Source organism: Aquimarina macrocephali (assembly GCF_051627225.1).
In the GTDB taxonomy this organism is placed as follows: Bacteria; Bacteroidota; Bacteroidia; order Flavobacteriales; family Flavobacteriaceae; genus Aquimarina; species Aquimarina macrocephali.
This window is the reverse complement of sequence record NZ_CP151795.1, coordinates 1,384,556-1,442,226: the sequence shown is the minus strand read 5'-3', so window position 1 is coordinate 1,442,226 and position 57,671 is coordinate 1,384,556. Positions and strand designations below refer to the sequence as shown.

General features: G+C 33.1%; 64 protein-coding genes (2 of these 64 running past the window's edge). 26 read left to right on the top strand and 38 right to left on the bottom strand.

Going from position 1 to position 57,671, the window contains the following annotated elements:
* Positions 1–1,176: the 5' portion of an MATE family efflux transporter gene (locus AAFU52_RS06485; protein ID WP_438425894.1), read on the bottom strand. 231 nt of this gene lie to the left of the window's left edge; the window shows 1,176 of its 1,407 coding nt (coding positions 1–1,176); its start codon is at positions 1,174–1,176; its stop codon lies beyond the left edge, outside the window.
* Between the two features lie 369 nt (positions 1,177–1,545).
* On the opposite strand from AAFU52_RS06485, the gene AAFU52_RS06480 reads away from it, so the two are divergent.
* The 5 genes from AAFU52_RS06480 (at position 1,546) to AAFU52_RS06460 (ending at position 5,075) form a co-directional block, all read left to right on the top strand.
* Positions 1,546–1,893 (top strand): T9SS type A sorting domain-containing protein, encoded by a 348-nt coding sequence (locus AAFU52_RS06480; RefSeq protein WP_024768178.1) that lies wholly within the window; start codon positions 1,546–1,548, stop codon positions 1,891–1,893.
* Between the two features lie 118 nt (positions 1,894–2,011).
* Positions 2,012–2,992, top strand: coding sequence for an acyl transferase (locus tag AAFU52_RS06475; RefSeq protein WP_438425893.1), 981 nt, complete (start codon positions 2,012–2,014; stop codon positions 2,990–2,992).
* Positions 2,993–2,994: 2 nt separating this feature from the next.
* On the top strand, positions 2,995–4,014 hold the full coding sequence (locus AAFU52_RS06470; RefSeq protein ID WP_024768176.1) for a hypothetical protein: 1,020 nt from the start codon (positions 2,995–2,997) through the stop codon (positions 4,012–4,014).
* Between the two features lie 5 nt (positions 4,015–4,019).
* Positions 4,020–4,538 carry a DUF350 domain-containing protein gene (locus AAFU52_RS06465; protein ID WP_024768175.1) on the top strand — a complete coding sequence of 173 codons (519 nt, stop codon included), beginning with the start codon at positions 4,020–4,022 and terminating at the stop codon, positions 4,536–4,538.
* Between the two features lie 87 nt (positions 4,539–4,625).
* The gene (locus AAFU52_RS06460; protein WP_024768174.1) at positions 4,626–5,075 is read left to right on the top strand and encodes a YHS domain-containing (seleno)protein; all 450 of its coding nucleotides are present in this window, start codon (positions 4,626–4,628) and stop codon (positions 5,073–5,075) included.
* Between the two features lie 191 nt (positions 5,076–5,266).
* Here the strand turns inward: AAFU52_RS06460 and AAFU52_RS06455 are convergent, their stop codons facing one another.
* On the bottom strand, positions 5,267–5,932 hold the full coding sequence (locus tag AAFU52_RS06455; protein ID WP_106793375.1) for a peroxiredoxin: 666 nt from the start codon (positions 5,930–5,932) through the stop codon (positions 5,267–5,269).
* A 212-nt stretch (positions 5,933–6,144) separates the two neighbouring features.
* On the bottom strand, positions 6,145–6,417 hold the full coding sequence (locus AAFU52_RS06450) for an acylphosphatase (RefSeq protein WP_438425892.1): 273 nt from the start codon (positions 6,415–6,417) through the stop codon (positions 6,145–6,147).
* A gap of 125 nt (positions 6,418–6,542) precedes the next feature.
* Here AAFU52_RS06450 and AAFU52_RS06445 point away from each other — a divergent pair, with 125 nt between their 5' ends.
* Complete coding sequence (locus AAFU52_RS06445) at positions 6,543–7,382, top strand: universal stress protein (RefSeq protein ID WP_438425891.1); 840 nt, start codon at positions 6,543–6,545, stop codon at positions 7,380–7,382.
* Between the two features lie 62 nt (positions 7,383–7,444).
* Here the strand turns inward: AAFU52_RS06445 and deoD are convergent, their stop codons facing one another.
* From deoD to AAFU52_RS06410, 7 genes are all read right to left on the bottom strand, one after another.
* Positions 7,445–8,143, bottom strand: coding sequence for a purine-nucleoside phosphorylase (deoD, locus tag AAFU52_RS06440; RefSeq protein ID WP_024768171.1), 699 nt, complete (start codon positions 8,141–8,143; stop codon positions 7,445–7,447).
* Positions 8,144–8,149: 6 nt separating this feature from the next.
* A complete protein-coding gene (gene deoC / locus AAFU52_RS06435) occupies positions 8,150–8,794 on the bottom strand; it encodes a deoxyribose-phosphate aldolase (protein ID WP_024768170.1) in 645 nt (214 codons plus the stop codon).
* A 2-nt stretch (positions 8,795–8,796) separates the two neighbouring features.
* On the bottom strand, positions 8,797–9,096 hold the full coding sequence (trxA, locus tag AAFU52_RS06430) for a thioredoxin (RefSeq protein ID WP_438425890.1): 300 nt from the start codon (positions 9,094–9,096) through the stop codon (positions 8,797–8,799).
* 93 nt (positions 9,097–9,189) lie between these two features.
* The gene (locus tag AAFU52_RS06425; RefSeq protein WP_024768168.1) at positions 9,190–10,074 is read right to left on the bottom strand and encodes an RsiV family protein; all 885 of its coding nucleotides are present in this window, start codon (positions 10,072–10,074) and stop codon (positions 9,190–9,192) included.
* Between the two features lie 226 nt (positions 10,075–10,300).
* On the bottom strand, positions 10,301–10,594 hold the full coding sequence (locus AAFU52_RS06420) for a chaperone modulator CbpM (RefSeq protein WP_024768167.1): 294 nt from the start codon (positions 10,592–10,594) through the stop codon (positions 10,301–10,303).
* A 10-nt stretch (positions 10,595–10,604) separates the two neighbouring features.
* The gene (locus AAFU52_RS06415; protein WP_438425889.1) at positions 10,605–11,492 is read right to left on the bottom strand and encodes a DnaJ C-terminal domain-containing protein; all 888 of its coding nucleotides are present in this window, start codon (positions 11,490–11,492) and stop codon (positions 10,605–10,607) included.
* 19 nt (positions 11,493–11,511) lie between these two features.
* Positions 11,512–11,919, bottom strand: coding sequence for a hypothetical protein (locus AAFU52_RS06410; protein WP_024768165.1), 408 nt, complete (start codon positions 11,917–11,919; stop codon positions 11,512–11,514).
* Positions 11,920–12,026: 107 nt separating this feature from the next.
* On the opposite strand from AAFU52_RS06410, the gene AAFU52_RS06405 reads away from it, so the two are divergent.
* The 4 genes from AAFU52_RS06405 to hemN all read left to right on the top strand — a co-directional run bounded on the left by AAFU52_RS06405 (position 12,027) and on the right by hemN (position 16,707).
* Entirely contained in the window at positions 12,027–13,262 is a 1,236-nt protein-coding gene (locus tag AAFU52_RS06405) for a PAS domain-containing sensor histidine kinase (RefSeq protein ID WP_438425888.1), read from the top strand.
* Positions 13,259–14,317 (top strand): response regulator, encoded by a 1,059-nt coding sequence (locus AAFU52_RS06400; RefSeq protein WP_024768163.1) that lies wholly within the window; start codon positions 13,259–13,261, stop codon positions 14,315–14,317. The genes AAFU52_RS06405 and AAFU52_RS06400 overlap by 4 nt, the downstream gene beginning before the upstream one ends.
* Positions 14,318–14,401: 84 nt before the next feature.
* Complete coding sequence (locus AAFU52_RS06395; RefSeq protein ID WP_024768162.1) at positions 14,402–15,238, top strand: universal stress protein; 837 nt, start codon at positions 14,402–14,404, stop codon at positions 15,236–15,238.
* Between the two features lie 104 nt (positions 15,239–15,342).
* Positions 15,343–16,707, top strand: coding sequence for an oxygen-independent coproporphyrinogen III oxidase (hemN, locus tag AAFU52_RS06390; protein WP_024768161.1), 1,365 nt, complete (start codon positions 15,343–15,345; stop codon positions 16,705–16,707).
* A gap of 21 nt (positions 16,708–16,728) precedes the next feature.
* On the opposite strand, the gene AAFU52_RS06385 is transcribed toward hemN, so the two are convergent.
* The 11 genes from AAFU52_RS06385 to ccoS all read right to left on the bottom strand — a co-directional run bounded on the left by AAFU52_RS06385 (position 16,729) and on the right by ccoS (position 26,659).
* A complete protein-coding gene (locus AAFU52_RS06385) occupies positions 16,729–17,613 on the bottom strand; it encodes a sterol desaturase family protein (protein ID WP_024768160.1) in 885 nt (294 codons plus the stop codon).
* A gap of 5 nt (positions 17,614–17,618) precedes the next feature.
* Positions 17,619–18,584 carry a sulfurtransferase gene (locus tag AAFU52_RS06380; RefSeq protein WP_438425887.1) on the bottom strand — a complete coding sequence of 322 codons (966 nt, stop codon included), beginning with the start codon at positions 18,582–18,584 and terminating at the stop codon, positions 17,619–17,621.
* Complete coding sequence (locus tag AAFU52_RS06375) at positions 18,568–19,044, bottom strand: hypothetical protein (RefSeq protein ID WP_024768158.1); 477 nt, start codon at positions 19,042–19,044, stop codon at positions 18,568–18,570. The genes AAFU52_RS06380 and AAFU52_RS06375 overlap by 17 nt, the downstream gene beginning before the upstream one ends.
* Complete coding sequence (locus tag AAFU52_RS06370; RefSeq protein WP_438425886.1) at positions 19,045–20,265, bottom strand: sulfite oxidase; 1,221 nt, start codon at positions 20,263–20,265, stop codon at positions 19,045–19,047.
* A gap of 147 nt (positions 20,266–20,412) precedes the next feature.
* A complete protein-coding gene (locus AAFU52_RS06365; RefSeq protein WP_024768156.1) occupies positions 20,413–21,114 on the bottom strand; it encodes a sulfite exporter TauE/SafE family protein in 702 nt (233 codons plus the stop codon).
* Positions 21,115–21,561, bottom strand: coding sequence for a FixH family protein (locus AAFU52_RS06360; RefSeq protein WP_024768155.1), 447 nt, complete (start codon positions 21,559–21,561; stop codon positions 21,115–21,117).
* A 120-nt stretch (positions 21,562–21,681) separates the two neighbouring features.
* Positions 21,682–23,103 (bottom strand): cytochrome c oxidase accessory protein CcoG, encoded by a 1,422-nt coding sequence (gene ccoG, locus AAFU52_RS06355; protein ID WP_438425885.1) that lies wholly within the window; start codon positions 23,101–23,103, stop codon positions 21,682–21,684.
* Between the two features lie 80 nt (positions 23,104–23,183).
* Positions 23,184–24,074, bottom strand: a complete 891-nt coding sequence (locus tag AAFU52_RS06350; RefSeq protein WP_024768153.1) for a cbb3-type cytochrome c oxidase N-terminal domain-containing protein — start codon at positions 24,072–24,074, stop codon at positions 23,184–23,186.
* Positions 24,071–24,256 carry a CcoQ/FixQ family Cbb3-type cytochrome c oxidase assembly chaperone gene (locus tag AAFU52_RS06345; protein WP_024768152.1) on the bottom strand — a complete coding sequence of 62 codons (186 nt, stop codon included), beginning with the start codon at positions 24,254–24,256 and terminating at the stop codon, positions 24,071–24,073. Before AAFU52_RS06345 ends, AAFU52_RS06350 begins: the two co-directional genes overlap by 4 nt.
* Before the next feature lie 5 nt (positions 24,257–24,261).
* Positions 24,262–26,463: a cytochrome-c oxidase, cbb3-type subunit I gene (ccoN, locus tag AAFU52_RS06340; RefSeq protein ID WP_438425884.1), complete on the bottom strand. Its 2,202-nt coding sequence runs from the start codon at positions 26,461–26,463 to the stop codon at positions 24,262–24,264.
* 1 nt (position 26,464) lies between these two features.
* The gene (ccoS, locus tag AAFU52_RS06335; protein WP_024768150.1) at positions 26,465–26,659 is read right to left on the bottom strand and encodes a cbb3-type cytochrome oxidase assembly protein CcoS; all 195 of its coding nucleotides are present in this window, start codon (positions 26,657–26,659) and stop codon (positions 26,465–26,467) included.
* Positions 26,660–27,463: 804 nt separating this feature from the next.
* Here ccoS and AAFU52_RS06330 point away from each other — a divergent pair.
* On the top strand, positions 27,464–27,598 hold the full coding sequence (locus AAFU52_RS06330; protein WP_262482407.1) for a hypothetical protein: 135 nt from the start codon (positions 27,464–27,466) through the stop codon (positions 27,596–27,598).
* 55 nt (positions 27,599–27,653) lie between these two features.
* Here AAFU52_RS06330 and dsrP read toward each other — a convergent pair whose 3' ends face one another.
* The 9 genes from dsrP to AAFU52_RS06285 form a co-directional block, all read right to left on the bottom strand.
* Positions 27,654–28,874 (bottom strand): sulfate reduction electron transfer complex DsrMKJOP subunit DsrP, encoded by a 1,221-nt coding sequence (dsrP, locus tag AAFU52_RS06325; RefSeq protein ID WP_024768149.1) that lies wholly within the window; start codon positions 28,872–28,874, stop codon positions 27,654–27,656.
* 139 nt (positions 28,875–29,013) lie between these two features.
* Positions 29,014–30,135, bottom strand: coding sequence for a 4Fe-4S dicluster domain-containing protein (locus AAFU52_RS06320; RefSeq protein WP_024768148.1), 1,122 nt, complete (start codon positions 30,133–30,135; stop codon positions 29,014–29,016).
* A 44-nt stretch (positions 30,136–30,179) separates the two neighbouring features.
* Entirely contained in the window at positions 30,180–30,806 is a 627-nt protein-coding gene (locus AAFU52_RS06315; RefSeq protein WP_024768147.1) for a cytochrome c3 family protein, read from the bottom strand.
* Positions 30,799–31,497, bottom strand: a complete 699-nt coding sequence (locus AAFU52_RS06310; protein ID WP_438425883.1) for a nitrate reductase cytochrome c-type subunit — start codon at positions 31,495–31,497, stop codon at positions 30,799–30,801. The genes AAFU52_RS06315 and AAFU52_RS06310 overlap by 8 nt, the downstream gene beginning before the upstream one ends.
* A 3-nt stretch (positions 31,498–31,500) precedes the next feature.
* Positions 31,501–33,825, bottom strand: coding sequence for a molybdopterin-dependent oxidoreductase (locus tag AAFU52_RS06305; protein WP_024768145.1), 2,325 nt, complete (start codon positions 33,823–33,825; stop codon positions 31,501–31,503).
* 4 nt (positions 33,826–33,829) lie between these two features.
* A complete protein-coding gene (locus AAFU52_RS06300; RefSeq protein WP_024768144.1) occupies positions 33,830–34,069 on the bottom strand; it encodes a hypothetical protein in 240 nt (79 codons plus the stop codon).
* A 7-nt stretch (positions 34,070–34,076) separates the two neighbouring features.
* Complete coding sequence (locus AAFU52_RS06295; protein ID WP_438425882.1) at positions 34,077–35,339, bottom strand: alginate export family protein; 1,263 nt, start codon at positions 35,337–35,339, stop codon at positions 34,077–34,079.
* A 552-nt stretch (positions 35,340–35,891) separates the two neighbouring features.
* Positions 35,892–36,500, bottom strand: coding sequence for a pyridoxamine 5'-phosphate oxidase (gene pdxH, locus AAFU52_RS06290; protein ID WP_438425881.1), 609 nt, complete (start codon positions 36,498–36,500; stop codon positions 35,892–35,894).
* Positions 36,500–38,896, bottom strand: a complete 2,397-nt coding sequence (locus tag AAFU52_RS06285; RefSeq protein ID WP_438425880.1) for a heavy metal translocating P-type ATPase — start codon at positions 38,894–38,896, stop codon at positions 36,500–36,502. The genes pdxH and AAFU52_RS06285 overlap by 1 nt, the downstream gene beginning before the upstream one ends.
* 141 nt (positions 38,897–39,037) lie before the next feature.
* Here AAFU52_RS06285 and AAFU52_RS06280 point away from each other — a divergent pair, with 141 nt between their 5' ends.
* From AAFU52_RS06280 to AAFU52_RS06210, 15 genes are all read left to right on the top strand, one after another.
* Complete coding sequence (locus tag AAFU52_RS06280; protein ID WP_438425879.1) at positions 39,038–39,886, top strand: universal stress protein; 849 nt, start codon at positions 39,038–39,040, stop codon at positions 39,884–39,886.
* 12 nt (positions 39,887–39,898) lie between these two features.
* Complete coding sequence (locus AAFU52_RS06275; RefSeq protein ID WP_024768139.1) at positions 39,899–40,750, top strand: universal stress protein; 852 nt, start codon at positions 39,899–39,901, stop codon at positions 40,748–40,750.
* 41 nt (positions 40,751–40,791) lie between these two features.
* Entirely contained in the window at positions 40,792–41,646 is an 855-nt protein-coding gene (locus tag AAFU52_RS06270; RefSeq protein WP_024768138.1) for a universal stress protein, read from the top strand.
* An 85-nt stretch (positions 41,647–41,731) separates the two neighbouring features.
* Entirely contained in the window at positions 41,732–42,574 is an 843-nt protein-coding gene (locus tag AAFU52_RS06265) for a universal stress protein (RefSeq protein WP_024768137.1), read from the top strand.
* A gap of 73 nt (positions 42,575–42,647) precedes the next feature.
* Positions 42,648–43,499, top strand: a complete 852-nt coding sequence (locus tag AAFU52_RS06260; protein ID WP_438425878.1) for a universal stress protein — start codon at positions 42,648–42,650, stop codon at positions 43,497–43,499.
* Between the two features lie 96 nt (positions 43,500–43,595).
* Positions 43,596–44,018: a hypothetical protein gene (locus AAFU52_RS06255; RefSeq protein ID WP_024768135.1), complete on the top strand. Its 423-nt coding sequence runs from the start codon at positions 43,596–43,598 to the stop codon at positions 44,016–44,018.
* A 35-nt stretch (positions 44,019–44,053) separates the two neighbouring features.
* Positions 44,054–44,890 carry a restriction endonuclease gene (locus AAFU52_RS06250; protein WP_024768134.1) on the top strand — a complete coding sequence of 279 codons (837 nt, stop codon included), beginning with the start codon at positions 44,054–44,056 and terminating at the stop codon, positions 44,888–44,890.
* Between the two features lie 11 nt (positions 44,891–44,901).
* Positions 44,902–46,272, top strand: a complete 1,371-nt coding sequence (locus AAFU52_RS06245) for an MBL fold metallo-hydrolase RNA specificity domain-containing protein (RefSeq protein ID WP_024768133.1) — start codon at positions 44,902–44,904, stop codon at positions 46,270–46,272.
* A 63-nt stretch (positions 46,273–46,335) separates the two neighbouring features.
* Positions 46,336–47,310, top strand: a complete 975-nt coding sequence (locus AAFU52_RS06240; RefSeq protein ID WP_438425877.1) for an Acg family FMN-binding oxidoreductase — start codon at positions 46,336–46,338, stop codon at positions 47,308–47,310.
* A gap of 82 nt (positions 47,311–47,392) precedes the next feature.
* Entirely contained in the window at positions 47,393–47,809 is a 417-nt protein-coding gene (locus tag AAFU52_RS06235) for a hypothetical protein (RefSeq protein WP_024768131.1), read from the top strand.
* Positions 47,810–47,914: 105 nt separating this feature from the next.
* Positions 47,915–48,358 (top strand): Hsp20/alpha crystallin family protein, encoded by a 444-nt coding sequence (locus AAFU52_RS06230; protein ID WP_024768130.1) that lies wholly within the window; start codon positions 47,915–47,917, stop codon positions 48,356–48,358.
* Positions 48,359–48,483: 125 nt separating this feature from the next.
* On the top strand, positions 48,484–48,927 hold the full coding sequence (locus tag AAFU52_RS06225) for a hypothetical protein (RefSeq protein WP_024768129.1): 444 nt from the start codon (positions 48,484–48,486) through the stop codon (positions 48,925–48,927).
* A gap of 41 nt (positions 48,928–48,968) precedes the next feature.
* The gene (locus AAFU52_RS06220) at positions 48,969–49,490 is read left to right on the top strand and encodes a hypothetical protein (protein WP_438425876.1); all 522 of its coding nucleotides are present in this window, start codon (positions 48,969–48,971) and stop codon (positions 49,488–49,490) included.
* Positions 49,491–49,509: 19 nt separating this feature from the next.
* Positions 49,510–50,175: a hypothetical protein gene (locus AAFU52_RS06215; protein WP_024768127.1), complete on the top strand. Its 666-nt coding sequence runs from the start codon at positions 49,510–49,512 to the stop codon at positions 50,173–50,175.
* Positions 50,156–51,160, top strand: coding sequence for an NAD(P)-dependent oxidoreductase (locus AAFU52_RS06210; RefSeq protein ID WP_438425875.1), 1,005 nt, complete (start codon positions 50,156–50,158; stop codon positions 51,158–51,160). The genes AAFU52_RS06215 and AAFU52_RS06210 overlap by 20 nt, the downstream gene beginning before the upstream one ends.
* Here the strand turns inward: AAFU52_RS06210 and AAFU52_RS06205 are convergent.
* The 8 genes from AAFU52_RS06205 to moaA form a co-directional block, all read right to left on the bottom strand.
* Positions 51,149–51,562, bottom strand: a complete 414-nt coding sequence (locus AAFU52_RS06205) for a DUF6691 family protein (RefSeq protein ID WP_438425874.1) — start codon at positions 51,560–51,562, stop codon at positions 51,149–51,151. The two genes, AAFU52_RS06210 and AAFU52_RS06205, sit on opposite strands and share 12 nt — an antisense overlap.
* A gap of 4 nt (positions 51,563–51,566) precedes the next feature.
* Positions 51,567–52,124, bottom strand: coding sequence for a YeeE/YedE family protein (locus AAFU52_RS06200; protein ID WP_438425873.1), 558 nt, complete (start codon positions 52,122–52,124; stop codon positions 51,567–51,569).
* Positions 52,125–52,200: 76 nt separating this feature from the next.
* Entirely contained in the window at positions 52,201–53,613 is a 1,413-nt protein-coding gene (locus tag AAFU52_RS06195; RefSeq protein ID WP_438425872.1) for an MBL fold metallo-hydrolase, read from the bottom strand.
* Positions 53,614–53,765: 152 nt separating this feature from the next.
* Complete coding sequence (locus AAFU52_RS06190; protein WP_438425871.1) at positions 53,766–54,398, bottom strand: Crp/Fnr family transcriptional regulator; 633 nt, start codon at positions 54,396–54,398, stop codon at positions 53,766–53,768.
* Positions 54,395–55,174 carry a patatin-like phospholipase family protein gene (locus tag AAFU52_RS06185; protein WP_438425870.1) on the bottom strand — a complete coding sequence of 260 codons (780 nt, stop codon included), beginning with the start codon at positions 55,172–55,174 and terminating at the stop codon, positions 54,395–54,397. The genes AAFU52_RS06190 and AAFU52_RS06185 overlap by 4 nt, the downstream gene beginning before the upstream one ends.
* Before the next feature lie 14 nt (positions 55,175–55,188).
* Positions 55,189–56,610 carry a cardiolipin synthase gene (cls, locus tag AAFU52_RS06180; protein ID WP_438425869.1) on the bottom strand — a complete coding sequence of 474 codons (1,422 nt, stop codon included), beginning with the start codon at positions 56,608–56,610 and terminating at the stop codon, positions 55,189–55,191.
* A gap of 23 nt (positions 56,611–56,633) precedes the next feature.
* The gene (locus AAFU52_RS06175; protein ID WP_438425868.1) at positions 56,634–57,473 is read right to left on the bottom strand and encodes a universal stress protein; all 840 of its coding nucleotides are present in this window, start codon (positions 57,471–57,473) and stop codon (positions 56,634–56,636) included.
* Positions 57,474–57,569: 96 nt separating this feature from the next.
* Positions 57,570–57,671, bottom strand: the end of a protein-coding gene (moaA, locus tag AAFU52_RS06170; protein ID WP_438425867.1) for a GTP 3',8-cyclase MoaA. 903 nt of this gene lie beyond the right edge of the window; only the last 102 of its 1,005 coding nucleotides appear in the window; the start codon falls outside the window, past its right edge — the gene reads right to left on this strand; its stop codon occupies positions 57,570–57,572.

Sequence of the window (57,671 nt, the reverse complement as noted above, 5' to 3'; positions counted from 1 at the left end):
ATACGCATAGAATACATATCCTGCAGCAATCACACGTAAACTTAAGGCTCCATATTCTATGATTAATGCTTCATCGCTAAAGATTCTTATAATTGCTTCTGCAAATAAGAGGTAAAATATAGATACAATAGCCATGAAATATGCATTGTATTTTCCTGTTTTCCAAACAGATTGCTCGGCACGTTCTGGCTTTGCAGCACCTAGGTTTTGACCTACCAATGTAGCCGCAGCATTACTCATTCCCCAGGAAGGCATTAGAGTAAACATTAATACTCTAATAGCTATAGTATACCCTGCCAGTACTTCACTACCAAATTCTGCCATAATCCGCATCAAAAATACCCAGCTAGATGTTCCGATAATAAATTGTCCAATCCCTCCTATAGATACTTTGATAAGATTACCCATAATTTCGGCTCTAAAAACAATATCTTTAAAAGCAACCTTGATCTTACTCCAGCCATAAAAAAGAATTAATAGTTGAAATATCACAGCACTACCTCTACCTATAGTTGTAGCAATTGCTGCTCCCTGTACACCAAAAGCAGGCACAGGACCAAATCCGAAAATAAAAATTGGATCCAGAATGATGTTTAATATATTAGAAAAGATCAATACTCGCATTGCTACAGAGGCATCACCTGCACCTCTAAATACAGCATTGATTAAAAACAGTAGCATTATGGTCACGTTTCCGCCTAATAATACTTGGGTGTAACCATATCCATCTACAATAAGATCGGGTTCGGCTCCCATGAGTCCAAGTATTTCTTTCGGAAAAATAATACCAATAGCGCTAATTATTATAGCAATTACGATTCCTAAAAGTATAGATTGTATTGCTGTTTGTGAGGCACCACTAATATCTTTTTCACCCACTCTACGGGCAACAATTGCAGTGACTCCCATACTAAGCCCAATAGCAATTGCATATACCAGAGTAAGTACAGATTCTGTTAATCCTACTGTGGCTATAGCATTAGCTCCAAGACTAGAAACATAGTAAGCATCTACAAGAAAAAATATAGATTCCATCATCATTTCGAGAACCATAGGCACAGAAAGCATGAAAACTGCTCTGCGAATACTTCCTGAAGTGAATTCTTGTTCTTTGCCAGTAAGTGCAATCTTGAAATATGAAAATATACGGGTAAGTGTGAGTTTTTTTTGAGTCATGATAATAAAGAATTATGAATTAAAAAAATAAATAAGAAGTACTGAAGAAGGAATTCTTAGCTTCTAAATCGAGAGGTCTCTATGTGCACAATTATGTACATAATTCTTTTATAACTTCATGATGAAACAAATATCAGGCATTATTTTTGATTTACAAAATTTAAATAGTAACTCATCTTGATTTTTTTCTCTTCGTAAGAGTTCTAAATTTGTAGACTAGGAATAAAAATCAAGACGCATAGTAAGTGAAAACCGTAACTTATGTACTGAACTACCATGTAATCTGTGGTTTATACACAAGTATGCTAATAATTTGTAATATTTTTAATTATAATGTTGTATATTTATTGCCCCAAAATAAATTTTTGTATGAAAAAAATCTACTTGCTGCTTACATGTATTAGTCTTATTTGCTTTTCTTTTGCTCCAGGAATTCAAGCACAGTCTGATACGGCCAAAACACAAGATTCGAAGAGCATAAAAATCGAAGGATTGCGTTTGTACCCTAATCCAGCACCTGCTGGAAGTATGTTATCTATTACTTCTACTAAAGACCTTACCAAAACAGTTTCAATTTTCACAGTTTTAGGAGAAAAAGTACTTTTTAAAGTTTTAATTGGTAGAGAGTTAGATATTAGCCATTTAAATCCTGGTGTATATGTAATTAAGGTTACCGAAGGAGAATTAAAAGCTACTAAGAAACTTATCATTAAATAATTTTTTAAACTATAATCGTTTTTCATTAATTATACTTTAAATTATCTTATAAAAAACACTGCTAAATAAGGGAGTCTTTTTTATACCTTTGTTCTACAAAATTTGTTGAACAAACCTTATGCATGCTGATACTATTTTTTCTATTCAGAACGACACAGATTTTGAGAGATCAGCACTACGCATCTTTAACTATCAATATAACAACAATTTAACGTATCAGAGATTTTGTAATCTTTTAGGAATTGCCAAAACTTCTGTAAAATGCGTTAATGATATCCCGTATTTGCCCATTCAATTTTTTAAACAAGAGAAAATTGTTAGTACTACAGCTTCGATACATAAAATTTTTACAAGTAGCGGTACAACAGGTAATGTAACTAGTAAACATTATGTTAGTGACCTTACGGTATATGAAAGAAGTTTTAGAAAAGGATTTCAACATTTCTATGGAGATATCACCGATTATATAGTATTGGCATTACTACCTTCTTATTTAGAAAGGGACGGGTCTTCTCTAGTGTATATGGCAGAAAAATTAATTAACGATAGTAATCATCCCCAGAGTGGATTTTATCTACATGACACTAAGAAACTGGTAGATACCCTTCAACAACTTATTGCAGAAGACAAAAAAATTCTTCTTCTGGGTGTTTCATTTGCTTTATTGGATCTTGTTGAAAATTATAATGTACAGCTAAACGATACATCTATAATTATGGAAACTGGTGGGATGAAGGGGAGAAGAAAAGAAATGATTCGGGAAGAATTACATGAAGTTCTTAAAAATGGTTTTGGGGTTTCTCAAATTCATAGTGAATACGGGATGACCGAGTTATTATCGCAGGCGTATTCTAAAAATGATGGACTTTTTTACTGCCCACCCTGGATGAAAGTTTCTGTCAGGAACCCTGAAGATGCTTTAACTCAATTAGAGGTGAATAAAACAGGGGGGATAAATATTATGGATCTGGCTAATATAAATTCATGTTCTTTTATCGCTACTCAAGACCTAGGTAAAATTTATACTAATGGGAGTTTTGAAATTATTGGTAGATTTGACCATAGTGATATCAGAGGCTGTAATTTAATGGCGCTATAAATATGGCAATTAAAAAGAAATTAGGTTGTTTTTCGTTTCCGGCGATTATATTAATCTCTTTGGTTGGTAGTAGTGTTGTACAAGGTTTTTTCCCTATTTCTTTATTCTGGGCCTTTGCATTACTACTATTACTGCTTTCGTGGTTATTAGGTAAATTAGATAGTCATCAAAAAAGCTTTCAATGGCGATATATGCTGTATAGTACATTTGTTTTAGCATCTTTATTAGGATTACGACATGTATTGGATGCTATTCCTGTATCTATAGAAAACCAGAAATCTGATGTTTCAGAATATATTTATCGTGAGAAAACCCTTGAAGAAGGAGATTCTATAATGTTATTACGACAGGACAGACAATGGACCGATAATTATGGTAATACTTTTAAAGGAAAGTTTTCGATTCGGGAAAAGGATTACTTTTCCTCTAAAAAGGAATATCTTAATACCGTACAAAAACATAAAAAAGGCTCTTGGGGTAAGTTGTATCAATATCTTGTAACTTCTGATACGCCTAGGCTGGACTTAATTCTCGAAGAACTTACTACTATTAAAAACACAAATAAACTAAACCAATTTGAGTTTGCAGAAATGGTAGTGACTTTTATACAGGATATTCCTTACTCTTTTGTTTTTGAAAATGACTGTGAGTCTCCAGAAAAATATGAAGAATCTATTCGGGTGATATTAGAAGAATGTTCTGATTGCTGTATAGGTAATATTCCTTTCGGAATCCAAAACCCTGTAGGTTTTATGGGAAATTTAAAAGGAGATTGCGATACCAGAACTGTAATTATTTATGCTATTCTTAGCCATTTTGGGTATGATGTGGCTATTCTTAATAGTGATTATTATAAGCACTCTGTTCTTGGGCTGCATATTCCGGCAAAAGGAATATATAAAGTGCAGAATGGAAAACGATATTATATATGGGAGACCACAAATAAACATTTTACTATTGGCACATTACCCAAAAATTTTGATAACATAAATCATTGGCATATTGTACTAACTAACACCTAAAACTCATGCAAACGAAACTATTAACCCTTGCTTTTATAGAAATAGTACTTGCTATTGTCGTTTCTGTACTCATACTGTTTATTTCTTTTAAAATTCTGCAAAGCGTATTTTTTAAGAATGTTTCTTTTAGAGAAGATAATATGGCTTTTTCTGTTTTTGCAGCAGGAATTATTTTATCGATTGGTATGATCCTGGGAGAAATTATCCCATCTATAACCAATATGATACGACTGTCGATGTCTGGAGAAAATGAAATTACATTTGGAGAGATTATTCAATATTCTGGATTGTATCTATGTATTGGATTTATATTTGCCTTGCTTATTAATACTTCGGTTTTTTTACTTTTTTCTGCTCTTACCAAAGGTGTAAATGAATTTAAAGATATTCAACAAAATAATTTGGCTTCTGCTGTAGTAGTTACTGCTACATTGTTATCGATTACCTTAATAGCAAAAGATAGCATTAGTCTATTGATTAGTGCCCTGATACCGTATCCGGAAACTACTAATTTTCTGCTATAATAGCTTAAACACCTTATAATTATGTTAAAAGTGTAATGATTAGGTTTTTTTACGACTTAATGGATAAGAGCGTAATAAAACTAATACATGAAACAATATATAACTATACTATTCTTTGCCTTTGTAGCAGTAGTAAGTGCTCAGCAAGTAGATTATAATACTAATAAAGATTTTGTGGCAGAAGGATATGATGTTACAGAATACTTTGGCAATAAGGCAGTTAAGGGAGATGGTAAGTTTATAGCAACTCATGATAAAGTAAACTACAAATTTGCAAGTCAGGAAAATTTAGAGAAATTTAAAAGTAATCCTGATAAATATGTTCCACAATATGGAGGGTATTGTGCCTATGCTGTAGCGGTGAATAGTGAAAAAGTAGATATAAATCCTAAAACCTTTGAAGTAAGAGATGGTAAGTTATACTTGTTTTATAATTCGTGGGGGATTAATACACTGGATAAATGGATAAAAGAAGATGCTCCAAAGTTGCAAAAGAAAGCTGATACGAATTGGCAAAAAATAAAAATAAAAAAGTAATGCAGTCTTATTGAGCTGCATATAATGCTAAGTTTTTTCAATAATTGATTGGTTAGTTGACAAAGCCTGCTAGAAATAGGTTCTAGTAGGCTTTGTTGTTTTTTAAACAGTTATGACCTCTGTTTGTTAGTAATCAAAAACCTCCTAAGCATATAAAATGTAGGAGGTTTGGTTATACTCTTAACTATGTATTAGTTGAGATTTAATTCTTTTCTGGCAAGGTAAAAATCTACTTTTTCACAAGAAGTATCCTGTATTCTCTCTTCCATTTGCTTCAACGTCTTAGGAGGAGGAACGATTACTTTATCTCCTTTTTTCCAATTTAACGGTAAAGCTACTTTGTATTCATCAGACACTTGTAAACCATGCAACACTCTAAGGATTTCATCCATATTACGTCCAACATTGAGAGGATAGTACATGATAAGTCTTATTTTTTGATATGGATCAATAAAAAATACAGCCCGTACAGCTGCGGTTTTACTTTCATTAGGTTGTAACATACCGTATAGTTTAGCAACTTTCATATCCAGATCTGCTATGATCGGAAAATCAAGATATACTCCAGTCTTTTCTTTTACATTATTTACCCAGGCAAGATGAGAATGAATACTATCTATGCTTAACCCAATAAGTTTAGTGTTTAAATCTTCAAATTCTTGTTTTCTTTTTGCAAAACCACTTAGTTCTGTTGTGCAAACAGGTGTAAAATCTGCGGGATGCGAAAATAAAACTACCCATTTTCCGTCTGCGTATTCAGATAACTTCAAAGCACCGTGTGTGGTTATCGCATCAAAATCTGGTGCATCGTCACCTATTCTGGGCATACTGTTCATTTCTATTTCTGTTGATTCCATAATTCTAATATTTTTAATTTAAGTAAGAGAAAGACTTATGATATGATCCTTGAAAAAGGAAGACTATTAAGCATATGCATAAGCGCATTTTTTATTACTAACTTATTTAAGTTTATAGCTTAAAAATACCACCTGTTGAAAGGGTTAAAAATGAGAAATGTCATACTTAACAAGATCTTAAATTAATTTATGATTTAATTAATAAAGATCATCTAACGCAAAATATCGAAGCTTTTAAAAAACTGTAAATCAACTTCTTCAAAAGAAACAGTATCCACTTTTGCAAATTCGGGACCTATAGCACACCATTCTAATAATTGACTAAGTTGATTTTTATCTCCTTCGGCTTCTATGTAGACGTTTCCGTTAGGTAGGTTTTTTACATGTCCTTTAATTTTGAGTGTTTTGGCTTTTTCTTGGGTGCTTTTGCGATACCAAACTCCCTGGACTTTTCCTTCGACTGTGATGTTATAATGTTTTTGCATTGTCTGTATTAGTATTTAAAGGTATTACAAATAAACTGTTTTTTAGCGTAGTGTAATGATATGATAATTATCATATTAATTGGCGATAACATCTTTTAATTTTGATAGTATAAAAACAGATAATCATGAAAAAAATTCTTGTACCCATAGACTTTTCAGAATATTCAGAATATGCATTGCAGGTTGCAGCACTATTGGCTAAACAGCAAAATGCTGAAATCATAGTATTGCATATGCTGGGATTGTCTGAAGCCGTATTGATTAAAAATGAAGCTCAGGAGGCAAATGAAGCGATGTATTATATGAAGCTTGCCGAAAAAAGGTTTAGTACCTTTCTAGATAAAGAATATCTTAAAGGTATTGAAGTTACAGAGACTGTACAAAATTATAAGATTTTTAGTGAAATTAACGAAGTCGCTCATGAAAAGGAAGCAGATCTTATCGTTATGGGATCCCATGGTATTAGCGGTTTACGAGAAGAAGTGTTTATAGGATCAAACACAGAAAAAGTAGTACGCACATCAGATATCCCAGTATTGGTCATAAAGAACCCTGTAGATAACTTTGTTTTAAAAGAAGTTGTATTTGCCTGTGATTTTAAGGTAGAAAATATTAAAGCATATCATAATGCAATGACACTATTTAACTCCCTAGGCGTTAATATACATTTACTATATGTTAATTTACCGGGAGAACAATTTAGAAGTTCGGACCAAATAGAAGAAAGAGTAAAAGAATTCCTTTTTAAAGCAGATTCTGGTAATCTTGATATGTATAATAAGGTAGCTTGCTTTAACGATTATAGTGTAGAAAGCGGAGTCTTTAATTATAGTAAAAAGATCAATGCAGATATTATTGCGATTCCTACTCATGGTCGTCGTGGTTTGGCGCATTTCTTTAATGGTAGTATCGGTGAGGATATTGCAAATCATGCAAACAAGCCTGTGATCACGTTTAAAATATAAATCAAAAAAACCTCGCAGGTTTCTAAAATCTGCGAGGTTTGTATTATAATCGTAAGGTGTTTTTATAAGGTTCCTAAAGCAATATCAATCATTTTGCTAAAAGTCGTTTCTCTTTCTTTTGAAGATGTTTTTTCTCCCGTGACTAATGAATCAGATATCGTTAAAATAGCTAAAGCTTTAACCTTATGTTTTGCTGCAATAGTATACAACCCGGCAGTTTCCATCTCAACACAAAGTACTCCAAATTCTGCCCAACGCTGATATGAATTAGGGTTGTCTTCATAGAACTCATCAGAAGATAATACATTTCCCGCTTTAATAGGAATGTTATTATCTTTTGCATACTGTATTGCTTTCATAAATAATTCGAAATCTGCAGTAGGAGAATAGTCCGAATTTATAAATCGTGCAGTATTGATATTCGAAGTAGAAGAGGCAGCCATGGCAATAACAATATCTTTGAGCTTAATATCTTTTTGATATGAACCTGCAGAACCCACTCGAATTAAATTTTTGACTCCATAATCACTAATAAGTTCATGACTGTAAATTAAAGCAGAGGGAATTCCCATTCCAGTACCCTGTACAGAGACAGGTTTTCCTTTATAGGTTCCGGTATAGCCAAGCATTCCTCTAATTTCATTGTAACAGATAGGATTGTCAAGAAAAGTTTGCGCAATCCATTTGGCACGCATAGGGTCTCCTGGTAATAAAACTGTTTCTGCTATTTCTCCCGGTTGTGCTGCGATGTGTAGACTCATCTTATTTTATTTTGAAGTTACTATAGTGACCCCAGATGAGGTACCAATTCTGGATACACCTAAATCAATGTATTGCTTTGCTGTTTTCAAGTCTCTGATTCCTCCAGAAGCTTTTATCTGGATGTTATCCTGCACTTCATTTTTCATGAGTTTTACATCATCCAAAGTAGCACCGCTGGTGCCAAAACCTGTAGATGTTTTTATAAAATCTGCTCCCGCATTTAAGGATAATTGACAAGCAATTTTCTTTTCGGCATCGGTGAGATAGCAATTTTCAAAAATTACTTTCAGGACACGTTCTCCAATTACTTTCTTTATTACTCTTATTTCCTCTTCTACAATAGTATAGTACCCGGATTTTAAGAGTCCGATATTAAGTACCATATCAATTTCATTTGCACCTTCATCAATACATTGTTGAGCTTCATATATCTTTACTTTGGTAATTGTAGCACCCAAAGGAAAACCTATTACAGCTGCTATATTAACATCTGTATGCATTAATTCACTTTCTGCCAGACCAACATAATAACTATTTACACAAACTGCATAAAAATGATATTCTTTTGCTTCTGCACAGAGTTTTTTAATATCATCAACTGTAGCATCTGCTTTTAATAATGTGTGATCTATATATGTATTGAGTGTCATGGTTATTGGTGTGAATTTATTACTCCAAGCAGATCATTTTTTTGCAATACTCCAGATTGCCTCCAGAGTTGTTTGCCTTCTTTAAATAATATCATTGTGGGTACACCGCGAACCTGATATTTTGATGCTAAAGGTTGATTTTTATCTACATCAATCTTAACAATCTTGATCGTATCTCCCAGTTCATCTTTAACCTCTTTAAGAATAGGCGCAAGCATTTTACATGGGCCACACCAATCTGCAAAAAAATCTATCAATACTGGTGTTTTTGATTCAATGATATTGCTAAAACTACTTTTCATCTGTTTTTTTTTATCATTATGGCTATTCATACTGCCAAATCTCTTAATTGCTAAGTTATAATAATGAACCGAGAAAGTTTTTAATTAAAGAAATTAACTTACTATCGGGCGGTCATTATATTTTTTGATAAGATGCATTATAACTTTTATTGGGATTTCTATAGAATACGTTCCCGTATACGAAGGACAAATTACACAATCATCAAAATAAAATTCTACAGTATCATCATTTACCACAAAATTATTTTTATAAGCTTTAAAATCCCCTTTTGAAAGCTCCCAACAGTCATAATACAATTCTCCAGAACTAATACCGTCCTTTATAATTGTATTTATAGTAGTAAACACTTCTTCTTCTGTGCCAGTTTCAAAGAAATCATCAAAATAAATGAAATCATGTTTTTTAAGATCAAAGTTCACACAATCAAAGAGGTATGTAGAATATAGCATTCCAGAATAATAATTCTCCTTGTAAAGGACAACACTAATACGATCACTTTTTACACTATAGATTTTATAATCAATAATTCTTTTATCTCTAAACCTATCGATTTTTAAGGTGTCACAAAGTAACTCTTTGTCTTCAAGAATTTGATTTTCTGTTTTTTCAATATTCAGATAATTTTCTGAAATAAAATTATTAAATACCGAGTATAAAGGATCCATTTTCTCATTTAGGTATGGATATTTGTAATCCAGAACATAAAGATCTTCTTCTTTTAAAAAGCTCTTAGAAATTACTAATTCTTGTAATTTGGTTTTATCATCTTTGGCGGTAATTAATCGTTCTTTTTTAATAGCTTTTGTTTTCTCTTTGTTGAGCTCAAGATTTTCTTCAGAAAAAACCAATATCGTATCTTCTGCTTTTTGTTCTGTATGTTGTTCGGTTTCTTGTTGCTCTGATGATTTTTGCGGAGAGACCTCTTTTTTACATGCAATAAGGCTTAAAAAAATGAGGCAAGCGATAAGAGTTTTCATAGGTTTGTTTTTAATTCATATAAAAATAGGGCAGCAAATCATCAAAAAATATGATAATGATCATCTTGTTTAACAAATGAAAAGACGGATTTCGTTAGAAACCCGCCTCTTACTATGTAGTGTGTAATTAAAAAAATCTGTTTTCTATTTGTTTTTACAAATATGTAATCAAACTAATCATAAGAAAGCTTGATGAATACAGATAATCTTTGAACCGTTACCGGTGTTAATTTTCATATAGTCCTAATCTGTTTTTAAGTATGTTCATTTCATTTTGAATTTGATGAACTCGTTCTAGTAGACGCATGATGACTTCGACTCCTTCGAGGTTAATTTCTAATTCTTTATTGAATAGTATAATTTGTTCGATTCTGGGTAATTCGTCAGAGTTTAAAAATACGGTTTGACGAATAGTAATAATTTCAATTAATCCAAACTCATGTAATGAGTTTATGAAGGAGAATTCTATCTCGTGACGTGAACAGAATTCTATTGCTGGTATAAGATGTCCTTTAGTCATTATAATACATTTAAAGCTTGGATAATGTTCTAAATAATTCTTTTTGTTGTTTCGACAGGTTATTTGGGATTTTGATAGCATATGTGATAAAAAGATCTCCAAATTGTCCTTCTTTTTTATATACCGGAAATCCTTTTCCTTTTAGTTTGGCTTTGGTTCCATTTTGAGTTTCGGGTTTTACATTTAGTTTTACTTTTCCGTCAAGGGTTTCGATTGTAATTTCACCACCCAAAACTGCAGTATACAAATCAATATCTACTTGTAGATAGAGATCACTTTTGATCCGTTTAAACAAGGTTTTGTTTTCAATACGAAAAGTAATGTATAAATCTCCATTTGGACCTCCTCCGATTCCTGGACCTCCATGATTTTTGATCTTTATAGTTTGCCCGTTTTCAACTCCTGCAGGAATTGTAATACGAATATTTTTTTTGTTAACAGTTAGTGTTCTCTTATGTGTCTTATAGACATCCATTAGATCAAGATGTAATTCTGCATTATAATCTTCTCCTCTATATCGAGTTCTACCTTGTGCAGAACTTCTCCTTGAACCTCCAAACATAGACTCGAAAAAATCTGAAAAATCACTTTCTGAGTAATTTTTATAGTATTGCTGTTGTCCAGATCGATTGTATTGTTGCTGAGATTGCTTGGCTTTTTCAAACTCTTCTGCATGTTTCCAATCTTTACCGTATTGATCGTATTTTTTTCGGTTTTCGGGATTACTTAATACTTCATTTGCTTCATTAACTTCTTTAAATTTTCTTTCTGCTTCTTTATCATTTGGATTTAGGTCTGGGTGATATTTTCGAGCTTGTTTTCTATACGCCTTTTTAATATCTCCTTCTGAAGCATTTTTTGAAACATCTAATATTTTATAGTAATCAATAAACTCCATATGCTAACTTGAAAATTAGTTATTGTTTTTCAAAAATTAATTTTAATCGACCAAGCATCATTAATTCAGATTTGTTTTTGCCAGAAAACGCACCTGCAATGGCATTAGATGTAGTCCAAATCAATTGTTTTAGTCTATCTGTAAAAAGAGATTGGTGTTCTTTAAAAAATGTTTCGAATTGAGTAAAGCAATCTTCTGCACTCAACTCTTCATGATCAAGCCAGTCAAAAACAATCTCGATTTGAAAAGAAGCATCGACACCAAACTCATCTTCAATGTCATCTACTTTTAACCATTCTGTCTTTACAATTTTTCGTAAGGAATCGTATTCTGATTTGCGGACTACTTTATCCGATGCAGCAATTGCATAAAATAGCTTGCCTAGGTTTTGATAAAATATAATCCCTATATTTTGAGCAGTATTCATATCATAAAAAATTATCGGTTAATGAATATAAATTTAATCAGATCTGATCATATTTTTTATGACATAAATCAGTTCTGGTAATAAATCAAAATCATTACTTTTGAAGCATGAAAGTTTTCGAAAAGGATAATAATATTTTCAAATTACTTTCTGAGGCCATTTCAGAAGGGATCATTGTGGTGAACGAGGAGCAAACAATAGTAGCAACTAATGGTTCTGCGAATACTATTTTTGGTTATGACAAAGATGAGTTAGTGGGAAAACACCTTAATACTTTGATACCAAGAAAATACCATCACGGTCACAAAAAACACTTTGAAGGTTTTGTAGACCACAGTGAAAAACGACATATGGGAGCAGGGCGAGATCTTTTTGGGATACGAAAAGACGGTTCTGTATTTCCGGTAGAAGCAGGATTAAATCCATTTACAATTTATGGTAACAATTATGTAATGGCCCTTGTTATCGATATTACACTTCGGAAACAACAAGAACAGCAAATACAAGATCTAAATGCTAAGCTAGAGCATAAAATAGAAGAACGTACAGAAGAACTGCATCATACCATACAAGAATTAAAAGAAGAAGTAAAACTTCGTATGGAGGCCGAAGCTCAAACCAAAGAATCTTTAAAAAAAGAACGAGACTTAAGTGAGTTGAAAACAAAATTTCTTTCGCTTGTTTCACATGAATTTAAAACACCATTAAGTGGTATTCTTACTTCTGCCACACTTGCAGGAAAATACACTAAAACAGAACAACAGGAAAAGAGAGAAAAGCATCTCGATACCATAAAAAACAAAGTAAAGTACTTGGACAATATCCTTAATGATTTTTTATCTATCGAACGATTAGAAACAGGTAAAGTAACCTATAAATACAGTCAGTTTCCACTAAGTAAAGTTGTTAATGAAGTGGTCTATGATGCTAATATGTTACTTAAAGACGGGCAAAGAATAAATTACCCTAAGGATATTGATGACTATGTTATAGAGTTTGATGAAAAGATTTTGGAGCTTGCACTCACTAATTTAATTAACAACGCCATCAAGTATTCTGGAGAACATACCACTATAGATTTACAGGTATGTTTTGAAGATGATATCCTTACATTTAAGATTATCGATCAAGGTATTGGTATTCCTAAAAAAGAACAAGATTTTATTTTTAAGCGATATTTTAGGGCAGAAAATGCCTTGTTAGATCAAGGAACTGGTATTGGACTAAATATTGTGAAAAGTCATTTGGAAAACCTAGGAGGGAGTATTACTTTTACGAGTAAGGAAAATAAAGGTTCTACATTTACTGTTACTGTACCTACAACCAATACTCACGAATCATGAAAACTATTCTTTTAATCGAAGATGACACAGCACTTAGAGAAAACACTGCAGAACTGTTAGAACTTTCAGATTATAAAGTAATCACCTCTCCAAATGGAAAAGTTGGGATCGTTAAGGCCAAGGAAGAAAAACCAGATATCATTGTTTGTGATATTATGATGCCCGAAGTTGATGGATATGGAGTACTAGAAGCATTGTCCTTTGATACGACAACCAACCATATTCCTTTTATATTTTTATCTGCAAAAACAGAACATAAAGAGATTAGAAAAGGAATGGACTTGGGAGCAGATGACTACCTAACCAAACCTTTTGAAGAGGAGGAGCTATTGAATGCAATCGAGAGCCGTCTTGCAAAAGCAGCATTACTGTCTAAAATTGTTAGAGATCAACAATCCTCTACTAAAAGTACTTCTGAGGATAACGGACTTAGGAATTTACATGAGCTTAAGAATTTTTTTGATGATAATGGTGAGATTTCTGAATTTAAGAAAGGAGAAGTAATCTATGAAGAAGGAGAGCATTCTAATAACATATATCTCATCCTAAAAGGAGTTGTTAAAAGTCATAAAATGGATGAGAATGGTAAAGAACTGATCACTACTTTATACAAAACCGATGATTTCCTAGGATTTACTTCGTTTATAGATAATACACCATATTTAGAATCAGCAACAGCGGTTGAAGACTCTGAATTAGCAGGAATATCAAAAAACAATTTAAAAGAGATTCTAGAAAAAAGTAAGAATATTTCTCTCGAATTAATGGAGCTACTTACAGATAATCTTTCTGAAATTAAAGAGCAACTATTACAAATGGCCTATAGTTCGGTACGCAAAAAAACGGCACAAACGATACTTCAATTTGCCGACGTATTGAATAAAAAATCTCAGGATAGTATAAAAATATCCAGAAATGATTTGGCAAGTGTAGCCGGGATTGCAACAGAAAGTTTGATACGTACATTATCCAGTTTTAAAAAAGATGGGTTGATTGAAATCGAAGGGCGTAACATAAAAATTCTGGATTTATCTGGCCTTCAGCTAGTAGAATAAAAATACAAAAGCACTCAAACTGATTTTTGTCATATTTTTCATGAGTACATCCTAATACATTTGCTGTATTAGAAAGTATTAAAAATGAAGAACATCCTGATCCCTACAGATTTTTCTGAAAATTCGTGGAATGCCATTACATATGCATTGTCATTTTTTAAAAGGGTGAAATGTAACTTTTATTTGCTACATGTCTCTCCCTTTGAAGAAATGATGGGAGGAGATTCATTTTATGGTTCAAAAGAAACAGTCTTAGAAAAAAGCACGCAAAGCGATAAAGAGCAAATGCAATTATTGCTTAAAAGAATAGAGAAACTACCTTTAAATACGAAACATAGCTTTTTCACAATTAATGAATATATCTTTTTTGTAGACGCGATTAGAAAACAGGTCAAGGAAAAGAATATTGATTTTATTGTTATGGGAACCAAAGGAGCTTCTGGGATTAAGGAAAAAACCATAGGCAGTAATACAGGAGATGTAATTACAAAAGTAAAATGCCCGGTTTTGGTTATCCCCGAAAATGCCAAGTATACTAAGCCTAAAGAAATTGCATTTCCCACAGATTATAATATGTTATACAAAAGTAGAGTGCTAAATACGATCATGGATACTCTTACTTTAAATGAAGCCGCTTTACGGATTTTGCATGTTGCCAAAAAAGAACAAGAATTAACCGATCGACAAAGAAAAAATAAAGACTTTCTAGATGATTCTATAGATGAAATAGAGCATAGTTTTCACTTCCTGTCTAACCCCAATATCGAAGAAGCGATACAATGTTTTGTTGAAAGCAGAGACATTGATATGATTACTATGATTGCCAAAAACCTTAATTTCTTCCAACGTATTTTGTTTCACCCTACAGTCGAAAAAATAAGTTATCATATTAATATCCCTTTTTTAGTATTACATGAATAATTTGTAAATGAGGAGAGAAGAAATATCGGGTTTTTATAATATAATTAATTAGGTGTAAGCTAGCCACATTGATGACAGCTAAGAATAGTTCAAAAAACAAAAAAATGGGCACAAATTTAATTCATAAATATAATATTCCTGGACCTCGATACACAAGTTATCCTACTGTCCCTTATTGGGATATCAATACTTTTTCATTAAAAAAATGGACAACATCCATACAACAATCGTTTACAGAAAGTAATAATACAGAAGGAATAAGTTTATATATCCACCTACCATTTTGTGAAAGTATGTGCACTTTTTGTGGATGCAATAAACGTATTACAAAACGACATGATGTAGAGGAACCCTATATAAATACGATTTTAAAAGAATGGCAATTGTACCTTAAATTTTTTGAGACTAAGCCCAAAATAAAAGAGTTACATCTGGGAGGAGGTACACCTACATTTTTTTCGCCCGAAAATTTACAGTATCTAATTAATGGTATTTTCTCTGGAGTAGAACAAGCAAAAGATTGTGAATTAAGTTTTGAAGGGCATCCCAATAATACTACTAGAGAACATTTGCAGGCGTTATATGATGTTGGTTTCAGAAGAGTAAGTTTTGGTGTGCAGGATTATAACGAAACGGTACAAAGAGCAATCCATAGGATTCAACCTTTTGAGAATGTAAAATATGTAACAGAGACTGCCAGAGAAATTGGCTTCACCTCTGTTGGGCATGACATTATTTTTGGACTGCCTTTTCAAACACAAGAAGCAGTAGTTGATACAATCCTAAAGACAAAAGAACTATTACCTGATCGACTGGCATTCTACAGTTATGCGCACGTACCATGGCAGAAAGGTAATGGGCAACGAGGTTTTAAAGAATCGGATCTCCCAACAGGAGAACAAAAGCGGAAACAATATGAAATAGGAAAAAAGCTACTATCAGAAGTAGGTTATGTAGAAATTGGGATGGATCATTTTGCCTTAAAAAATGATTCACTATACCAATCTATGGAAAATCAAAGTCTGCATCGTAATTTTATGGGATATACAGCTTCCAAAACACATGCAATGATTGGTTTGGGAGTATCTGCAATTAGTGATAGTTGGTATGGTTTTGCTCAAAATGTAAAAGGAGTAGAAGAATACCAGCATTTGGTGAAAGAGGGTATTATTCCTGTTTATCGAGGGCATATTTTAACTATAGAAGATCAGATTATACGCAAACATATCCTTAATTTGATGTGTCATTTTAGTACCAAATGGGAAGATGATCATATGTATTTTAAAGAACTACCCGAGGTGTTACAGAACTTAAAAGAATTAGAAGCAGATCAATTACTGGTGATTAATGATTCTCATATTCATGTCACAGAAAAAGGACGCCCTTTTGTTCGTAATATCTGTATGGCTTTTGACCTTAGATTACAACGAAAAATACCAGAAACAATGTTGTTTTCAATGACTGTTTGATACTCTTAAGAATTTGAAAAGCTATTCTTTTTTCTGTTTTGATGTTTTGAAGCCATAGATAATTTGACCAATAAAATTTTCAGGGACTTTTTCATCACCAGGAAATCCTAAAGCTATTGTGCCGCTATCTTCGGGGATATAGTTGGTCTTAAAGATATAATCCCAAAGACTTAAACTAATTCCAAAATTCACACCATAAGAGCCTTTAGGTAATTCATAAGAATGATGATATAAATGCATGACTGGGTTATTTAGGATGTATTTAAGCGGTCCCCAGGTAATTTTTATATTAGAATGATTAAAATGACCAATTGTAATTGCTAAAAAATGTACAATGTAAGCCTGTTCTGGTTCAAAACCACCTAGAACCATTACACCAATAGTTTTAAGTGGTTTATAGAAAATGTTTTCCATCCAATGATATCTTAGGTGTGCAGCAAACCCCATTTCTTTAACAGAATGGTGTATTTTATGAAATCTCCATAAGAATGGATACTTATGAAGTAAAATATGGGTAAACCATTGCACAAAATCCAGTACAATAAAAAATAGTAGAAGTTGTACCCATGTAGAAAGATTAGAAACATCAATTATGGTTAAAGTTTTTGCAGAAACCCCAATATCTTTAAAAATTACTTCAAGTAGCTTATAAAAACCACTTATAGCAATAGCAAAAAGAAAAAAATTAAAAAACATATAGAAACCATCTAGCCAAAAATCTTTTCTAAAAACAGATTGATTTTTTCTCCAGGGAAAAATAACTTCTAACCCCCAGACTAATAATGATATAATTATAAGTCCCCAGAAATAATTGGTATACCATGGAACTTCAAATAACATTGATTTCCATGTCCATTGTATATTACCCATAAAGGAGTCGATAAATGCACTTATATATTTTTCCATAACTATTATTTTATTGTTGTTGTCTCATCTTGTTCAAAAGGCAGATCATTAAAATAACTCCATTCTACCCAGGAACCATCATAATTTTTGACATTTTTGTATCCTAGTAATTCTGTGAGCACAAAGGTGGTATGTGCAGAGCGTACTCCACTATGACAGTATGTGATGATAGTATCTGTTTTTGATGCTCCCATTCTGTCATAAATAGTATTTAGATCATCATAAGATTTAAATTTGTACGTTCCCTTATGGTCTATTGTTTCTGCCCAATCGATAAGTATACTTTTTGGAATTCTCCCTCCTTTATTAGCTCCTTTTTTTTGTTTTTTGCCGCTAAATTCATCAATATTTCTGGTGTCTAGAATGACGACTTGTTTATCAGAGTTTATGGCTTTAATGATTTCTTCTTTTGTAATATATAGTTCAAAAGTATTATTATGAAGTGTAAAAGTTGATGGAGTAATCGATACAGTATGATTATTAATCAAGCCTCCTGCTTTTTTCCAAGAGATTAACCCTCCATTTAATATTTTTACAGATTTAAAATCATAATTTTTAAGTACCCACCAGAAGCGAGCAGCATCACAGGATCCTCTATCATCATATACTATTAAGGTATCGTTATTTTTAATCCCTAATCTGCTAAATAATTGCTCAATTTTTTCTTTTTTAGCCATCATCCCGTTATAGGGGTATGAAAAGTCCTCTATGTCTGTACGCCAGATGTTTATTGCCCCATTAATATGATTTTTAGCATAGTCTTCTGCTGTTCTAAAATCTATTATTTTTATATGTTGCTGTTTTGAAAGAGATACTAATTCTTCAACTTCTATTAGATGTTTAGAACTATAATAAGTTTTTGTATCTATTTTGGTTTCTGTAGAAATCACATCCTTTACTTTATCTTTAGATTTTGTACAGGAAAAAAATAGTGTCCCCAAAATTATCATGCTGCTAATCCTGTAAATCATACCACTCAGTATTTGTTAATATTTCACGCCTTCCTTTTTTCTTGGGAGGATAATTAGTAACGAGGTAGTTTACAATGATTTCTTCATTGGTTCCTAAATCCCATAAGTTTTGAGTTTCCTGCATCCATCGTATCGTTTCTATCCATCGTTCTGTAGTCATCCTGTTTTGTATAAGGAGCTTAGACGAATGACAATTAGTGCAATTATTTATTACTTCCATTAACCCTTTGGCTTCAACCAGGCCAGTTCTTAGATGTATTCCATTTTCAATTTTGTCTTCATCTTCTTCTATGGTTGTAACATAAGTTGAATTAAACTCTTCTTTTTTAAATGCAGACAATGTAGGGTCAACAAGAAGATAAACCCCACTAATCGTAATCATTCCAACCATAATGAATAGTATTACCAAAAGTCGATAAATAACTTTAACATAGTGTCTGAATTGATTTTGCTGTTCCATTTATGTGACTTTTATTGCAATACGGTGACAGGCATTATTTAAGTATCCCTTAGGATTCCAACCGGGGAGAATCATAGGCTGGCTAACACCTTGTGTATCTGTGGCACGTGCCCAAACTTCATAGTATCCTTTTTTCGGAAAATTAATAGTCGCATAAAAATGCTGCCAGGCAAGACGATTTACAGGTTTTTCTATTGAACATTTTTCCCAGGTAGCTCCAAAATCAATTGAATATTCCATTTTATCGACTTCCAATTCGCCAGCCCAGGCATGCCCTCTAATATTTATTTTTTTTCCTTCATCAATCATCGCTCCTGATTTAGGATGTGTAATTAAGGATTTTATAGGCATCGATTCTATGATACACATATCTTCATCACTTACTTTTTTACCAGGTGCTACTGGTTCACAAGGTATTCGATATGCAGTCCCTTTCATTTTGGTGCCATCGTGTATTTTGTTACGGACACTAATTCTGTTGATCCACTTACCAGAAACAGAAGCAGGCCATCCTCCAACGATCAAACGTAGAGGATATCCATGAACTAATGGAATATCTTCTCCATTCATTTGAAAGGCTAATAGTGTTTCATCCTGAAGAGCTTTTGCTACTGGAGCTCCTCGGGATATAGGTTCTTTATTGGGATCTTGACTTAAGTGAGTATCGGCAGCATGATACCCAATGTAAACGGCATTATCTTTTATGCCTACATCTTCAAGAAGATCTCGTAATCTAATACCTGTCCAATTTGCACAAGAGACCGCTCCAACGGTCCATTGATTGCCTTTTGCGGGAGGGTCAAATTCACTACGGCCGTTACCTCCACATTCTAAGGTTAGTTGGTAGGTATGTTGTTTAAATTTTGATTTTAGTTCAGTAAGTGTATAGGTTTTCTTTTGGACTACAGATTCTCCATCAATTGTTAACGTCCAGTTTGTAGCATTTATATTTTTGGGAATTAGACCATTATTTCGAATAAACATATATTTGTTAGGAGTCACTTTATCATCCAATAAATGAGCTTTAGCCTCAATATTCCAAGGTTTGTCATTTAAAATGACCATTCCTTTATCTTTTTTGAATATTTTGTAAGGGTCTGAACCTTGCAATGCCAGTGGCTCGTATCCTTCGGGCATTATAGCTCCAAAAACAATATCATATCCTATGACTGCTACCATAGAACTTAATACCGTTTTTTTAACAAAGTTTCGTCTTTTCATTTGGTAAACAGTTATTGTTTTACCTCATAAATCTAACGTTTTTCATTCTTTATTTCAGTAACAAAGGTTACATATATGTTCTGGTAAGTACAGTCGCGTATTTTATTGAAGTGAATTTATGGGAGTAAATATTATCGAAATACACTATTAATGGCACTCAAAATTTGCAGAAACTATTTCGGTTACAGGTTTAGGAGAAAGATACGGGATCCCTAATCCAAGACCTCGTATAATAAATAATAATCCGATTATGACTACAAATACAGGAATCATTTTTTGAATGTGTTGCCGGGCTTTTCTGTTTAAAAAATTCCCAGCATATACAGCCATTGTCATTAAAGGTATGGTTCCTAATCCAAAAAAAGTCATATACAAACTACCTTTGAGGATATGACCAGAAGCAATGGCTCCAAAAACAGCCATATAAACTAAACCACAGGGCAAAAAACCATTTAAGAAACCAATGGAGAGAAAAGTATCTGGCGTTTTCTTTTTCAAGGCAGCCCCCAGGGCATTTTTGACTTTGGAGATAATTTTGTAAATCGGTTTTGAGAAATTATATTTAGAAAAAATTTGATATGGGATCAATATAACTACGATCATCAAAACGCCAACTCCAATAGATAATTTTTGCTGTAATCCAAAAAGATTTAAACTCTTCCCTATGATTCCGAAGAATAATCCAATGATACTATAGGATAATAATCGCCCAAAATGATATAGAAATACCTGAAAGAATTTTTGAATGGTATTAGATTTGTTTACAGGTAGCATAAAGGCAATAGGACCACACATTCCCACACAGTGAAAACTACCCAATAAACCTAATATGAACGCAGATATAAGCATTTAATATGTAAATGATTTTTTAAATAAATATGAAGTATTTTCATATTTCCAATCAATAGTGATATTCCAACGTCCTTCTAGTAGATTCTTATCTTCAATTATTAATTCTGAAGTAGAGAGTGAAATAGGAATTTCGAAATCCAACTTTTTATTCGATGGTCTGTAGAAGGATATAGTGCCAGAAATATCATTATAGTTTTTATCTTCTGGAAAAGAGATGGCTAGACCTTCTGCTGTTTTTTTAACGATAACATCTTTTAGTAATGTTTTTGAGTTTTTTTCAGCATTGATTTCATTCTGAAAAGCAAGTTCTTGTTTATAATAATCTTCAGTTACCAAATCGTGTTCATAGTCTGAATTAGTATTCATTTTTACAACAAAATATAGGATAAAAGAGATAAACCCTATAAATACTAATACGATGGCGGTTCCCCAGTTTATTTTCATAATATCTTTCTTTAGTTCTGTTATGGGTTTGACCTATACCAGAATGACAAAAAGGAACAAAATACTTGTCATTCAGGCATAGGTTGAAAATCCACTATAATTTATAGTTTTATATTTTTATTACCTATAACTTCTAGGTCCTAAAAATGCAGTAATCGTTGTTTCAATTAATTTGTCATTACTATATACTCCGATTTTTAATCGGTCACTGTCCCCATTTAGAGCAGCACCATTGATTTCAATAAACAAAGTGCCTTCGGCAATTCCCTGTTTAGGAACATTAAAATTCTTATGAGTAACTAGCTCTATTTTCCCTTTATGGGACATTAATTCAAAACGAACATCTTTAATTTCTGCCGTGGTTTTATTAACCAGTTTATAGGTGTATACGTTACTAATGATATTATCATTTTTTCTCTCGTATAATTGCCCTGGTAATCGTAAGATATTTGCTTCTACGTCGTTTCTTAGAAATGACATTCCTAGTAAAACACCAGTTAGAATTACCAGAACAGCACTATACCCTTTTAATCTTGGGGTGAATTTAAATTTTGCTTTTTTAGCAATGTTATCTTCACTGGCATATCGTATTAATCCTTTAGGAAGGTTTACACTTTCCATCATATGATCACAGGCATCAATACAAGCCGTACAGTTTACACATTCTAGCTGTGTACCATTACGAATATCAATTCCTGTCGGACAAACATGTACACATTGAAAACAATCAATACAATCTCCTTTCCCGGTAGAAGGACGGTCTTCATTTTTCTTAAACTTGGCTCTTCCTTCTTCTTTCTCTCCACGCTTATAATCATAAGCAACTACAATTGATTTAGAGTCGAGTAGCACACCTTGTAATCGTCCATAGGGACATGCAATAATACAAACTTGTTCTCTAAACCATGCGAATACAAAATAGAAGACAGCCGTAAATATAAGTAAAGAGATTAGGGTGCTTACATGTTGAAAAGGTCCATCAATGATATATCGTAACAACACATCACTTTCGATCAAATAGGCTAAAAATATATTAGCAATTAGGAACGAGATGATAAAAAATATAATCCATTTAAGGATACGTTTTCGAATCTTTTCTGCATTCCAAGGTTGTTTATTTAGACGTATTTGTTTTCCGCGATCACCTTCGATCCAGTATTCTATTCTTCGAAAAACCATTTCCATGAAAATCGTTTGCGGGCATATCCACCCACAAAATATCCTACCAAAAGCAACGGTGAATAGAGTTATAAATATAACACCAATGAGCATGGATATCACAAACAAATGAAAATCTTGAGGCCAAAATGGTGCTCCAAAAATGTTAAAACGGCGTTCTAGGACATTAAATAGTAAGAACTGGTTACCGTTAATTTTGATGAAAGGAGCAGAAATAAGAAATATCAATAATCCATAACTCACCCATTTACGATAATCGTAATACTTACCATTAGGTTTTTTGGGATACACCCATGCACGTTTACCCTCTTCGTTTATGGTGCCGATAGAATCTCTAAATCTTTCGTTTTCGGGTGTTTCCAATGGTTTTGATTTTATTCGTTCAGTACTACCTACAGTTGTTAAATTCGAAACAGATTCAGGAATTTCTTCCTTCTACTTTTTTATTTCTGTGCATCGGGGTCAGTCCAAATTTCTCCTTGTGCTTCTTTTGGTTCGGCTGGAGTTGTACCTACTAATGTGATAATGTAACTCGCCACTTGCGCCATTTCAACAGGTTTTAGAGTTTGTTTCCAGGCAACCATTCCTTTTCCATCTCGACCTCCTTCAGAAATTGTTCTAAACACATTTTTGATACCTCCTCCCAGAATCCAATGTTCATCAGTAAGATTTGGTCCAATACCGCCACCACCATCTGCCTTATGACAGGCAACACAATTGGTTGTATAAACGGCTTTACCTGCATTGATATCAGAAGCATCTGTTAGTAATGTAACAGTGTTTACATCAACCAAATCTTTGGCCGTTTTTTTGTATTTTTCGATTGCAATTTTAGCTTCGGCTACTTCGGTTTCATATTCTTCTGCCTGGGTATATTCATTAAATACATGAAAACGAACTAAATAGGCTATACCAAATATAATTGTAGCATAAAACATATAGACCCACCATGGTGGTAAATTATTATCGAGCTCTTTAATCCCATCATAGTTGTGATCCAAAATGATTTCTTCTTCACTTTCTACTGGTTTACTGTCGAGGAGCTTTAAATAGATGTTTTTAAACCATCTAAATTGCTTTTCTTTTTTAGCTTTTTCTGCCAGAAGATAACGCTCTTGTGCATCGGGTTTTAAGGAACGAAACAGGATACTTCTTAATGCTTCTAAACTAATTTCTATTGCTATGATAAATAGCAGAACCATTCCTAATACCAACCAGGTAAGGGGTTGTGTTATAAATGCAGATTGTTCTCCTGATTCTACAGTTACTTCTATTAATAGATATGCTATGAATAGAAAAGCTATAATTCTTATATAGGATGCAGTACTTCTCATAACACGTTTTCGTTTTCAGTTTCTAATGGAATTTGACTAACTTCTTTTATATGTTCTTTTTTTGCGGTGAAAACCCACCAGAATAATGCGGCAAAGAAGATGAAAAAGATAAGTAACGAAATCATAGGGTAGATTTCAATGCCCTCAATACTTTCCATATGGCCTTTTATAAATTTTAGCATGACGTTTATTCTTTATTTTGAACTACAGTTTCTTCGTTTTTAACTTTTATATCGGTTCCTAACCGTTGTATGTAGGCAATTAAGGCTACAACTTCTCTATCTCGCATTTCGATGAAATCCAATCCGTTTTCCTGTGCATATTTTTTATCAGCTTCGTAGGTTTTTACAAAATCAGGATCGGTATACAAGTTTTTCTCTATAGTAGTTGCTTGCTCATCCATCCATTGCTGTGCTCTGGTAATTTCTTCGGGAGTATAAGGAACACCAAGAGTTACCATAGCATTCATTTTGGTTTCTGTATTAGATCGATCAAGCTTGTTTTTGATCAGCCACTTATAACTTGGCATAATAGATCCAGATGAGGTTGTTTGTGGATCATAAAAGTGATTTAAGTGCCAGTTATCAGAATATTTCCCTCCAATTCGCATTAAATCTGGTCCCGTACGCTTACTTCCCCATAAGAAAGGATGATCATAGACATATTCACCTGCTTTAGAATATTCTCCATATCGCTCTACTTCACTACGGAAAGGTCTGATCATTTGCGAATGACAAGACACACAGCTTTCTCTAATATAAATGTCTCTTCCTTCTAACTCAAGAGGAGTATATGGTTTTACGCTGGTAATCGTTGGTATATTAGATTTTACCATTAGCGTAGGAACTATTTGTACGATCCCACCAATTAAGATTGCTATGGTTGCAAAGATGGTTAGTTTCACAGGTCTTCTCTCTAACCAGGTATGATATCCTTCTTTAACGGTTCTATGTTTGGTCACTTTGGCAAGTGGAGCAGCTTCTGCAAGTTCATCTGTAACGGTACTACCATTTCTTATAGTTTTAATTACGTTATATATCATGATAAACATTCCGAAGATGAATAAACTACCACCGATAGCACGCATCCAGTACATTGGGATGATTTCATTTACAGTTTCTAAGAAATTACCGTAAGTAAGTGTTCCATCTGGATTAAATTGTTTCCACATAGAAGCTTGTACAAATCCGGCAACATACATAGGTAATGCATACATAATGATCCCCAGAGTACCAATCCAGAAGTGAGCATTAGCCAATCCTGTTGACCACAATTTAGTTTTGAACAGTCTCGGAATTAACCAATAGGCCATCCCGAAGGTTAAAAATCCATTCCAGGCTAATGCACCAACATGAACGTGTGCAATAATCCAATCACTAAAATGCGCAATGGCGTTTACATTCTTTAAGGATAACATAGGTCCTTCAAAAGTGGCCATACCATAACCAGTAATGGCAACTACCATAAATTTTAATACAGGATCGGTACGTACCTTATCCCAGGCACCTCTCAATGTTAGTAACCCATTAATCATACCTCCCCAGGATGGAGCAATTAGCATAACAGAGAATGCTACACCAAGATTCTGTGCCCAATCCGGTAAAGATGAATATAAAAGGTGATGAGGTCCTGCCCATATATAGATAAATATTAAAGACCAAAAGTGAACAATAGATAATCGATATGAATAGACTGGCCTATTTGCAGCTTTTGGAATAAAGTAGTACATCAAGCCTAAGAAAGGAGTAGTAAGAAAGAATGCAACCGCATTATGACCATACCACCATTGTACTAAAGCATCCTGAACACCTGCATATACCGAATAACTTTTTAAAGCACTTACGGGTAATGCAAGACTATTAAAAATATGGAGAACAGCTACTGTAACAAAAGTCGCCAGATAAAACCATATAGCAACATACATATGGCGTTGTCTTCTTTTTAAAATGGTTCCAATTAGATTCCACCCAAAGGCTACCCAAACAATAGCAATTGCAATATCAAAAGGCCATTCTAACTCGGCATATTCTTTTGAAGAGGTATATCCTAACGGAAGTGTAATAGCCGCACCAACAATGATCAATTGCCACGCCCAAAAGTTAACGTTACTAAGTGTATCATTAAACATACGGGTTTTTAACAAACGTTGAGTAGAGTAGTACACTCCTGCAAATATGGCGTTACCAACAAATGCAAAAATAACAGCATTGGTATGCAATGGTCTTAATCTCCCAAAGCTTAACCATGAGATTCCATCTGTTAGATTAGGGAATAAAAATAGAAACGCCAGTAGCAAGCCTACAGACATCCCAACAACACCCCAGAGTAGAGTGGCATATAAGAATTTTTTTACGATTTTATTATCGTAATAGAATTGTTCCATTTCCATATTATGATTGTTTAGTTTTAGTGGATTCTGAAGATTTTTCTTTGCTTTCTTTTATAAGTTCATCATCAAAAAGCATCCTAACAGAAGGAGTATAGACATCATCATATTGACCATTTCTGACCGATATAATAAAGCTAATAAAAAAGACGATGGCAACGATAATACTAATCGTTAAGAGTATATAGATTACACCCATGCTTACTTTTGATTATGAGTCAAAAGTATGCGTGAACATTTTCTAAAAAAATGACATTTATCAGGTTTTATTAATTAAGCCCATTCTTAGCAAGAATATCTAATTTATTGACCTTTTATAGGCGTATAATGTTAATAATTGTTAAAATAGTACCTTTTTATACATAGTACTGTAACAAAAATGATTTATCAACGTCTAGTAGGTATACATCAATTATAAAAACAGAAATTATGAGAACTTTAGACAACAATCAAATCACTAAAAAATTAATTACGACCAAAGGTTATGTTTGGAATTCAAAAAGACGTTACAGATAATTTTAAGTACAACAATTAAAAACAACAACAATTTATAAACCAATCAAAAAACAGAAATTATGAGAACTATAGACAATAACAGAATCACTAGAAAATTAAATGCTCCTATCGGATATACTTGGAACTCAAAAAGACGTTACAGATAATTTTAGGTACAACAATTAAAAAAACTAACAATTTATACATCAATCAAAAAACAGAAATTATGAGAACTATAGACAATAACAGAATCACTAGAAAATTAAATGCTCCTATCGGATATACTTGGAACTCAAAAAGACGTTACAGATAATTTTAGGTACAACAATTAAAAAATTAACAATTTATACATCAATCAAAAAACAGAAATTATGAGAACTATAGACAGTAACAGAATCACTAGAAAATTAAATGCTCCTATTGGATATACCTGGAATTCGAAAAGGCGATACAGATAATTCATATTTATCAACCTATCCCAATACCTTGGGATCAAAAACTAATCATCATGAGAACTTTACGAAATATTAGAAAACAACTAAAAACAGCAACACAAAAACAAAATATGTTTTTGGATTGTGCACCAAAGCTTTATAATTATGAAGACACTTTGTTCACGGGAGTTAAGCGCTACGCACATTAAGTTAAGAATTATTAGATACTAAAAGGCCGAATTTTAATTAAAATTCGGCCTTCATTTATTTTTTTCTAAACTGTAATTTTCCTGTTTCTATCTTGATGGCAGTTTTTGCCAGTATAGTAAAAACGAAGGCTCCTAAAGCCCAAATACCCAGAGTTACTCCAATTTCTATTCCCGTGGGAGTGTATTCCGAAATTTTTCCATAAGGTCCAGGGATAAAACCAGGAACAATCAAACCAAATCCTTTTTCTATCCAAATTGCTATAAAGAGAATAAAGCAACAGAAATATAACACTTTTAAATTGTTGCGTAGCTTACCAAAAGTTAGCAATACGGTTGCTAAGACATTTAAAGGAATCGCTGTCCATATCCACGGTAACAACGCTGTTTTACCTTGTAGGCCAAAGAATAAGTAATATGCGCTTTCACTATGGTGTGTTGGAGCATAAAATTCTTTAAACAACTCCGATATTAACATGATCAGGTTGATTTGAGCCGCTACAGTAACGATCATACCAATTTTTTTGATCGTTTTATCTTCTATTTTAAATTCGGTAAATGTTCTGATGATTGCCAGAACAAGAATAATCAAGGCGGGTCCGGCGGCAAATGCTGATGCCAAAAATCGAGGGCCTAATAATGCATTGTTCCAAAAAGGACGAGCTTGTAAGCCTTGATATAGAAATGCAGTTACCAAATGAATAGCTACTGCCCAAAATACAGATAAAATTGCTCCCGGCACATAGATTTTTGGATTAGGCACTTTTCCCTGATAACGTGTGAACAAAATGTAAAACGGGATCGAGATGTTTAAAAATAAATATCCGTTAAGCACAATAACATCCCAGGTTAACATTGAAGCGGGAAAATTAAAGACTCCGATTCCCGGTATCATATGCCACAATACAGATGGTCCACCCATATCTGCTACAACAAACGCTAAACACATAATCAATGCTGCTACGGCTAGTCCCTCACCAATAAGTACGGCTTGTTTAAAATCAATATCTTTTAATACGTAAGTCGGCATAACGAGCATTACTGCAGCTGCAGCAACACCAACAAGAAATGTAAAATTAGAAATATACAGCCCCCAGCTTACTCTATCGGTCATTCCTGTGACACTTAGACCGTGTTCTATTTGTAAAGAATAACAGTACATACCAATGAGCATGACAAAAGTCAAAAATGCCATCCAGATGTGGTATTTTTTTGAGCCTTGAGTAGTAGTATCTAGGCTATCTTTAACTAAACTTCCAAAAACTTTAAGTCGTTTCATGTGTTGTTTTTTTGGCGTGCCCATAGGGTCGGGCTTTTCACTATATCTTTTCTTACCTACTTCTCGTTCTTCGACAAGCTCAGAGTGACATCTCGAAGTGACAGAAAAGGATGCCGTTTCAATCCCTCACGCAATTTTATTAATCCATAAAATACCAGAACTTAGGTTCTGTCCCAAGATCTTCTTTTAGTCTAAACACTTTTTTATTATTGAGTACCCATCGTATTGTACTTTCGGGATCTAATAAATTTCCGAAAATTCGTGCTCCTGTTGGACAAGCCTCTACACAAGCAGGATTTTTACCAGCCCGTGAACGCTGCACACAGAAAGTACATTTTTCCATTACTCCTTTTTTACGCATACGATTCCCCAGGTAATGTTGATTTTTGTTAATCTCATTTTCGGGAACTTCGGGAGTACTCCAGTTAAATCGTCGTCCGTCATAAGGACAGGCAGCCATACAATATCTACAACCAACGCACCAGTCATAATCTACGACTACTAATCCATCTTCTTCACGCCATGTAGCTTGTACAGGGCAAACTTCTACACATGGGGGATTATCACAATGAAAACATTGTGTTCCCATATAAAAATGACCTTCTGCCGGGACTTCATGGTAATAATTGTCATCGGCTTCATCAAACTTAAGACCTTTACCATCTTTCATTTCATGAATCCGAATATATTCCATCTGCGAATTTCGATCCTGATTATTTTCTTCAACGCAAGCACTTACACAATCCATGTAGCCTTGACATTTAGAGATATTAAAAGCATATCCAAACAGCACATCTTTCTCAGCATTTTTAGAAGACATATCAATATTTTCCCCTTTTCGCAATTGATAGGAACGAACTAATCGGTCGACTGTAGCTTTCTTTTCATCATCGGTCATTAATTTATAGTTACCCTTAAATTGTTCTTCCCAATCGATTTGTGCTTTTTCTTTGGTTTCTTCTCCAGTAGTCAGATTACAAGACGTACTTACTGCTCCGGCTCCGATGACCAAACTAGCGGTTAGTTTCCTAAAAGCAGTTCGGCGATCCATTTGTACATCAAAAACTTGGTCAAAACCATCTTTTTTGCGTTCATCGCCAATAGCAGCATCTACGGCAGCATCAAATTCCTTATCACTAATTTGATCTTTAGTATGAGAGCCGCATCCGCCAGATGTTTTTCCACAACCACAAGAACCCGTATTTTGTTTCTTTTTGCTATTTAGGTTTAGAGAAAACCATTTTTTAGTATTGTCGCTCATTGTTAAATTGTTAAGAGGTATTACATGAAAGTGTGATAGCTAAACTATTCTCGTTCTTTTACTTTTTGAGTATTATACCCGGCAGGCCACCTGGTTTCAAAACCTGGATTGTGTGGGTTGTGGCAATTTACACAGGTCATTGATGCTCTGGGAGGAGCCCATCCTCCTAGCTTTTTGCCATGTGCACCACCTTTCCAATCTTTAAACTGTTTACTGTGGCATTGGCTACATAATTTATAACTTCTATTAAAATCAATGCTTGTGCCTGTTAAACTAGTTAAGTTGTCCATATCATTACCATTATGACAAGTAATGCAGTTCATAGTATTTAAATCCGCATGAGCCAGCTTAATATCCCAATGTGCTTTTTTTGAAGGATCTTTACTTTTTAATTCTTCTAGTGGTTTGGTATGACATTCGGTACAGGCGTATGATTTGATTTCACTTTTACGTTCAGGAATCAAAAATGTATGTGCTCCTTCTGTAATTTTGATTGTTTTAATACCTTCTAAATACTGTTCTGAGGAAATAGAGGTACCGTGATAATTTTTACTCTTGGCCTCTATTTTATCCGTAATATTATGGTATTCACCTTCTCCGTGTTTACATGAAAATAATATGACGGCAAGGAAAGTATACATCAGAATATGTATGTTATTATATCTATTCATTTTCAGTAATATTAGCTCTGGTGAAAACTTCAATATCAGTTACTGCTTTATCTCTAGGAACATGACATTGCCTACAATTTATACGCTCTGGATGAGATACTCTTATCTCTTTTGGAGCTGCAGGTCCAGCATGGCAAGACAAGCAATTTTCTCTCATCTGTATTTGATGCGGGATCATTGGTGGACTCCCGGGTAAAGCATTATTTATCCCAACTTTTGGAGCATAAGCCTTTGCAAAACTATTTTCAGTAAAGAGAGTTTCAGTCTTTTGTACTACATGGCATTGCCTGCAATTAACCATTTCTGGATGTGGTGTAACTGGTGCATATGCATTGAACTTTTGTACAAAACCTCCGTTTTCATGACATTGCAAACAGGTATTTGCTCCTAAACTCATTTCTTCCTTTACAGGATGCGGGATACTGGGCGGCGCTCCAGGATATGCTCTATTATCATAATAAGTGTCTAATGATCTTTGATGTTCTTCATCAACGGGCATATTTGCATATTCTAATGCCAATCCAGAACGCTTGAACACACCGCTCTCTGACGGGATGAATGTATCTGTTGAATTTCCCTCAATAGGGATATAACTTTCTTCCAAACCTTCTTGATAACTATAATTCCAGATAGTGATAAAGGCTATGAACAACAATAAAAAAAGTGATATGATTCCGAGTCTCTTTTTCATAACCTATGCTTTTTCAACTTTAACAGCACATTTTTTATAATCAGGTTCTTTAGAAATTGGGCAGAAAGCATCCAAAGTAACGTCATTAATTAGCATGTTTTCATCGAAGAAAGGGACAAAGACCTGACCTTTGGTAGGTAATCCTCTTTTGTTTATCGATGCGGGTAATATACATGAACCTCTACGTGATGTTACTTTTATATTTTCGCCATCTCTAATTCCTAATGCTTTTGCATCTTCTGGGTGAAATTCTACATAGGCACTTGGCATCGCTTTATGTAATACAGGGATTCTACGTGTCATAGAACCTGTATGCCAATGCTCGATAACTCTTCCGGTATTTAACCAAAAAGGGTATGCTGCATCGGGAGATTCTGCTGCCGGTTCATAAGGACGTTGCCATATGACTGCTTTTCCGTCTGGTTTTCCATAAAAATGAAAATCTTCACCGTTAGAACAAGCCGGATCATATTTTGCATTAAAGCGCCATTGTGTAGATTTTCCGTTTACATAGGGCCATATTGCTCCGGATTCTTTCTTAAGAACTTCCAAAGGTGCCATTCCATGTTTTGCTCCTTCATGAAACTGTCTATATTCATTATAAATTTCTTCAACGTGGTTTTCTTCACTATACGGAAATAAATCACCATACCCCAAACGTTTAGCAACTTCAATTGTCATCCATGCATCTGGAGTTGTTTCTCCGGGACCATCTACCATTTTATCCCAATGTTGTGTTCTTCGTTCAGAGTTTCCATACAATCCGCTTTTTTCTATATGCCATGATGCTGGTAAAATTACATCAGCTACATCAGATGTTGGCGTAGGAAAAACATCAGAAACTACAACAAAACAAGAGTCTTTTTCCATACCTGGGCGATATCTACCTGTTTTTGGTAATGAAACCAGTGGATTAGTTACTTGCGTCCAAATAAATTTAATATCCCCACGATCAACAGCTCTAAACATTTCTGTAGCATGATATGTTGGTTTAGAAGGAATATTCTCATAAGGCACTTTCCATATTTTTGCTGCCAAGCGTCTATGTTTTTCATTCATTACAACTCCTTTAGGCAACTTATGAGTAAAAGTACCTACTTCTCTTGCAGTACCACAGGCAGATGGCTGCCCTGTTAATGAAAATGGTCCATTCCCTGGTTGTGAAATTTTTCCGGTAAGTAAATGAATGTTATAAACTAAGTTATTCATCCAGGTCCCTCTTGTATGTTGGTTCATCCCCATACACCAATAAGAAACCACCTTTTTATTTGGATCTCCGTATATAGAGGCTAAATATTTAATATCTTTTGCAGATACTTTTGAATACTTAGCTACCTTTTCTGGAGTATAATCGTTTAAGAATTTTTTATAAGCTTCAAAATCTATTTTTTGTGGTTTGTCTTTAAATTTGTAATTATCTTCCAGACCATATCCCATATTGGTTAGCCCTTTGCTAAAGTTGCAATGTTTTTCTACAAAAGATCTGTTTACCCATCCATTATTAATAATTTCATAACAAATTGCATTGGCAACGGCTAAGTCGGTTTGAGGCTCAAATAATATAGATTTATCAGATGCAGTACTAGAACGTGTTGTACGTGTAGCAAAATCAATAATCTTAGCACCTCTTCTGTTTTTTTGTTCGAGCATTCTGGAGAATAATACCGGGTGCATCTCTGCCATATTATTACCCCATGTAATGAAATAATCTGCATGGTCGATATCCTCATAACAGCCCATAGGTTCATCAGCACCAAAGGAGGTTAAAAAACCTGTTACTGCACTTGCCATACATAAACGGGCATTACAATCTAAGTTATTTGTACCGATTGCACCTTTCATTAATTTTGAAGCAACATATCCTTCCGGAATTGTGGATTGACCAGAAGTGTACATCGCTACACTATCTTTGCCATGCTTTTGAATAGTCTCCTTCATTTTATTGGCAACAATGTCCAAAGCTTCATTGATTGGAGTTTTAACGTACTGACCGTTTTTCTTTACCAATGCATGAGTTAATCTATCTTTTGATTGAATACACATGATTTGGTGGTATCCCTTTACACAAAGTAGTCCTTTATTAACACTACTCTTAGGATCTCCTTTTACGGCTACGGCTTTTCCGTTTTCGGTTCCTATAAGCACTCCGCATCCTACACCACAAAATCTACATGGAGCCTTTTTCCAATCGATATCACCGCTTGGCAATCCTTTTTCCTGTTCGTCTGCAAATAAGATTCCCGGAAACATAGTTGCTGCAGCAGTCATCGCAGACAACATAGCCATCTTTTTTATGAATTTTCTTCTGTTAGTGAGAGAGGTATACATAATACTAATTGTTTTGTGGTGTATTAAATCCAGAAACCATAGCTAATAGTTTTAGGCTTTCTATAGTGTCTAGTTTTTCTTTTAGAATAGCTTCTTCATTTTCATTTTCAGTTTCTGTAATTAAGATGAGTACATCCTTATTATTGGCTGGCATGACTTCACAGTGCTCTAGTGAAGATAGTGCATTGATAAGTTCATTTTTTTCTCCTTTTTTCGGATGTGCTAAATAACTCTTAATTGGCATAGTTTTATTATTTATTGGTTGTAAATAGAGTTGGTTTAATTGTCACCATGACCCATCCCCAATTATTGGTATTGCCATCAAAATTGTTTTTCAGTATCTCCATTCCGTCTGAAGCAAAGAGATGAGAATATCCAGCTTTGATGTTTACATTCTTTTGTAAATTATATGAAAACACAAGATCTATTTCTGTACCCAGTTGTTTAGAGTCATCTGTAGGCAAATCTGCTGCAGCCATAAAATTATGTGCAGCTACATTTAATGTAGATTTTTGACTGAATTTTACATTAGCTTTTAGATACAAGTCGATTAGTCCAACATTTCCGATATGATTTCCAACATAGAAATAATCCATTAATCCATTAAACTTGTGATTGGTACCATAAAAAGGAGTAAAGGCTTCATTATCTCCATTAGCAGGTGCTCCATTATCGTTACCACTTTGTAGTTCTCCACCAAGTAATACTTTCCATTGTTCTGATAATTTATAGTCTGCCTCTAGACCTAATAAATATGCACTTAGGTCATTATCACCCAGATCATTTCCAAATTGATAATAAAGATTAGATACAAGGCCAAATTTTCCTTTTTTGTATTTTAAATGAGTTCCTACAGTTTGACTATATCTGCTTTCATTATTATTAGAATTATCTGGATCTGTAAACTGTAATCCATTGTTAAGAAAAAGGAAGCTTCCCGAAAAACTCTCCCAATCTTTATGTAACCATAGGTATTGAATACTTTTATACGTATTCGGTGTTGTAAGTGTATGTTCTGTTAGAGATTCTTCTCCCCGGTTAAATGCAAAACCTAGATCGAATTTGAAGCTGTCTTTATTATATTTTATAAGTGCAGCATCATGACTTCTGGCTTGCTGTGCCCAACCTACGTTCCCAAAAATACGCTGATCGTCATATGCAATTTCCTGACGTCCTAGTTTTAATGATATATTGGGATTAAAAAGAATTTCTCCCCAAGCTTGATGAAGACTAAAACCATTTTTGTCTGCTGTATTGAGTTGGGGTACATCTCCCCAGACTCTTACATCTTGCAGACTTAAATAAAAGTTTAATTTTTCCATTTTATATCCAGCATTTAATCGTGTGCGCTGAGATACAAATGTTGCGGGGTCTGCATCATCTGGGAAAAGAGTTTTAAATCCATGTCTGTACTCGAATCGAGGTCGTACTTCGGCATCGATTTTTAATTGAGCATTAATATTTGTGATGAATAATGTGAAAAAAAAGAGAGTACTAAGTTTAACGAGTTTCATAGTAAGATTTGATTATAAATTAACTCCGGTAAATATTGGTTCATTAATTATTGCGTGCAATGATATCAATCAGGTTTAATATTTTTAATGTAAAAATTGACTAAATAAAAGGCGCAAAATCAATCATCATTCTCATTTTTTAATAATACTCTGAGTAAGCTATTTATTTTTCTCAGATTATAAAATAAACAAATAGTTAGATGTCTTTTTTCACCTTATAATATACGGATAAAACTATTCTCTAATGGGATCTTAAAGCATGATAATTATCATAAAGCCAATATATTAATTGAATCTAAATAAGAATAGAATTCAGGAATAAACCCTTCTCTTTTTTGAAGACAGACCTAATGTACAGTGAACTAAACTCATATGTGAAAAAAATGTTAATTACGGATGGTTTTATGTAAATAATATCTTGTTAGGAAAAATCAGTTTTAGTAATGGATATTTACTAAAATAATTATCAAGTAATCAAAATTTTTAGAAATTAGAGTGAAACCCTCGGGAGTTTATATTTCTAATATAATTATGATGAATGAATATTATTATCTATTCATGAGTGTATCCTGTATCCTTGAGCCAGTTATAATCTGGCAGAAGTTTATATGTTATGGTGCGAGTATGCTTTTCTATCTGATTATGTTCTATAAATTCAAATCTATTGGGCTTAATCATATATCCTCCCCAATGCTCTGGTCTTGGAATAGTCTGATTTTTGAATTTGGTTTCGTAGTGTTTTAATTGATTTTCGAGCACTTTTCGTGAAGAAACTACTTTACTTTGATCAGAAGCCCAAGCTCCTAATTTACTGCCTTCTGGTCGTGATTCGAAATACCCTTCAGATAAGTTTTCGGCAATTTTTTCTGCTGTTCCCGAAATTAAGACTTTCTTTTTTGCTGCTGTCCAATTAAAAGCAATAGAAACCTTGTTGTTTTGTGCTATGGCCTTTCCTTTTTCACTATTATAATTTGTGAAAAAGATAAAACCCTCCCAGGTGAAGCGTTTTAATAATACAATTCTACTTTTGGGAAAACCATCTACGCCGATGGTGGAGAGTAACATTGCATTAGCTTCATCCTCGGGATGAGCTTTATCTACCTCATGAAACCATTGTTGAAAATGTTGGGTTGGGTTATGGTCATCAGAAGTATTCATCATTATTTTGATTTTAATTTTCTTCCAGACCAGTTTGTAAGCACAGTAACATATGCAACAATTGAGATAGAACTTAATGGCATTAGTATTGCTGCTATCACAGGAGAAAGTTGACCGGTAACAGCAAAATACAGGCCTATAATATTGTATAAAAACGATAGGGCAAAACTTGATTTAATAATTGTAATCGCTTTTTTAGATATGTTAAGATAAGAGGATATGGTATCAAATTTTGAAGCATCAAGAATTGCATCACAGGCTGGAGAAAACACATTTACATTTTCTGAAACAGCAATACCTACATCACTTTGGGCTAAAGCTCCTGCATCGTTTAATCCATCACCAACCATGATAACATTTTGATCGTGCTTCTGTAGTGATTTAATATAATTTAATTTATCATCTGGTTTTTGATCAAAAAATAAAGACGTGTTTTCTGGGAGTAATTGTTTTAAATATTCTTTTTCTCCTTCATTATCACCTGATAAAATAGCGAGTTTATAATCCTTATATAATTGATTAAATACCTTTTTTACTCCTTTTCTATATTGATTGTGAAAAATGTAACGACCTTTATATTGTTCATTTGTACTAATATGAACTGCAGTATTTATGATTTCAGGATTGATGTTATTTCCCACAAAATTTGCTGATCCTATCTTGATAGTATCTTCCTTTAATTTACCTTCAATTCCTTTTCCAATATGTTCATGATATTCGTCTAAGGTTAGAATATCGTGTTCTGCTAATATATCATAAAGTGTTCTGCTAAGTGGATGATTTGATGCCCGTAAGGTGTTTTTAAGCAGGGATTCTTCCTCTGGCGTTAGTATCATTCCTTCATAAGTAACTTCGCTTGTAATTGTGGTAGTTATGGTACCAGTTTTGTCAAAAATCATGGTATCTACTCTGGCTAATCGTTCTATAACATCTGCATTTTTGAGATAGAATTTGGTTTTTCCGAAGATGCGAAGGATGTTACCCAAGGCAAAAGGTCTTGCTAAAGCTAATGCACAAGGGCAAGCAATAATAAGTACTGCGGTGAATACTTGTGCTGCTTTTGAGGGATCAACAAATAGCCAAAAAGAAGTAGCGAGTACAGCGATACATAAGATTGTAATGGTAAAATATTTACTTATCGTATCGGTAAGATTAGTAAATGAAGCAGTTTTATCTTTATTAAACACATCATTACTCCATAATTGTGTAAGATAGCTTTGTTCTACAGATTTTAAAACTTCAATTTCTATAGCTCCATAAAGTTGTCTGCCTCCTGCAAAAAGTGTATCACCTGATTGCTTAGTGACCGATTCACTTTCACCAGTTACAAAGCTATAGTCAATTTGGGCATCGCCTTCGATAAGAATTGCATCTACCGGAATTAACTCTCCATTTCTGATCAATAGTCGATCTCCTTTTTTAATATCATAGACTTGTATATTCTCTTCTTTTCTTTCTTTTTTGTGTTTTGCAACAGCAATTTTTGTTACTGCAATGGGGAAATAAGATTTATAATCTCTTTCGAAGGATAAAAAAGAATAGGTTTTTTGCTGGAAGAATTTTCCTAGTAACAGAAAAAATACCAGTCCGGTAAGGCTATCAAAAAAACCGGTTCCCCAATCAAAAATAATCTCTGTAGTACTTCTTAGAAAAAGAACCAGAATCCCTAAAGCAATCGGAATATCTATATTTAATATTTTGGATCGTAATCCCTTGTAGGCAGAAATAAAGTAATCCTGAGCAGCATAAAAAACTACGGGTAATGAAAAAGCAAACATCAACCAACGGAAAAGGTGTTTGTATTGTTCTAACCAGTATTCTGATACTTCAAAATATTCTGGAAACGATAAGAACATCACATTTCCAAAAGCAAAACCTGCAATACCAAGTTTATAAATCAAGCTTCGATTTATTTGTGTCTTCCCTGTGGTGTAGTCATCCAAACTAATATAGGGTTCATAGCCTATAGAATTAAGTAAAATGACCACTGTTTTAAGTGAAATACGATCACTATTAAAAGTAATACGAACTGTTTTTTTAGGGAAATTAACTTGAGATGCTGTAATTGCTGGTTGAAGCTTATGTAGGTTTTCTAATATCCAAATACAGGAACTACAATGCATATGCGGAATATACAGTGTGATGATCTGAGTGTTACCATCATTAAATTCTATTAATTTTTCAGCAATAGAAGCAGTATCGAGATAATCGTATTTTCCTTGAATTTCTTCAGGAATGGCGCCAGGAGCAGATTGTAAATCATAATAACAGGATAAATCATGAGTCGAAAAAATTTCAAATACAGTTTTGCACCCATTACAGCAGAATGTTTTTTGATCAAATTTGATTACCGTTTTACTGCAATCATCTCCACAGTGAAAACAAGTATGCTCTGACATAGAATTTATTTGCTACAAATATGAAAAAGTAAGCCTTTATATAATATGATAAATGTCATGATTATTCAACTGATAAAAATCATAGTTTAGGTAGTTGTAATTATCTAGTTTTGAGTGTAACATATCAAAAAAAAGTAAGCGATGAGGAAAATATTGATTCCCACAGATTTTTCAGAAAATGCCATGAATGCTTTACGATATGCTGTTGAATTTTTTAAATATGAACGGTGCGATTTTTTTATTCTACATGCTTATGCCGATGAGGTATACAATCATAATACTTTGGTTTCCCGTAAAATTTTTAATGAGCTAAAAGAAAAAATACATAAAAACTCTGATTTGGCCCTAGAGAAGGTGTTTTCAGAAATAAAAAGTATTTCACCTAATCCTCAACATGAGTTTAAATTACTACCGATGTTTGGAAGTTTAATTGATGAGGCTAATGACTTAGTTGATAAAGAAAATATAGATATTCTGGTTATGGGTACACGAGGAGAAACTGATGATCGAAAACTTACTTTTGGAAGCAATACCTTACAAGTGCTTAAATATGTAAAATGCCCTTTGTTGGTAATCCCAAGTGATTGTAGTTATAATCCGCCAAAAAATATTTTATTTCCTACAAATTATCAATTACCATTTAAACGAAGAGAACTAAAATTGTTTAGTACATTAACTAAAAGTTTTAGATCTGTTATTAATTTTTTATATATATCTGATTTTGAGAAGCTTTCTATCAGGCAAGAAGATAATAAGTATTTCTTAAAAGAATCATTATCTCATGCAGAATTGAAATTTCATCAAGAGGCAGCAGAAGACCTTACCCATGCTATAAACCTATTTATTAAGAGTAATGAAATAGACTTTTTGGTAATGGTAAATTCAAGGCGTTCTTATTTAGAAAACCTTTTAGATCAATCTACAATTGATAAAATAGGATTACGTATTAAGATTCCTTTTTTAGCGATGCAAAATTTACAACGATATTAAAATCATATAGAGATGAAACGAATTTTATTACCCACCGATTTCTCTGATAACGCATTTAATGCGATCAAATATGCATTGAATCTATTTAGAGATGAAGAAACTACTTTTTATTTACTCAATACATTTACACCTGTATCGTATCACACTGGATATCTTATAGAGAACCCTGCACCGTATGGCATGGAAGATATTGCAATGATAAATTCTAAACGTGATATAGAGCAAACAGAAGAAAAAATAAAAGAAGAGTTTGAGAATCCAAAACACAATTTTGTTAGATTATCAACTTTTAATACTCTTATAGGTGAGATTAAGGAGGTTGTTGAAAAGTATAATATTGATCTTATAGTAATGGGTACTAAAGGAGCTACAGGTGCCAAAGAAGTCTTTATTGGTACACATACTATGTATACAATAAAAAAAGTGAATTGCCCGGTTATTGCAGTTCCTTCTGGTTTTGAATTTGAAAAACCTAAAGATGTTTTATTTCCAACAGATTATAATCTGAGTATGGATAATAAATATTTGCCTTTGGTAAAAGAAATTTGTGATAAAAATATTTGCAGACTCAATATCTTAAATGCTTATTATGGAGTTACTTTAGGAACCGAACAGCAAAAGATTAAGGAGGGATTAGACAAGTATTTTAAAGATAATGCTCATATTTTTCACATCGCCGAAGGAATGGATGTGCTAGAAGCTGTAGAAGATTTCCAGAAAAAGTACAAAATCGATTTATTGATCATGATTCACAATAAACACTCTTTCTTTGAAAATCTATTATTCAAACCGGTAATTAACCAAGTAGCCTATCATACTAATATCCCTTTTTTGGTAATTCCTTCTAAAGAAAGGATAGAGTAATAATTAATTATAGACCTCATAGGTCTAATAAATATAGACAAATGAAACAAATTCTAATCCCTACAGATTTTTCTGACAATGCATGGAATACTATATTGTATGCTATAGAATTATATAGAAATGTTCCCTGTGAGTTTTATTTGTTAAACACTTATGATCTTGAACCAGTACAACTTATAAGTATTGTAAGTTCTCAACGTGTTGGACATCTTTATGAAGCGGTTAAGGTAGAATCTGAGCGAGGATTACTAATGACAATGGAGGATATCAATAACTCTAAACCAGGATTGAATCATACCTTTAAAACCATAAGTAAAAAAGGATCTTTGGTACAAAACATAAACACACTTTCAGAAAATAATTCTTTTGATATGATCATTATTGGTACCAAAGGAGCAACCGGGAGTAAAAATCTTTTTTTAGGAAGTACTACACAAAAAGTAGTTAAGAATGTATCACATTGTCCAATTCTCATCATTCCTGATGATTCCTATTTTAAAGAAATTTCGGCAATAGCTTTTGCAACAGATTTTGAACGAATGTATCATAAGGCTGAGGTAACTCCAATACTAGAATTTGCCAAAAATCAGAATGCGACTGTTAGGATGATTCATATATATGATAAACCTAACTTAGGTCCTTTACAACATTATAATTCTAGCTCATTAGAACACTATTTTAAACGTGTAAAATATGATTTTCATGTTATGCCAGATTTTTCAACAGTAGAGCATGCTATCCAGGAATTCATTGAAGAACTAGAAATTGATATTCTGGTAATGATTAATTACGAACACAGTTTTGTAGAAAGAATAATAAAAGAACCAATTATCAAAAAAATGACATTTAATACTGTAATCCCTTTTTTAGTGATCCCTGCTGATACTGCTATTTGAGAGTTTATATAGACATGAGATTTGTCATAGTATTCCTAGTATTATAAAGCTAGTTTTATAATATAATTAGTAAAACTGAAAAGCGATGAAAAGAATACTTGTTCCCACGGATTTTTCTAATAACGCCTATGGTGCCCTTTTTTATGTCACCCGTTTATTTCAAGATCAGGAGTGTAAATTCTATATTTTGAATACTTTTGATGTAGATACTTCTGTTTTAACCAGCAGAATTAATACTACCAAAGGAGATTTGTTATATCAGGAATTAAGTAATGAGTCGCAGGAAAAACTTACCGAAACACTTCATTCTATAGTTAGAGATACAGAAGATTTTAAGCATACGTTTGAAACTATTTCGGTTTCCAAAAAACTCACCGATACCATTAACAAAACAATAAAGAGTAAAAACATTGATCTTGTAGTTATGGGGACTAAGGGAGCTAGTGGTGTTAAAGAAGTTCTTATAGGAAGTAATACCGTTAAAGCCATCAAAAATATTAAGGATTGTGCGATACTGGCGGTACCAGATGAATTTGATTTTAAAAAACCTACAGAGATTGCTTTTGCAACAGATTTTAAATGTCTTTATAGTATAGAATCTTTAAAACCTCTTCTGGAGATTGTTACCGTATTTTCTTCAAATATTAGAGTAATGCATATCCATGAAGAAGAGAAATTAGACGAAATACAAGAACATAATCTTAAGAGTCTTAAAGAAAATTTCAAAGACTATAATTATTGTATTCATTGGATTCCTCGATTTACTCAAAAAGCCAAACTTATAAATGAATTTATTGATGATATGAATATTGATATGTTATGTATGTCACAATACAAACATAGTCTTATAGAAAGCATTACACACGAACCTGTTATTAAAAAAATAGGATTTCATACGCCTATTCCTTTCTTGGTTATTCCTGAGTAAAGCTGATAATTATCATAGTTTTTGTAAGGCTATATCCATAAATTGATAAGACTAATCCTAAAAGACCTAAGTGATGAAAAAAAAGATTTTATTACCCACGGATTTTTCAAAAAACGCGTGGAATGCTATACTATATGCTATAGAATTATATAAAAACGAAACATGTGATTTTTACGTACTTAATGTGTTTAATGCAACAGGTTATGCATTAGAAAGTATGATGATTCCCGAACCAGGAGAACGACTTTATGAAGAGGCTAAAGAGAAATCAGAAAAAGGCTTAAGTAAAATCGAGGAAAGGTTAAGTTTTAGAGATGATAACCCTAATCATAAATTTTTTATGATATCTGAATTCAATACTGTATTGAGTGCTATCAAAGATACTGTAGAGAAAAAGGATATAGAGATGATCGTTATGGGAACCAAAGGGACTACTAATGCTGGGGATTTGATTTATGGTAGTAATACAGTTTTGGTGATGGAAAAAGTAAGAAATTGCCCTGTTATGGCTATCCCAGAGGATGCTAATTATAAGGAACCAAAAGAAATTGTGTTTCCAACCGATTATAAAACTCATGTCAAACGTAGAGAATTGCAATATCTTATTGAAATAGCAAGGATCACTAATGCGGAAATTAAAATTCTTCATATAACTAACGATGATACCTTAGAAGAAGAACAAGAGAACAATAAAAAACTACTCATAGAATACCTTGATGGTTTACAATACAGTTTTCATACACTGCATAATATAGATGTAAAAGGAGGACTTAGCAGTTTTGTTGAAAGTAGAGGAAGTGATATGATTACTTTTATTAATAGAAAACATAGTTTTTTTGGAAGTATATTTTCAAAACCAATGGTAAAAAGTTTGGGGCATCATTCTAAAGTCCCTGTATTAGCACTGCATGATTTAACAAATTAGGTAAGTATGGGTATCCGGTTTGTCGTTTTAATAATCTTTATAACTACTTACTGGGTACTCTTTTGTAATCGTAGAACATAAAATAGATTTAAAAATATGAAACATATAGGAATCTGGATAGATAAAGAAAAGGCTCATGTCATTTTGGTAAAAGAGGATAATGAGGATATGACAACTATAGTATCAGGAATAGAGAATTTTCGCATACATGGTGGTTCTGGTACACGATTTAAAGGCGGACCACAGGATGTGGTTCAGGATAGTAAATATCTGGAGCGCGAAAAACACCAGTTTAAGGCTTATTTTAAGAACGTAGCTTCTCATATAAAAGATGCAGATAAGATCGTAATTTACGGACCTGCAGAAACAGGAGAAAAATTCAGTAAAGAATTAGAGATAAACTATAAAGAAATAAGTAAAAAGGTAAAGGATGTTATCAAAGCAGATAGTATGACCGATAATCAAACCAAAGCTTTGGTAAGATCATATTTCAAAAAAGATCAGCAGCGTATTCATTAAGGTGTTTAGTTGTATTTCATATTTAAATAATTTTAATGCAAAACCAGAATTTTGATGTTATAAAATCTTCTGGAGAAAAAGTTAAATTTTCACTCCAGAAACTTCGTAATTCCTTAAAACGAAGTGGTGCAGATGATAGAGCAATAGAACATATTCTGGGAATTGTTAGAGACGAATTATATCAGGGTATTTCTACCAGAGAAATTTATAATCGTGCTTTCGCATTACTTAAAAAGAAGAAATCTGTTTTTGCTTCAAAATATAAGCTAAAAAAAGCGATTTATGAGTTGGGGCCAACGGGTTTTCCTTTTGAACGTTTTGTCGCATCTATATTACAATATTCTGGATATCAGGTAGAAGTGGGGCAGATCATTAAAGGTATGTGTGTCTCTCATGAGGTTGATGTAGTGGCCAGAAAAAATAGTGATTACCTTGTTATAGAATGTAAGTTTCATAGCGAAGAGGGGCGTAACTGTAATGTAAAAGTCCCTTTATATATCCATTCCCGATTTAGAGATATTGAAGCTCATCATGAACATAGCGGGAAGATGATTCCTAATGAAGGTTGGGTAGTGACCAACACACGTTTTACAAAAGACGCAATTCAATATGGCAAGTGTGCAGGATTGTATTTATTAAGTTGGGATTACCCTAAAGAGAATAGCCTTAAAGACAGGATTGATCGTTTAGGGCTATATCCGATAACAGTGTCTACACTTTTAACAAATCGTGAAAAGCAATTTTTATTAAGCCGAAATATTGTTTTAGCAAAACAATTGATAGAACAGATTTTTTTTCTGGATCATTTAGGTATTTCTGAAAAACGAAAACAAAATATTATGAATGAAATCAAAATGCTATGTACAGCATAAAATAGAATCTTATGCCATCAATTAAAATTCACTTTTTGGGAGCTGCCGGGGTTGTTACTGGGTCTAAATTTTATATAGAAACTCCTCAAAAAAACATATTGATTGACTGCGGTATGTTTCAAGGAATAAAAGAATTGCGAGAATTAAACTGGCAAGATTTACCTATCGATGCTTCTTCGATTGATATTATACTGCTTACTCATGGGCATTTGGATCATACAGGTTATTTGCCAAGATTAATTAAGCAAGGGTTTGCAGGAGATATTGTAGCTACAGCACCTACATTGGCAATTACAGAAATCATTTTAAGAGATAGTGCAAAGATACACGAAGAAGAAGCCGAAAAAGCTAACAAAGAAGGATATTCTAAACATCACCCTGCGTTACCTTTTTATACCAAGAATGATGTAGAGAAAACAATTAAATGTTTTAAAAGAGAGGAGAAAGATACCTGGATCTCGTTATCTAAGGATATACAATTTAGATTCAGATATAATGGACATATTATTGGGTCTACTTTTATCGAGTTAAATCTTTATGGAAAGATATTGGTGTTTTCTGGAGACTTGGGAAGAACAGATGATGTATTACTTTATGCTCCAGAAAAACCAGATTGGGCAGATTTTCTTTTTATAGAAAGTACTTATGGTAATAAGTTGCACCCTCGTGAAGTTGTTGAAGAAAAACTCATCACTTTGATTAATGATACATTGTATAACAGAGGGATTTTGATAATTCCTTCATTTGCAGTAGAAAGATTACAAGCTTTGATGTATATACTTTGGAAACTATATCAAAAAAACCGCATACCAAACCTTCCTGTTTATGTAGATAGCCCCATGGGGAATAATGTGCTTTCTGTTTTTGAAAGCTTTCCCGGCTGGCATAAATTACCAATGAATGAATATCATGCGATCTGCAACCATATTAATATTGTGATGTCTTACAAAGAGACCTGGGAGGTTATCGATAATCCTCATCCAAAAATTGTTATTGCAGGCAGCGGAATGGTAACAGGAGGTAGAGTACTTACATATTTACAACAACATATAGATATTGATAATACTTCTATAGTACTAGTAGGTTTCCAGGCAGAAGGAACCCGTGGCAGGCAATTGCAAGAAGGAGCTCATGAGGTTAAACTATTTGGTAAATATTACCCGGTAAAAGCAAAGATTCATAATATAGAGAGCCTATCGGCTCATGCAGATCAGAAAGAATTATTAAACTGGATGAGTGAGATTAAAAATATACCCGAAAAAGTTTTTCTGGTTCATGGCGAAGCTACTGCTGCAGACACATTACGAGTAAAAATACAAGATACATACCACTGGAAAGTTCATATCCCTAAGCTATATGAGGTTATAGAGATTTTGGTTTGATTTTTTATGATAAATAAAACTTGTGCAAGGAATAAGAAACTTAGTTCTTCTTAAACTACTGATATGAAAGAAATAATAACATACGGTTCTTATGCTCCAAGTAGTCATAATGCCCAAATGTGGACTGTTGAGATACCAAAAAATAATGAGATTAAAGTGTACCCTAATTATGATAGAGTATTACCATTTGTTGATCCAAATAATAGAGAAACATGGATTTCAATAGGAGCATTTATAGAAAATTGTGTGTTATCTGCACAAGATTTAGGATATAGTTCAACTGTAACGATTAATGATGTTGAAATAATCCTTAATCTTCAACAAGATCATAATTTGGTAAAAACAAATCGAAATATTGAGCTGATAAAGAAACGTTTAACAATTAGGAAACCATATTTAGAAAAAAAAATAGACGATACAACAATAACAAAATTGATCAGCCCATCAGATGCTATCTTGTACTTTCCAATAGAAAATAAAGAAACCAAAAAAATCATTGATTATTCTTTAAATGCGTATAGTTTTCAAATGAAAGATACTAGTAAGCTTAGAGAATTGGCAAAATGGATGACTTTTTCTTATAAAGAAGAAAAACAGAGAAAAGATGGAATAACACCTGAAGCATTAGAAATAAAAGGAATTAAACGTTTTTTATTCAATCTTTTTTTTACGAAAAAATCAGTCACAGGAAAAACATTTATAAAAAGCTCTATTAAGAGTGCAAGAGAACAACTAAATTCTTGTTCAGGATATATTTTGATCACATCTGATTCTTATAGTAAAGCCGAATTGATAAAAACAGGAAGATTATTAGAACGAGTTTGGTTAGAATGTATACATAACCAAATTGCGGTTCACCCTATGAGTCAAGTATTAGAAGAAAAAGAATATTATGATTTATTAAAGACATCATTAAAGATAGACAAAGAAATACAAATGCTTTTACGAATAGGAAAAGTAAAAGAATACCCAGAAAGGATACGAAAAAGATTAGATATTAAAGATATTATTACATCTTGTAAACTACTTCCTTGTTAAAACCCACAAAACCTGATAATTATCACTTTTTATTTTATAGAGGTTAAGTACCTTTTTGGTAAGCTTTAAAAACCTGGAAAAAATGATGGCAGCAACAGATAATACGTCAGATAAAGAACTAAAAGAGATCCATTTTGATATTCTAAAATGGAAATCAAGTCTTCGATTTATAGAAGGTGAAATACTTTTTATCAATCAATTACTAAATTCTTATGTTTTTGAACCTACTACTCCAAACCTTTTTGAACGTTTGCAAGAGTTTAAAGAGCAAATTGAAGTACTAGAAAAAGAAATACAAAATATAAATCAAGGTATAAGAACACACGAAAGTGAATTGGGGGGCATGTTAGAATGTGATACTATTTCTTGCGACAATTTTTATTATAAAAATCATATTTTGGTAAGGTGTACGTTTGATGATTTCTATAAAAATTTCAGCAGATTAAAGTCCGAAGTTTTTCTTTACGCAGGTGGGGTTTTAAAAAAGAATAAGAAGTAAAGTTAAAGCTAGGTTAAAAACCTAATAAACTGATAATTATCATTTTGATAAACCTGTTGTGAACTTAACTTTAGGGTAATAATAACTCTAATAAACCTTAACGTTATGTCATTAATTAAATTTAACAAAAACAGATTTCCTTGGATCAATGACCGTGTTTCTGCATGGTTAGATACTGATGATTTTTTTGCAGACGATTTTTTCGTGAAAGACAGAAAACCTCCCGCAATGAACGTCAAAGAAAACAAGGATGATTTTGAAATTGAACTCGCGGTTCCTGGTTTTTCAAAAAAAGATATTGAAGTAACTATGGAAGATGATGTATTACACATTTGTGCTCAAAAAAGTAAAGAAGAAGTAGAAGAGGATAAGGGGTATACACGTAAAGAATTTAGTTACAATGAATTCGACAGAAAATTACAATTACCTACCAGTGTAAACCAAAATGAAAAGGTTAAAGCTACATACGAAAATGGGGTACTAACACTTAATCTCATAAAAAGAGAAGAAGCAAAAGAACAACCCAAAAAAGTAATTGAAATAGATTAACCTCTAACAGAAAGACAGAGAATAGATTTAGGGATATTATTCTCTGTCTCTTCTAATGTATTAATCTGGATCACCACGTTCCTTAATCAAGGACGATAAAAGCCTAAAATAATAACCATGAAATCATGAAAGCAAAACAACCAAGGGTGAAATATGTAGAATGGCACAGTCCAGAAGAGTTACATGAGATTTCTTTAAACTGGGTATCAGAACTTAAGTTTATCAAAGATGAACAACACTTTTTAGATGAACTTATCGAAAATCATACACTACAACTAATTTCAAAAAAAACTTTTGAAAAGAGTAAAAACATACTGCAAGAATTATCACTTAGCAGAAAGGGTATTGACCCATTGTTAAAAAAAATAATTAATCACCATAATGAACTTACCATATTGTTAGATGGAGTTGATCAACCTATCAAAGAAAAACAATACAAAGAGGATCATTGGGCGTTAACAATTGAGGTAAGTACATATCTCAACAGGTATAAAGAAATAAAAAGAAAAGTTTTTGATTTGATAAAGGCTATAATAAAAGAAAGCAAACAAAAACGTCTGTTGCGTTAATCAGGTATAATGAACATAAAAAAACAATCAATTATAAGCAGATGAACCGTATACTAAAAATCATAGTATTTTCTGTTTTGATACTCTTTTCCGGGTTTTGGGTGTGGTATGAGTATACCTATTCTATGGATACTGTAATCCCTTTTGAAGTTAATGATTCTAACCTGGAAACTAAGGTTTTGATAGCTTCACAAGGAAGCAGGTTTAAGGATTCCTTGGTCCAGAATATCCTTAAGCATTATCAAAATGATTCGGTTTATTTTAAGGTAATAGATGTGTATACCATGTTTACTGTAAATATTGATAAGTGGGATGCTTTGGTTATTATTAACTCTTGGGAATATGGGAGTCCACCCAGAAATGTGAAAAAGTTTATTAAAAATCACCCGGATCAATTAGATAAACTCATTATTCTTTCCACAGTAGGGAGTAGTAATATAGCTTTAGAAGATATTGATGTAATATCTGGAGAATCTGTTATCGAAAAAACATCAGAATATACCAATATAGTAGTAGAACGATTGGATAAAATTATAAAACCGCAGACCTTAAATAAATTTTAATAACGTAAACCTAGAAAATATGAACAAGTTATATATATGTCTTTTATTAATTAGTGGGTTGTTGTACGGTTGCACGTCTAGTGAATTAGTCGAAAACTGGAAAAACCCTGATATTGATACGTTTGAAGCTCAAAAAGTTTTGGTTATTGGAATCACTCCGGATGAAAGTGCACGAAAAGTATTCGAAAAGAAATTGGCAAAAGAACTAAAAAAAAGCGGAGTTAATGCTGTAAAAAGTTTAGACTATTTCGAGAGTTCTTTTACAACTTCTCCAAAAACCGAAAAAGAAATGATGTCTCTTGAGTCTCAGCTTATAGAAAATGGTTTTGATGCAATCTTACTTTCCAAAGTATTAGGAGTCGAAGATAAGGTAACAGTGGTAAAAGCATATAGAAACCTAGATAAAACATTTGACAGTTTTAGAGATGACTACTATGAAAATCAGGATATATATTATGATGAAGATTATTATGAGGAATATCAAATTTTTCATGCAGAATCCTCACTGTATTGTATTTGCCCTGATAAAGAGAGAGAATTAATATGGAAAGGATCTATAGATATCACAGAACCCGAAAATATTAAAAAAGCTGTAAGTGATTATGTTAAAGTATTGGTTTGGGCGCTAAAGGGGCAACAATTATTAATTATTGAAGAACTTACTAATGAAGATATTGATATATAGTGCCAAGGACTTTGAAATTCCCTTTCTGGAAAAAGCAAATAATGACAAACATCAAATTAAATATGTACCAGAACGGCTTACTCCAAAAACTGTTGAGTTGGCGTTAGGTTTTGATGCGATATCTATTTTTTCTGCAGATAATGGATCTTCTATGGTTTTGGAAAGATTGAAAGATTTTGGAGTCAAATATATAGCACTTCGTTCTACAGGATATGACAATGTAAATATTAATACAGCTAAAAAATTAGGAATCAAAGTAGCTAATGCAGCGGGATATTCTCCGCAAACCATAGCAGAACATGCCATTGCATTATTGTTAGCTCTTAGCCGCAAACTCATACCTTCTAATCATCAGGTTAATACATATAATTTTTCGTTGAGTAATCTTGTAGGTTTTGATATCAATAAAAAAACTATTGGTATTATTGGAACCGGTAGAATAGGAAAAACAATTACCAGAATAATGCACGGGTTTAATTGTGAGATCATAGCCCATGATATTTATGAAGATAAAAAATTGGAAGAAGAGTATCAGGTGTTGTATATGGATCTTGAAAATTTATGCAGACAATCTGATATTATCTTTTTATGTATCCCGCTCAATACACAAACCCACTATCTTATAGATATCGATCGAATTCAGCATATGAAAAAGGAAGCGATACTTATTAATGTTGCACGGGGAGCATTAGTGCATACACAAGATCTATTGCAAGCTTTAATCTCAAAAAGAATTGCTGGATATGGAGCAGATGTTTATGAATATGAAAATGGAATCTTTTTTTACGATCATTCTGAAAATAAGCATGAAGATAAAACACTACAACAACTTATTGATTTACCCAATGTAATTCTTACTCCGCATCAGGCTTTTGCAACCAAAGAAGCTCTCACAACTATTGCAGAAACAACCTTTTATAATATCAATTGCTGGCAACAAAATAAGCCTGGTAAAAACGAATTGACCCCAGAGTTAGTGAGGTAATTTGTTTTTAACTATTCCGTATAGTAAAGTGCCCAATATAGAAGAGATAAGCACAATTAAAATTGGCAAATAACCAGCTCCCAAAAGAACAAACATAGGTCCAGGGCATGCCCCGGCAAGAGCCCATCCTAATCCAAATAGAATGCCTCCAAAGATATACCTTTTGAAACTCCTATCTTTAGGAACAAAAGTTATGGGGTCACCATAAAAGGACTTTATTTTAAATCTTTTTATAGTTTGAGTAATAATAATGCCTAATCCTACCGCAGATCCAATGATTCCGTACATATGAAAGGATCCGAACTGAAACATTTCATAGATTCTAAACCACGATGCAGCCTCTGATTTGAATAATACAATTCCGAAAAAAATACCAATACCTAAATATATAATTGAACGCATATGTTTAAAAAATTAAAGGAAAAATAAAGTGTATCATAGTTAGTCCACCAATAAAAAACCCAATTACGGCAATAAGAGAAGGGATTTGCAGATTACTTAACCCAGAGATAGCATGCCCAGAAGTACACCCGCCAGCATATCTGGCTCCAAAACCTACAAATATTCCTCCGATTATGAGTAAAAAGAGTGCTTTGGGATCTGTTAAGGCTTCATTAGAAAATAACATATCAGGCATATATTCCATTCCGGCACTATTAAAACCTTTGGATTGAAGCTCTGAGACTACTTTTGGATTAATGGATACAGAATTATCTACCGATAAAAAAGTATTGGCAATGAATCCTCCTATAATTACACCAAGTACCACAACTAGGTTCCATCGCTGAGCTTTCCAGTCGAATCTAAAAAAATCCGTTGTTTTCCCTGCTCCGCAGATAGTACATATCGTTCTTAAATTAGATGACATACCAAATCTTTTTCCAACCATTAGTAATAAAAATAATACTAATGCAATTAATGGTCCCGATACATACCACGGCCAGGGGTTATAAATCCAATTCATTTATATTAATTTTTTAGACAAAGTAATTAAATTGAAAATGAGTTGTCTGTAACTTAAGTTACAGAGTTTTTATATTTTACTTTACGGTAGATGGGCACACATAATCTGTAGTTTTAATACCTACTTCTTTAATGTCCTTAAAACCTCCGGCTATATCAATAAGGTTATGAATCCCTCGACTTTTTAGTATAGATGCTGCAATCACAGAACGATATCCTCCTGCACAATGTACATAGAAGGTTTTATCGGTAGGAAATTCAGCTAAATAATCATTAATAAAATCCAATGGCGTATTATGAGCATCATCAATATGTTCTGCTATAAACTCACTTTCTTTACGTACATCAAAAACAGGAATATCATCATCAGCTATAGCATTTTTAAATTCTAATGCAGAGATTGAAGTTAAGGTATCATAGTCTTTACTTGCTTTTTTCCAGGCTTCGAAACCACCTTCTAGATATCCTAGGGTATTATCAAACCCTACTCTTGATAACCGAGTAATTGTTTCTTCTACTCTTCCTTCTGGTGTTACTAATAAAATAGGTTGTTGTACATCTGCTATTAATGCTCCAACCCATGGCGCAAATCCACCATCGATACCAATAAATATGGATCGGGGAATATGCCCTTTTACATATTCATTCTGATGTCTTACATCTAGAACTATAGCGCCGGTTTCATTAGCGAAAGCTTCAAAATCTTTAGGAGAAAACGGTCTTGTTCCTTTTTGAATTACCTCATCTATATCGGTATAACCTTCTTTATTCATTTTCACATTAAGTGGAAAATATGAAGGAGGAGGTAGTAATCCATCTGTGACTTCTTTTACGAACTCTTCTTTAGTCATATCTGCTCTAAGCGCATAATTCATTTTCTTTTGGTTTCCCAAAGTATCTACTGTCTCTTTCATCATGTTTTTACCACAAGCAGAACCAGCACCGTGTGCAGGATATACAATAACATCATCTGCCAGAGGCATAATTTTGGTGCGTAAGCTGTCATAAAGCGTTGCTGCCAACTCTTCCTGAGTCATATGTGCAGCTTTTTGAGCAAGATCCGGGCGACCAACATCACCAAGAAATAAAGTGTCTCCACTAAAAATAGCATGATCTTTACCTGTAGCATCTTTTAGAAGATAGGTAGTGCTCTCCATAGTATGCCCAGGAGTATGTAAAGCAATTATCGTAATTTCTCCTAGCTGAAACTCTTGCTTATCTTTGGCAATTGTTGCTTCAAAAGAGGGATTGGCACTAGGTCCAAATATAATATCAGCACCAGTTTCTTTAGCCAGCGTTACATGACCACTTACAAAATCTGCATGAAAATGAGTTTCAAAAATATACTTGATTTTTGCATTATCTTCATCTGCCTTTTCTATATATGGTTTTATTTCTCTTAGAGGATCTATAATTGCTACTTCACCGTTACTTTCTATATAATAAGCTCCCTGAGCGAGGCACCCTGTGTATATTTGTTCTATCGTCATGTATTCTATTTTTAAACTTTTCTTGATTTTAGGAAGAGAAGCTATGCATTTATTATTTATTATTCAAAAATAAGGCAATTATTATTGCAATACAGTAACAATTGTTACAAAGCTTATTTGTAAGTTAATTCTGTACTAAGAATATCAATAGTTTACATTTCTAATACTTCGATATTGTTTCTATTAAGTTTAACAACACCCCTTTTTTCAAGTTTTTTAAGCAGTCTGGAAATTACTACTCTAGAGGTATGAAGGTCATATGCAATTTGCTGATGTGTAGTATTGATAGTTTTGGTATGACTGATTTTGGTTTTATCTTTAAGATGTTTTAATAACCGATCATCCATATTTAGAAAAGCAATACTGTCTATGGTTTCAATGGTTTCTATTAACCGTTTATGATAGCTACTAAAAACAAAGCTTCTCCAGGATTTGTATTTTGTAGTCCATTCTTCCATTTTTGCGATAGGAATCATTACTAATTTGGTATCTGTCTCGGCAATGGCTTTAATTTCACTTTTATGATGTCCCAGACAGCAAGATAATGTCATAGCACAAGTATCTCCTTGTTCTAAAAAATACAATAATAATTCGTCTCCATCATGATCCCCTCTAAGCACTTTTATGGCACCACTAATGATCAAAGGCATATATTTAATATAGCTTCCGGGTTTGATAAGCTCAAAACCTTCAGGGATTTCTTTAAAAGTGCCTACCTGATTAATTTCTTCGAGCAATTCGTCTTCAAAAAGATGACCGTATTTATTTTTTATTTCTTTAATCATCCTTTTTTATTTTTTAGAAATAATCCTAATTGTAGTTTTGCCTCCTGATATCCGAGGTCATATATTTTATCCAAACTACTACTGCTAAAAATACCATGATTAACCAATTTCTTTGGTTGAACTATTATATCACAGAGATTAAATTTAATTTCAGCATTTGGCATAGCTCTAAGATAATAGGCTCGTTGCATAACGTTGTATGAGTGCTTAAAATCAGAAATCTTTGGTTTCCTAATCGGGGACACGTCTACACCAATAATCAGGTCACAATGTTTTTTGAGCGGTGATACCGGAAAGTTATCCAAAATCCCACCATCAGCATAGAGTTCATTATCAATTGTAACCGGAGTAAAAACACCTGGAAATGCGGCAGATGCCAATAAAGGTTTTATCAATTCTCCTGTGTTAAATACTTTTGTTGTTCCTTCAATAAGATTGGTGGCTGTAACAAATAATTTTTTATGCAGGGATTCAAAGGAGTTTTCGGGAAAATAGGTGAGTAGGTCATTATAGAATTTTTCAGAATCTAAAAAACCGGCTTTTTTTCGAGAGAACCGATTTAATTTGAATAAAGGTGTTTTGGTAAAGAAATTTTTCATTTCCTCTGGAGAATAACCACCTGCATATAGTGATCCTACAATAGCCCCTGCACTTGTACCTGAAACAAAATCGACAGTCATTCCAGCTTCCTCCAGGGCGTGTATAACCCCTATGTGCGCAACCCCTTTAAATCCTCCGCCAGAGAGTACTATCCCTATGTTTTTAAATGCTTTCATTTTCATTAATAAATTTACAAAACCGGACTAAAGATTTTGGCAAAACCTTCTTTTAATTTTTCATTCCAGGGGCGTTGTATAAAAGTGTTAAAATCCAATTGCTTACTATTTTTACTATCTTTTAAGAAATCATCTCTTAATTCTACAGCAAAATTATCGTCGTAGATTACTGCATTTACCTCATAGTTTTGTTCAAAACTTCTAACATCCAGATTAGTTGTTCCTACAGATGATATGGTGTTATCTGCTACAATGGTTTTACTATGTAAAAAACCTTCTGAGAATAGATATATTTTTACTCCTGCCTGTAGTAGGTCTTCAAAATAAGAACGAATACACCATTTGACGATAACGTTATCCGATTTTTCTGAAAGTAATACTCTTACATCAATTCCGCTCATTGATGCTACTTTTAATGCATCCAGAATAGATTCTCCAGGAATAATATAGGGGTTTGTAATATAGATATAGTCTTTGGCTTCATTAATTATAGAGAAATACATCTGTTGAGTTGCCGAAAAATCAGAATCCGGGCCACTATGTACGATTTGGACTGTAGAACCTTCTGTCTTTTTATACGTATGAAAATATGAAGTCTCCAGGACTTCATCATTAGCACTTATCATATACCAATCCATTGCAAAAATAGCCTGAAGACTATGAACAACGGGTCCATTGAGTTGTAAATGCATATCATGCCAAGCCCCTAGATTAGCATCGCCTTTTACGTATTTATCAGATACGTTGATGCCCCCTGTAAATGCAATTTTACCGTCTATTACTATAATCTTACGATGGTTTCTATAGTTTATCGATGATAAAAATTTACCAAACTTGATAGGTAAGAATTTATGGATTTCGACTCCAATAGATTGCAGTTTTTTGATATACTTTTTACTCAAAGACATACTACCAATGCCGTCGTACAACACCCGTACTTTTACTCCGTTTTTTACTTTTTTATGAAAAAGCTCAAAAAGATCAGATGTTAATTTACCTTCTTCAAAAATGTAATATTCTAAATGGATAAAATGCTCTGCACTCTCCAAAGCATCAAATATAGCCTGAAAAGTAGCTTCGCCATTTTTAAGTAATTTCACTTCATTTCCTGTGCAGGGAGCAAAGTAGGAGTTTTTGGTAATTAAAGAAATGATTTTATGATGTTCTGTATATTCTTCTTCTGTTATTGGAGAATATTGATCTAATGCTTTTGTAATATATGAGGTTACTTTTGGGGTATGTTTTAATCGGAATAATTTATTTTTTCTACGATTTCTACCAAGCATTAAGTACAAAAAGATTCCGCCAACAGGAATAGTAAAAATAGTAAGAAGCCAGGCCAATGTTTTTGTAGGACGCATTCCGTTTAAAAGCAATCGTATGACAATAAAAACTCCTAGTAGGATATAAAGCGTTGTAGCAATATATAATAACATGTATTGTATGAGTTTTATAAGATTTATTGACTATGCATAATCAAAAGAGGCACTCTTGTTCCATAACTTATTTTAGAAGTCTCAGATCCCTTAAAAAACCGATCTAAAAATGTTTCTCTTTTGATAAACATAGCTGTCATATCGACATCCATGATTTGCACAAAACTATTTATAGCCAAAGCAGTAGGTACATTGATAATAGAATGAAAGGTATGATTTATTTCTTTAAAAAACTCCTTCATGTGTTTTTTGTCATCAAAATCGGCTACAGTAATAGTATCATCTTCTTTAATTTTAAGAACCCGTAAAGATGATTTATGTTTTATTATAGTATCCATCAATGGTTCAATACCTTCTGTATTAAAATGATCCCAGTAATCTATAGCATATAAAATAGTTTTTGGGTCTTTATACTTACATCCTTGGGGGATTGCAATTATAGGGCAATCTATTTTACGAATGACATTAAGTGTATTACTGCCAAACACAACTTCTGATGCTCCTGTAGCACCATTTGTTCCCATAACGATTATATCTATGTTCTTAGATTTAACTGTTTGTCGAATAGCATCTGTAAAAACATCATAATCGGTAATGGTATTAAATGTATAATTTTCGTCTGGATATTGGTCGGTTAACTCTTCAACCATTTGAGTCAGTTTTTTTTTAACATCGCTAATCACTGATTGGTGAATTGTTGTATTAGCGGGAGCAGCCATAAGATCATCTGTAGTATAGTGAGATGCCTTTTGTACATTAAAGATGTGAAAAGTGCAAAGTTCATTTTTAAAAAACTCTAGAGCATAATGTATTGCGTTTCTGGCATTGTCTGAAAAGTCGGTGGGAAGAAGGATATTTTTCATGAATAAAAGATTTATAATTTTAAAAATAGATCAGATAGGATAGAATAACTATGATATCCGTCATGATATCAGTCTATTGTCTTTATTCAGAATGAGTTAACCTCCAATAGCAATCATACTACGATTATTAGAATGCATGTCTGGTTGGCTAAATTTATCCAGTGTATCCATCCCGCTACGTACTTTAAATTTGGTTTG

What these genes read in the sequence shown, in the direction of transcription:
- AAFU52_RS06225 (WP_024768129.1), top strand. Translation starts at nt 48,484, where the DNA reads ATGAAAGCAAAACAACCAAGGGTGAAATATGTAGAATGGCACAGTCCA.
- AAFU52_RS06350 (WP_024768153.1), bottom strand. Translation starts at nt 24,074, where the DNA reads ATGAGAAGTACTGCATCCTATATAAGAATTATAGCTTTTCTATTCATA.
- cls (WP_438425869.1), bottom strand. Translation starts at nt 56,610, where the DNA reads ATGTTATTATATATTGCTACAACGCTTTATATCCTACTAGGAGTTTTT.
- AAFU52_RS06345 (WP_024768152.1), bottom strand. Translation starts at nt 24,256, where the DNA reads ATGCTAAAATTTATAAAAGGCCATATGGAAAGTATTGAGGGCATTGAA.
- AAFU52_RS06195 (WP_438425872.1), bottom strand. Translation starts at nt 53,613, where the DNA reads ATGACGATAGAACAAATATACACAGGGTGCCTCGCTCAGGGAGCTTAT.
- AAFU52_RS06425 (WP_024768168.1), bottom strand. Translation starts at nt 10,074, where the DNA reads ATGAAAACTCTTATCGCTTGCCTCATTTTTTTAAGCCTTATTGCATGT.
- AAFU52_RS06215 (WP_024768127.1), top strand. Translation starts at nt 49,510, where the DNA reads ATGAACAAGTTATATATATGTCTTTTATTAATTAGTGGGTTGTTGTAC.
- AAFU52_RS06270 (WP_024768138.1), top strand. Translation starts at nt 40,792, where the DNA reads ATGAAACAAATTCTAATCCCTACAGATTTTTCTGACAATGCATGGAAT.
- AAFU52_RS06475 (WP_438425893.1), top strand. Translation starts at nt 2,012, where the DNA reads ATGCATGCTGATACTATTTTTTCTATTCAGAACGACACAGATTTTGAG.
- dsrP (WP_024768149.1), bottom strand. Translation starts at nt 28,874, where the DNA reads ATGAAACGACTTAAAGTTTTTGGAAGTTTAGTTAAAGATAGCCTAGAT.
- AAFU52_RS06420 (WP_024768167.1), bottom strand. Translation starts at nt 10,594, where the DNA reads ATGACTAAAGGACATCTTATACCAGCAATAGAATTCTGTTCACGTCAC.
- AAFU52_RS06275 (WP_024768139.1), top strand. Translation starts at nt 39,899, where the DNA reads ATGAAACGAATTTTATTACCCACCGATTTCTCTGATAACGCATTTAAT.
- AAFU52_RS06260 (WP_438425878.1), top strand. Translation starts at nt 42,648, where the DNA reads ATGAAAAAAAAGATTTTATTACCCACGGATTTTTCAAAAAACGCGTGG.
- AAFU52_RS06410 (WP_024768165.1), bottom strand. Translation starts at nt 11,919, where the DNA reads ATGAATACTGCTCAAAATATAGGGATTATATTTTATCAAAACCTAGGC.
- AAFU52_RS06295 (WP_438425882.1), bottom strand. Translation starts at nt 35,339, where the DNA reads ATGAAACTCGTTAAACTTAGTACTCTCTTTTTTTTCACATTATTCATC.
- AAFU52_RS06380 (WP_438425887.1), bottom strand. Translation starts at nt 18,584, where the DNA reads ATGATTTACAGGATTAGCAGCATGATAATTTTGGGGACACTATTTTTT.
- AAFU52_RS06185 (WP_438425870.1), bottom strand. Translation starts at nt 55,174, where the DNA reads ATGAAAGCATTTAAAAACATAGGGATAGTACTCTCTGGCGGAGGATTT.
- AAFU52_RS06415 (WP_438425889.1), bottom strand. Translation starts at nt 11,492, where the DNA reads ATGGAGTTTATTGATTACTATAAAATATTAGATGTTTCAAAAAATGCT.
- AAFU52_RS06240 (WP_438425877.1), top strand. Translation starts at nt 46,336, where the DNA reads ATGAAAGAAATAATAACATACGGTTCTTATGCTCCAAGTAGTCATAAT.
- hemN (WP_024768161.1), top strand. Translation starts at nt 15,343, where the DNA reads ATGGGCACAAATTTAATTCATAAATATAATATTCCTGGACCTCGATAC.
- AAFU52_RS06200 (WP_438425873.1), bottom strand. Translation starts at nt 52,124, where the DNA reads ATGAATTGGATTTATAACCCCTGGCCGTGGTATGTATCGGGACCATTA.
- AAFU52_RS06375 (WP_024768158.1), bottom strand. Translation starts at nt 19,044, where the DNA reads ATGGAACAGCAAAATCAATTCAGACACTATGTTAAAGTTATTTATCGA.
- AAFU52_RS06230 (WP_024768130.1), top strand. Translation starts at nt 47,915, where the DNA reads ATGTCATTAATTAAATTTAACAAAAACAGATTTCCTTGGATCAATGAC.
- AAFU52_RS06385 (WP_024768160.1), bottom strand. Translation starts at nt 17,613, where the DNA reads ATGGAAAAATATATAAGTGCATTTATCGACTCCTTTATGGGTAATATA.
- AAFU52_RS06330 (WP_262482407.1), top strand. Translation starts at nt 27,464, where the DNA reads ATGAGAACTTTACGAAATATTAGAAAACAACTAAAAACAGCAACACAA.
- AAFU52_RS06360 (WP_024768155.1), bottom strand. Translation starts at nt 21,561, where the DNA reads ATGAAAATAAACTGGGGAACCGCCATCGTATTAGTATTTATAGGGTTT.
- AAFU52_RS06235 (WP_024768131.1), top strand. Translation starts at nt 47,393, where the DNA reads ATGATGGCAGCAACAGATAATACGTCAGATAAAGAACTAAAAGAGATC.
- AAFU52_RS06300 (WP_024768144.1), bottom strand. Translation starts at nt 34,069, where the DNA reads ATGCCAATTAAGAGTTATTTAGCACATCCGAAAAAAGGAGAAAAAAAT.
- AAFU52_RS06175 (WP_438425868.1), bottom strand. Translation starts at nt 57,473, where the DNA reads ATGAAAAATATCCTTCTTCCCACCGACTTTTCAGACAATGCCAGAAAC.
- AAFU52_RS06395 (WP_024768162.1), top strand. Translation starts at nt 14,402, where the DNA reads ATGAAGAACATCCTGATCCCTACAGATTTTTCTGAAAATTCGTGGAAT.
- AAFU52_RS06450 (WP_438425892.1), bottom strand. Translation starts at nt 6,417, where the DNA reads ATGCAAAAACATTATAACATCACAGTCGAAGGAAAAGTCCAGGGAGTT.
- AAFU52_RS06280 (WP_438425879.1), top strand. Translation starts at nt 39,038, where the DNA reads ATGAGGAAAATATTGATTCCCACAGATTTTTCAGAAAATGCCATGAAT.
- AAFU52_RS06480 (WP_024768178.1), top strand. Translation starts at nt 1,546, where the DNA reads ATGAAAAAAATCTACTTGCTGCTTACATGTATTAGTCTTATTTGCTTT.
- AAFU52_RS06305 (WP_024768145.1), bottom strand. Translation starts at nt 33,825, where the DNA reads ATGTATACCTCTCTCACTAACAGAAGAAAATTCATAAAAAAGATGGCT.
- AAFU52_RS06405 (WP_438425888.1), top strand. Translation starts at nt 12,027, where the DNA reads ATGAAAGTTTTCGAAAAGGATAATAATATTTTCAAATTACTTTCTGAG.
- AAFU52_RS06245 (WP_024768133.1), top strand. Translation starts at nt 44,902, where the DNA reads ATGCCATCAATTAAAATTCACTTTTTGGGAGCTGCCGGGGTTGTTACT.
- AAFU52_RS06445 (WP_438425891.1), top strand. Translation starts at nt 6,543, where the DNA reads ATGAAAAAAATTCTTGTACCCATAGACTTTTCAGAATATTCAGAATAT.
- AAFU52_RS06315 (WP_024768147.1), bottom strand. Translation starts at nt 30,806, where the DNA reads ATGAATAGATATAATAACATACATATTCTGATGTATACTTTCCTTGCC.
- trxA (WP_438425890.1), bottom strand. Translation starts at nt 9,096, where the DNA reads ATGAAAAGTAGTTTTAGCAATATCATTGAATCAAAAACACCAGTATTG.
- AAFU52_RS06265 (WP_024768137.1), top strand. Translation starts at nt 41,732, where the DNA reads ATGAAAAGAATACTTGTTCCCACGGATTTTTCTAATAACGCCTATGGT.
- AAFU52_RS06365 (WP_024768156.1), bottom strand. Translation starts at nt 21,114, where the DNA reads ATGCTTATATCTGCGTTCATATTAGGTTTATTGGGTAGTTTTCACTGT.
- AAFU52_RS06400 (WP_024768163.1), top strand. Translation starts at nt 13,259, where the DNA reads ATGAAAACTATTCTTTTAATCGAAGATGACACAGCACTTAGAGAAAAC.
- AAFU52_RS06455 (WP_106793375.1), bottom strand. Translation starts at nt 5,932, where the DNA reads ATGGAATCAACAGAAATAGAAATGAACAGTATGCCCAGAATAGGTGAC.
- deoC (WP_024768170.1), bottom strand. Translation starts at nt 8,794, where the DNA reads ATGACACTCAATACATATATAGATCACACATTATTAAAAGCAGATGCT.
- AAFU52_RS06220 (WP_438425876.1), top strand. Translation starts at nt 48,969, where the DNA reads ATGAACCGTATACTAAAAATCATAGTATTTTCTGTTTTGATACTCTTT.
- AAFU52_RS06190 (WP_438425871.1), bottom strand. Translation starts at nt 54,398, where the DNA reads ATGATTAAAGAAATAAAAAATAAATACGGTCATCTTTTTGAAGACGAA.
- AAFU52_RS06460 (WP_024768174.1), top strand. Translation starts at nt 4,626, where the DNA reads ATGAAACAATATATAACTATACTATTCTTTGCCTTTGTAGCAGTAGTA.
- AAFU52_RS06250 (WP_024768134.1), top strand. Translation starts at nt 44,054, where the DNA reads ATGCAAAACCAGAATTTTGATGTTATAAAATCTTCTGGAGAAAAAGTT.
- AAFU52_RS06255 (WP_024768135.1), top strand. Translation starts at nt 43,596, where the DNA reads ATGAAACATATAGGAATCTGGATAGATAAAGAAAAGGCTCATGTCATT.
- AAFU52_RS06370 (WP_438425886.1), bottom strand. Translation starts at nt 20,265, where the DNA reads ATGAAAAGACGAAACTTTGTTAAAAAAACGGTATTAAGTTCTATGGTA.
- AAFU52_RS06285 (WP_438425880.1), bottom strand. Translation starts at nt 38,896, where the DNA reads ATGTCAGAGCATACTTGTTTTCACTGTGGAGATGATTGCAGTAAAACG.
- AAFU52_RS06320 (WP_024768148.1), bottom strand. Translation starts at nt 30,135, where the DNA reads ATGAGCGACAATACTAAAAAATGGTTTTCTCTAAACCTAAATAGCAAA.
- AAFU52_RS06205 (WP_438425874.1), bottom strand. Translation starts at nt 51,562, where the DNA reads ATGCGTTCAATTATATATTTAGGTATTGGTATTTTTTTCGGAATTGTA.
- AAFU52_RS06470 (WP_024768176.1), top strand. Translation starts at nt 2,995, where the DNA reads ATGGCAATTAAAAAGAAATTAGGTTGTTTTTCGTTTCCGGCGATTATA.
- deoD (WP_024768171.1), bottom strand. Translation starts at nt 8,143, where the DNA reads ATGAGTCTACACATCGCAGCACAACCGGGAGAAATAGCAGAAACAGTT.
- pdxH (WP_438425881.1), bottom strand. Translation starts at nt 36,500, where the DNA reads ATGATGAATACTTCTGATGACCATAACCCAACCCAACATTTTCAACAA.
- AAFU52_RS06310 (WP_438425883.1), bottom strand. Translation starts at nt 31,497, where the DNA reads ATGAAAAAGAGACTCGGAATCATATCACTTTTTTTATTGTTGTTCATA.
- AAFU52_RS06210 (WP_438425875.1), top strand. Translation starts at nt 50,156, where the DNA reads ATGAAGATATTGATATATAGTGCCAAGGACTTTGAAATTCCCTTTCTG.
- ccoN (WP_438425884.1), bottom strand. Translation starts at nt 26,463, where the DNA reads ATGGAAATGGAACAATTCTATTACGATAATAAAATCGTAAAAAAATTC.
- ccoS (WP_024768150.1), bottom strand. Translation starts at nt 26,659, where the DNA reads ATGGGTGTAATCTATATACTCTTAACGATTAGTATTATCGTTGCCATC.
- AAFU52_RS06465 (WP_024768175.1), top strand. Translation starts at nt 4,020, where the DNA reads ATGCAAACGAAACTATTAACCCTTGCTTTTATAGAAATAGTACTTGCT.